Source organism: Wylensekiella montiformis (assembly GCF_009697385.1).
In the GTDB taxonomy this organism is placed as follows: domain Bacteria; phylum Bacillota; class Negativicutes; order Selenomonadales; family Selenomonadaceae; genus Selenomonas_A; species Selenomonas_A montiformis.
In genome coordinates, this window is the sequence record NZ_VUNL01000002.1 from 1 (window position 1) to 55,987 (window position 55,987).

68 protein-coding genes, 1 tRNA gene and 1 riboswitch (1 of these 70 cut by a window edge) are annotated in these 55,987 nt (G+C 52.4%); of the genes, 4 read left to right on the forward strand and 65 right to left on the reverse strand.

Features of this window, described 5'->3' with window-relative positions; genetic code table 11:
• From FYJ78_RS01520 to rny, 9 genes are all read right to left on the reverse strand, one after another.
• Window positions 1–790, reverse strand: a 790-nt coding sequence (locus tag FYJ78_RS01520) for a nucleoside-diphosphate sugar epimerase/dehydratase (RefSeq protein WP_408014407.1), incomplete at its 3' end; no start/stop codon positions are given.
• 84 nt (window positions 791–874) lie between these two features.
• A complete protein-coding gene (locus FYJ78_RS01525) occupies window positions 875–2,227 on the reverse strand; it encodes a GumC family protein (RefSeq protein ID WP_154619649.1) in 1,353 nt (450 codons plus the stop codon).
• Window positions 2,228–2,557: 330 nt separating this feature from the next.
• The gene (ftsH, locus tag FYJ78_RS01530) at window positions 2,558–4,399 is read right to left on the reverse strand and encodes an ATP-dependent zinc metalloprotease FtsH (RefSeq protein WP_154619650.1); all 1,842 of its coding nucleotides are present in this window, start codon (window positions 4,397–4,399) and stop codon (window positions 2,558–2,560) included.
• 139 nt (window positions 4,400–4,538) lie between these two features.
• Complete coding sequence (locus tag FYJ78_RS01535) at window positions 4,539–5,372, reverse strand: Asp23/Gls24 family envelope stress response protein (protein ID WP_154619651.1); 834 nt, start codon at window positions 5,370–5,372, stop codon at window positions 4,539–4,541.
• Window positions 5,373–5,384: 12 nt separating this feature from the next.
• Complete coding sequence (locus FYJ78_RS01540) at window positions 5,385–6,218, reverse strand: PHP domain-containing protein (RefSeq protein ID WP_154619652.1); 834 nt, start codon at window positions 6,216–6,218, stop codon at window positions 5,385–5,387.
• A gap of 24 nt (window positions 6,219–6,242) precedes the next feature.
• Window positions 6,243–6,503, reverse strand: coding sequence for a stage V sporulation protein S (locus FYJ78_RS01545; protein ID WP_154619898.1), 261 nt, complete (start codon window positions 6,501–6,503; stop codon window positions 6,243–6,245).
• Between the two features lie 156 nt (window positions 6,504–6,659).
• Window positions 6,660–7,439 (reverse strand): TIGR00282 family metallophosphoesterase, encoded by a 780-nt coding sequence (locus FYJ78_RS01550; RefSeq protein WP_328597602.1) that lies wholly within the window; start codon window positions 7,437–7,439, stop codon window positions 6,660–6,662.
• Window positions 7,440–7,472: 33 nt separating this feature from the next.
• Window positions 7,473–7,937, reverse strand: a complete 465-nt coding sequence (locus FYJ78_RS01555) for a hypothetical protein (protein WP_195847822.1) — start codon at window positions 7,935–7,937, stop codon at window positions 7,473–7,475.
• A 149-nt stretch (window positions 7,938–8,086) separates the two neighbouring features.
• The gene (gene rny, locus FYJ78_RS01560; protein WP_328597603.1) at window positions 8,087–9,634 is read right to left on the reverse strand and encodes a ribonuclease Y; all 1,548 of its coding nucleotides are present in this window, start codon (window positions 9,632–9,634) and stop codon (window positions 8,087–8,089) included.
• A gap of 180 nt (window positions 9,635–9,814) precedes the next feature.
• Between rny and FYJ78_RS01565 the strand changes: the two genes are divergently transcribed.
• Complete coding sequence (locus FYJ78_RS01565) at window positions 9,815–10,105, forward strand: hypothetical protein (RefSeq protein ID WP_154619655.1); 291 nt, start codon at window positions 9,815–9,817, stop codon at window positions 10,103–10,105.
• A gap of 70 nt (window positions 10,106–10,175) precedes the next feature.
• Here the strand turns inward: FYJ78_RS01565 and FYJ78_RS01570 are convergent, their stop codons facing one another.
• Window positions 10,176–11,204, reverse strand: coding sequence for a nucleoside/nucleotide kinase family protein (locus FYJ78_RS01570; RefSeq protein WP_154619656.1), 1,029 nt, complete (start codon window positions 11,202–11,204; stop codon window positions 10,176–10,178).
• A gap of 174 nt (window positions 11,205–11,378) precedes the next feature.
• Between FYJ78_RS01570 and FYJ78_RS01575 the strand changes: the two genes are divergently transcribed.
• Window positions 11,379–12,455, forward strand: a complete 1,077-nt coding sequence (locus tag FYJ78_RS01575; protein ID WP_154619900.1) for a M48 family metallopeptidase — start codon at window positions 11,379–11,381, stop codon at window positions 12,453–12,455.
• Between the two features lie 147 nt (window positions 12,456–12,602).
• A complete protein-coding gene (locus FYJ78_RS01580; protein WP_154619657.1) occupies window positions 12,603–13,655 on the forward strand; it encodes an AI-2E family transporter in 1,053 nt (350 codons plus the stop codon).
• 74 nt (window positions 13,656–13,729) lie between these two features.
• Here the strand turns inward: FYJ78_RS01580 and FYJ78_RS01585 are convergent, their stop codons facing one another.
• The 3 genes from FYJ78_RS01585 to thiC form a co-directional block, all read right to left on the reverse strand.
• Window positions 13,730–14,176 carry a CBS domain-containing protein gene (locus FYJ78_RS01585; protein ID WP_154619658.1) on the reverse strand — a complete coding sequence of 149 codons (447 nt, stop codon included), beginning with the start codon at window positions 14,174–14,176 and terminating at the stop codon, window positions 13,730–13,732.
• 159 nt (window positions 14,177–14,335) lie between these two features.
• Window positions 14,336–14,716, reverse strand: a complete 381-nt coding sequence (locus FYJ78_RS01590) for a universal stress protein (RefSeq protein ID WP_154619659.1) — start codon at window positions 14,714–14,716, stop codon at window positions 14,336–14,338.
• A gap of 114 nt (window positions 14,717–14,830) precedes the next feature.
• Window positions 14,831–16,138 carry a phosphomethylpyrimidine synthase ThiC gene (thiC, locus tag FYJ78_RS01595; RefSeq protein ID WP_154619660.1) on the reverse strand — a complete coding sequence of 436 codons (1,308 nt, stop codon included), beginning with the start codon at window positions 16,136–16,138 and terminating at the stop codon, window positions 14,831–14,833.
• A gap of 76 nt (window positions 16,139–16,214) precedes the next feature.
• Window positions 16,215–16,316, reverse strand: a riboswitch (TPP riboswitch).
• 115 nt (window positions 16,317–16,431) lie between these two features.
• Between thiC and FYJ78_RS01600 the strand changes: the two genes are divergently transcribed.
• Window positions 16,432–16,508 (forward strand) — tRNA-Pro (locus FYJ78_RS01600).
• A gap of 103 nt (window positions 16,509–16,611) precedes the next feature.
• On the opposite strand, the gene FYJ78_RS01605 is transcribed toward FYJ78_RS01600, so the two are convergent.
• From FYJ78_RS01605 to FYJ78_RS01860, 52 genes are all read right to left on the reverse strand, one after another.
• Window positions 16,612–18,048 carry an alanine/glycine:cation symporter family protein gene (locus tag FYJ78_RS01605; protein WP_154619661.1) on the reverse strand — a complete coding sequence of 479 codons (1,437 nt, stop codon included), beginning with the start codon at window positions 18,046–18,048 and terminating at the stop codon, window positions 16,612–16,614.
• Window positions 18,049–18,241: 193 nt separating this feature from the next.
• Window positions 18,242–19,522, reverse strand: coding sequence for a phosphoribosylamine--glycine ligase (purD, locus tag FYJ78_RS01610; protein ID WP_154619662.1), 1,281 nt, complete (start codon window positions 19,520–19,522; stop codon window positions 18,242–18,244).
• An 82-nt stretch (window positions 19,523–19,604) separates the two neighbouring features.
• The gene (locus FYJ78_RS01615; RefSeq protein ID WP_154619663.1) at window positions 19,605–20,198 is read right to left on the reverse strand and encodes an IMP cyclohydrolase; all 594 of its coding nucleotides are present in this window, start codon (window positions 20,196–20,198) and stop codon (window positions 19,605–19,607) included.
• 259 nt (window positions 20,199–20,457) lie between these two features.
• Window positions 20,458–21,078 (reverse strand): phosphoribosylglycinamide formyltransferase, encoded by a 621-nt coding sequence (gene purN, locus FYJ78_RS01620; RefSeq protein WP_154619664.1) that lies wholly within the window; start codon window positions 21,076–21,078, stop codon window positions 20,458–20,460.
• A complete protein-coding gene (gene purM / locus FYJ78_RS01625) occupies window positions 21,071–22,123 on the reverse strand; it encodes a phosphoribosylformylglycinamidine cyclo-ligase (protein WP_154619665.1) in 1,053 nt (350 codons plus the stop codon). Before purM ends, purN begins: the two co-directional genes overlap by 8 nt.
• Before the next feature lie 15 nt (window positions 22,124–22,138).
• Complete coding sequence (purF, locus tag FYJ78_RS01630) at window positions 22,139–23,581, reverse strand: amidophosphoribosyltransferase (protein ID WP_154619666.1); 1,443 nt, start codon at window positions 23,579–23,581, stop codon at window positions 22,139–22,141.
• A 76-nt stretch (window positions 23,582–23,657) separates the two neighbouring features.
• Entirely contained in the window at window positions 23,658–24,143 is a 486-nt protein-coding gene (gene purE / locus FYJ78_RS01635; RefSeq protein WP_154619667.1) for a 5-(carboxyamino)imidazole ribonucleotide mutase, read from the reverse strand.
• 25 nt (window positions 24,144–24,168) lie between these two features.
• Window positions 24,169–25,041, reverse strand: coding sequence for a phosphoribosylaminoimidazolesuccinocarboxamide synthase (locus FYJ78_RS01640; RefSeq protein WP_154619668.1), 873 nt, complete (start codon window positions 25,039–25,041; stop codon window positions 24,169–24,171).
• Window positions 25,042–25,191: 150 nt separating this feature from the next.
• The gene (locus tag FYJ78_RS01645) at window positions 25,192–29,454 is read right to left on the reverse strand and encodes a 2-hydroxyacyl-CoA dehydratase (protein WP_154619669.1); all 4,263 of its coding nucleotides are present in this window, start codon (window positions 29,452–29,454) and stop codon (window positions 25,192–25,194) included.
• Window positions 29,455–29,630: 176 nt separating this feature from the next.
• A complete protein-coding gene (locus FYJ78_RS01650) occupies window positions 29,631–30,230 on the reverse strand; it encodes a recombinase family protein (RefSeq protein ID WP_154619670.1) in 600 nt (199 codons plus the stop codon).
• An 80-nt stretch (window positions 30,231–30,310) separates the two neighbouring features.
• A complete protein-coding gene (gene truA, locus FYJ78_RS01655; protein ID WP_154619671.1) occupies window positions 30,311–31,114 on the reverse strand; it encodes a tRNA pseudouridine(38-40) synthase TruA in 804 nt (267 codons plus the stop codon).
• Between the two features lie 12 nt (window positions 31,115–31,126).
• Window positions 31,127–31,927, reverse strand: coding sequence for an energy-coupling factor transporter transmembrane component T family protein (locus tag FYJ78_RS01660; protein ID WP_154619672.1), 801 nt, complete (start codon window positions 31,925–31,927; stop codon window positions 31,127–31,129).
• Window positions 31,917–32,786 (reverse strand): energy-coupling factor transporter ATPase, encoded by an 870-nt coding sequence (locus FYJ78_RS01665; protein ID WP_154619673.1) that lies wholly within the window; start codon window positions 32,784–32,786, stop codon window positions 31,917–31,919. The genes FYJ78_RS01660 and FYJ78_RS01665 overlap by 11 nt, the downstream gene beginning before the upstream one ends.
• Window positions 32,771–33,619 carry an energy-coupling factor transporter ATPase gene (locus FYJ78_RS01670; protein WP_154619674.1) on the reverse strand — a complete coding sequence of 283 codons (849 nt, stop codon included), beginning with the start codon at window positions 33,617–33,619 and terminating at the stop codon, window positions 32,771–32,773. Before FYJ78_RS01670 ends, FYJ78_RS01665 begins: the two co-directional genes overlap by 16 nt.
• A gap of 331 nt (window positions 33,620–33,950) precedes the next feature.
• Entirely contained in the window at window positions 33,951–34,289 is a 339-nt protein-coding gene (rplQ, locus tag FYJ78_RS01675; protein ID WP_154619675.1) for a 50S ribosomal protein L17, read from the reverse strand.
• 14 nt (window positions 34,290–34,303) lie between these two features.
• A complete protein-coding gene (locus FYJ78_RS01680) occupies window positions 34,304–35,263 on the reverse strand; it encodes a DNA-directed RNA polymerase subunit alpha (protein WP_154619676.1) in 960 nt (319 codons plus the stop codon).
• Window positions 35,264–35,321: 58 nt separating this feature from the next.
• Window positions 35,322–35,915, reverse strand: coding sequence for a 30S ribosomal protein S4 (gene rpsD / locus FYJ78_RS01685; protein WP_154619677.1), 594 nt, complete (start codon window positions 35,913–35,915; stop codon window positions 35,322–35,324).
• A gap of 19 nt (window positions 35,916–35,934) precedes the next feature.
• Window positions 35,935–36,327: a 30S ribosomal protein S11 gene (gene rpsK / locus FYJ78_RS01690; RefSeq protein ID WP_005842142.1), complete on the reverse strand. Its 393-nt coding sequence runs from the start codon at window positions 36,325–36,327 to the stop codon at window positions 35,935–35,937.
• 17 nt (window positions 36,328–36,344) lie between these two features.
• The gene (gene rpsM, locus FYJ78_RS01695) at window positions 36,345–36,716 is read right to left on the reverse strand and encodes a 30S ribosomal protein S13 (RefSeq protein ID WP_154619678.1); all 372 of its coding nucleotides are present in this window, start codon (window positions 36,714–36,716) and stop codon (window positions 36,345–36,347) included.
• 26 nt (window positions 36,717–36,742) lie between these two features.
• Entirely contained in the window at window positions 36,743–36,856 is a 114-nt protein-coding gene (rpmJ, locus tag FYJ78_RS01700) for a 50S ribosomal protein L36 (protein ID WP_005842139.1), read from the reverse strand.
• Window positions 36,857–36,983: 127 nt separating this feature from the next.
• Window positions 36,984–37,202 (reverse strand): translation initiation factor IF-1, encoded by a 219-nt coding sequence (infA, locus tag FYJ78_RS01705; protein WP_009645081.1) that lies wholly within the window; start codon window positions 37,200–37,202, stop codon window positions 36,984–36,986.
• A gap of 189 nt (window positions 37,203–37,391) precedes the next feature.
• Window positions 37,392–38,036, reverse strand: a complete 645-nt coding sequence (locus FYJ78_RS01710; protein ID WP_154619679.1) for an adenylate kinase — start codon at window positions 38,034–38,036, stop codon at window positions 37,392–37,394.
• 12 nt (window positions 38,037–38,048) lie between these two features.
• On the reverse strand, window positions 38,049–39,305 hold the full coding sequence (gene secY, locus FYJ78_RS01715; RefSeq protein ID WP_328597604.1) for a preprotein translocase subunit SecY: 1,257 nt from the start codon (window positions 39,303–39,305) through the stop codon (window positions 38,049–38,051).
• Window position 39,306: 1 nt separating this feature from the next.
• The gene (gene rplO, locus FYJ78_RS01720; protein WP_154619680.1) at window positions 39,307–39,747 is read right to left on the reverse strand and encodes a 50S ribosomal protein L15; all 441 of its coding nucleotides are present in this window, start codon (window positions 39,745–39,747) and stop codon (window positions 39,307–39,309) included.
• Between the two features lie 23 nt (window positions 39,748–39,770).
• Complete coding sequence (gene rpmD, locus FYJ78_RS01725) at window positions 39,771–39,956, reverse strand: 50S ribosomal protein L30 (protein ID WP_154619681.1); 186 nt, start codon at window positions 39,954–39,956, stop codon at window positions 39,771–39,773.
• 14 nt (window positions 39,957–39,970) lie between these two features.
• Entirely contained in the window at window positions 39,971–40,477 is a 507-nt protein-coding gene (gene rpsE / locus FYJ78_RS01730; protein ID WP_154619682.1) for a 30S ribosomal protein S5, read from the reverse strand.
• Between the two features lie 26 nt (window positions 40,478–40,503).
• On the reverse strand, window positions 40,504–40,863 hold the full coding sequence (rplR, locus tag FYJ78_RS01735) for a 50S ribosomal protein L18 (RefSeq protein WP_328597605.1): 360 nt from the start codon (window positions 40,861–40,863) through the stop codon (window positions 40,504–40,506).
• Between the two features lie 30 nt (window positions 40,864–40,893).
• Window positions 40,894–41,445, reverse strand: a complete 552-nt coding sequence (rplF, locus tag FYJ78_RS01740) for a 50S ribosomal protein L6 (protein ID WP_154619683.1) — start codon at window positions 41,443–41,445, stop codon at window positions 40,894–40,896.
• Between the two features lie 24 nt (window positions 41,446–41,469).
• Complete coding sequence (rpsH, locus tag FYJ78_RS01745) at window positions 41,470–41,868, reverse strand: 30S ribosomal protein S8 (protein ID WP_154619684.1); 399 nt, start codon at window positions 41,866–41,868, stop codon at window positions 41,470–41,472.
• Between the two features lie 33 nt (window positions 41,869–41,901).
• Entirely contained in the window at window positions 41,902–42,087 is a 186-nt protein-coding gene (locus FYJ78_RS01750) for a type Z 30S ribosomal protein S14 (protein ID WP_033169654.1), read from the reverse strand.
• A gap of 14 nt (window positions 42,088–42,101) precedes the next feature.
• Window positions 42,102–42,641, reverse strand: a complete 540-nt coding sequence (rplE, locus tag FYJ78_RS01755) for a 50S ribosomal protein L5 (RefSeq protein WP_328597606.1) — start codon at window positions 42,639–42,641, stop codon at window positions 42,102–42,104.
• Between the two features lie 20 nt (window positions 42,642–42,661).
• Window positions 42,662–42,979, reverse strand: coding sequence for a 50S ribosomal protein L24 (rplX, locus tag FYJ78_RS01760; protein WP_195847832.1), 318 nt, complete (start codon window positions 42,977–42,979; stop codon window positions 42,662–42,664).
• A 33-nt stretch (window positions 42,980–43,012) separates the two neighbouring features.
• Window positions 43,013–43,381 carry a 50S ribosomal protein L14 gene (rplN, locus tag FYJ78_RS01765; protein WP_154619686.1) on the reverse strand — a complete coding sequence of 123 codons (369 nt, stop codon included), beginning with the start codon at window positions 43,379–43,381 and terminating at the stop codon, window positions 43,013–43,015.
• 30 nt (window positions 43,382–43,411) lie between these two features.
• Window positions 43,412–43,669, reverse strand: a complete 258-nt coding sequence (rpsQ, locus tag FYJ78_RS01770) for a 30S ribosomal protein S17 (RefSeq protein WP_154619687.1) — start codon at window positions 43,667–43,669, stop codon at window positions 43,412–43,414.
• Between the two features lie 35 nt (window positions 43,670–43,704).
• Complete coding sequence (gene rpmC / locus FYJ78_RS01775) at window positions 43,705–43,899, reverse strand: 50S ribosomal protein L29 (RefSeq protein WP_154619688.1); 195 nt, start codon at window positions 43,897–43,899, stop codon at window positions 43,705–43,707.
• Window positions 43,889–44,329, reverse strand: a complete 441-nt coding sequence (rplP, locus tag FYJ78_RS01780) for a 50S ribosomal protein L16 (protein WP_154619689.1) — start codon at window positions 44,327–44,329, stop codon at window positions 43,889–43,891. The genes rpmC and rplP overlap by 11 nt, the downstream gene beginning before the upstream one ends.
• Entirely contained in the window at window positions 44,329–44,997 is a 669-nt protein-coding gene (gene rpsC, locus FYJ78_RS01785) for a 30S ribosomal protein S3 (protein ID WP_154619690.1), read from the reverse strand. The genes rplP and rpsC overlap by 1 nt, the downstream gene beginning before the upstream one ends.
• A 16-nt stretch (window positions 44,998–45,013) precedes the next feature.
• On the reverse strand, window positions 45,014–45,349 hold the full coding sequence (gene rplV / locus FYJ78_RS01790) for a 50S ribosomal protein L22 (RefSeq protein ID WP_328597607.1): 336 nt from the start codon (window positions 45,347–45,349) through the stop codon (window positions 45,014–45,016).
• A 21-nt stretch (window positions 45,350–45,370) separates the two neighbouring features.
• Window positions 45,371–45,652: a 30S ribosomal protein S19 gene (gene rpsS, locus FYJ78_RS01795; protein ID WP_154619691.1), complete on the reverse strand. Its 282-nt coding sequence runs from the start codon at window positions 45,650–45,652 to the stop codon at window positions 45,371–45,373.
• Between the two features lie 52 nt (window positions 45,653–45,704).
• Complete coding sequence (gene rplB / locus FYJ78_RS01800) at window positions 45,705–46,532, reverse strand: 50S ribosomal protein L2 (RefSeq protein ID WP_328597608.1); 828 nt, start codon at window positions 46,530–46,532, stop codon at window positions 45,705–45,707.
• 23 nt (window positions 46,533–46,555) lie between these two features.
• Entirely contained in the window at window positions 46,556–46,837 is a 282-nt protein-coding gene (rplW, locus tag FYJ78_RS01805; protein ID WP_154619692.1) for a 50S ribosomal protein L23, read from the reverse strand.
• Window positions 46,837–47,460 carry a 50S ribosomal protein L4 gene (gene rplD / locus FYJ78_RS01810; protein ID WP_154619693.1) on the reverse strand — a complete coding sequence of 208 codons (624 nt, stop codon included), beginning with the start codon at window positions 47,458–47,460 and terminating at the stop codon, window positions 46,837–46,839. Before rplD ends, rplW begins: the two co-directional genes overlap by 1 nt.
• Window positions 47,461–47,483: 23 nt before the next feature.
• Window positions 47,484–48,128 (reverse strand): 50S ribosomal protein L3, encoded by a 645-nt coding sequence (gene rplC, locus FYJ78_RS01815; RefSeq protein WP_154619694.1) that lies wholly within the window; start codon window positions 48,126–48,128, stop codon window positions 47,484–47,486.
• An 18-nt stretch (window positions 48,129–48,146) separates the two neighbouring features.
• Window positions 48,147–48,458, reverse strand: a complete 312-nt coding sequence (gene rpsJ, locus FYJ78_RS01820; RefSeq protein WP_014423834.1) for a 30S ribosomal protein S10 — start codon at window positions 48,456–48,458, stop codon at window positions 48,147–48,149.
• Between the two features lie 176 nt (window positions 48,459–48,634).
• Window positions 48,635–49,828 (reverse strand): elongation factor Tu, encoded by a 1,194-nt coding sequence (gene tuf / locus FYJ78_RS01825; protein WP_154619695.1) that lies wholly within the window; start codon window positions 49,826–49,828, stop codon window positions 48,635–48,637.
• Between the two features lie 17 nt (window positions 49,829–49,845).
• Window positions 49,846–51,924, reverse strand: coding sequence for an elongation factor G (gene fusA / locus FYJ78_RS01830; protein WP_328597609.1), 2,079 nt, complete (start codon window positions 51,922–51,924; stop codon window positions 49,846–49,848).
• Window positions 51,925–51,959: 35 nt separating this feature from the next.
• Window positions 51,960–52,430, reverse strand: a complete 471-nt coding sequence (gene rpsG, locus FYJ78_RS01835; RefSeq protein WP_005842089.1) for a 30S ribosomal protein S7 — start codon at window positions 52,428–52,430, stop codon at window positions 51,960–51,962.
• Between the two features lie 41 nt (window positions 52,431–52,471).
• Window positions 52,472–52,849, reverse strand: a complete 378-nt coding sequence (gene rpsL, locus FYJ78_RS01840; protein ID WP_154619696.1) for a 30S ribosomal protein S12 — start codon at window positions 52,847–52,849, stop codon at window positions 52,472–52,474.
• 86 nt (window positions 52,850–52,935) lie between these two features.
• Complete coding sequence (locus tag FYJ78_RS01845) at window positions 52,936–53,181, reverse strand: ribosomal L7Ae/L30e/S12e/Gadd45 family protein (RefSeq protein ID WP_154619697.1); 246 nt, start codon at window positions 53,179–53,181, stop codon at window positions 52,936–52,938.
• A 230-nt stretch (window positions 53,182–53,411) separates the two neighbouring features.
• A complete protein-coding gene (gene tkt, locus FYJ78_RS01850; RefSeq protein WP_154619698.1) occupies window positions 53,412–55,415 on the reverse strand; it encodes a transketolase in 2,004 nt (667 codons plus the stop codon).
• A 167-nt stretch (window positions 55,416–55,582) separates the two neighbouring features.
• Window positions 55,583–55,945 (reverse strand): chorismate mutase, encoded by a 363-nt coding sequence (gene aroH, locus FYJ78_RS01855; protein ID WP_154619699.1) that lies wholly within the window; start codon window positions 55,943–55,945, stop codon window positions 55,583–55,585.
• An 18-nt stretch (window positions 55,946–55,963) separates the two neighbouring features.
• A protein-coding gene (locus FYJ78_RS01860) for an ABC1 kinase family protein (RefSeq protein WP_154619700.1) crosses the window boundary here: on the reverse strand, window positions 55,964–55,987 show its end. Its footprint extends 1,578 nt past the window's final position; 24 of the gene's 1,602 nt are visible here — the last part of the coding sequence; its start codon lies beyond the right edge, outside the window; its stop codon occupies window positions 55,964–55,966.

Genomic DNA, 55,987 nt, shown 5'->3' on the forward strand with positions numbered 1-55,987 from the left:
GGCGCAGAAGATCTTCCAGGCGAATTTCCCGCAGTTCGCCCATCCCGGCTTCCCCGCTGATCATTTCGTAAATGCCCGGCATGATGCGGACGTTTGCCCCCGTTTTGCGGCACTGCCGGTCAATCCGTCGGACAGCATCGCCATCCGCCGAGGGGATGGCGATCACGATGGTGTCGATCTTGTGTTTCCGGACGACGGCGGGAAGGTCCCGGGTCGTCCCCAGTATGGGAAAGCCGGCGAGGCGTCCTTTTTGTTTCTTTTCATCATCATCGACAAAGCCGACAATGGAGATCGTTGCCGCATCGTTTTGTTCCAGTTCCCGTGCGAGCATGGCTCCGGCGTCTCCCGCGCCGACGATCAGGAGGTTTTCCCTGCCGCCTTTGGATTCCGTTACCAGATCGAGGTTGATTTTGAACATCAGGCGGCTGGCTCCGATGGCTCCGAGATCCAGCAGCCATGTGATAATCATGACGCTGCGCGGTATCGCGATGGAAAGCAGCACCGTAAGAATGAATATGGCCGCCTGCGATAGGGTAACGGCGCCGACGATCGCGATGAGATCACGCATGCGGGCATAGTGCCAGATCCGGTGATACATGCCATAGAAATAAAAGATAGCCAGCGAAATCAGCACCATCCATGGCAAACATGCCCGAAAAATGTCAAATTCGGCGGCAGGAACAACGCCTTCGAAACGAAGCAATAAAGCAGCTAAGGGCATGACCGCCAGAATTATGGCATCGATGAATAATAGTTTTAGTTTGTCACGTATTAATTTCAGATATGTCACAGATTTTAGCCTCTCTTGTTATAACCTCATCCAACCACCCTCATCCGAGCGCTTCGCGCCCACCTTCCCCCAACGGGGGAAGGCTTAGCGTTCTTCCCGTTTATAACAGATCAGGCCATAGCCAAAGCTCAGCAGGCAGCCGATGACGAAGCCGATCGCTGTGATGAGTTTTTTCCGCGGGGCGGCTGGTTTGTCCGCATCAGGCAGGTTCGCGGCGTCGATGATCTGGATGTCCATGGATTCCATGGCTTCCTGAATCTTGTCGTTTTCGCACTGCTGAACGAGGTTGGTGTAGATTTGTTTTTTGATGGCTGCGTCGCTCTGCAGCTGCAGGTAGACCATCATGTCTTCCGGGAGTTTGCCGAGTTCCTGTTCTTTTTCGGCTTTTTTCCCGCGGATGGCGGCTTCACTTGCTGCCGCCGCGCTGGCTTGCGCCTGCGCTATGGCCTGATTTTTCAGAAGTTCCATCTGTGCGCTGTTGAGGCTGGCGGCATTGGAGCCGACGACGGCGCCGACTTCTTCGGAGAGCGACTGACTCAGCTTGTTCCTCTGACGCTCTGCCGCGATGACAGAGGGATGATTGTCGGTGTATTTCTGACGCAGGCCGACAAGTTCGACTTCTTTGGCGACGATCTGTGACCGGATGTTTTGTACTGTGGGATTATCGTTGATGTTGTAGCTGGCCGAGCCGGCTTTCTGCTCTCCCAGTTTCTGCGTTGCGACGTCATACTGAGCCTGTGCGGATTTTTGCTGAACCTGCATGTCGCTGATGGCTTTGTCGTAGGCGTCGAGCTGCTGGATGGCGAATTTGGCCTGATCGTCCGGGCTGTACATTTTGTGCTCGCGGGAAAACGCCGCGAGTTTCTGCGCGGCTTCGTCGCTTTCCTGCCGGGCGGTTTCGATGCGTTCATTGAGGAACTGCACGAGGAGGCTCTGCGTCTGCCGGCTGTTTTCGGTCTGCATGGTGAGGAAGTTGTCCACTACGCCCTGCGAGATGCTCTGTGCCTCCTCCGGCGTGCGCCCGGTCGCGGTTACCGTGATGAGGTTGGTCTGTTTGGTGTTCTCGATTTTGAGGTTCTTTTTCGCAAACTCTTTGGCGTCCGGCTTTTTCTTCTCGTCCGGCCAGTCGATCTGGTCGATGATGGGGTCGAGAACGCGGCGCGATTTCATGAGTTCGATGTAGTTGAGCGGCGAGGCGTTCGAGCTGTTGCCGCCGAGATTGACGCCCATGGCCGCGGCCATAGCGGCGGCGCCGCTGATGTCTTTGCCGGCGCTGCGGGTCTGGACGAGCGCCGTGGATTCGTACTGCTTCGGGAGGATGAAGGATACGCCCAGGGCAAGAACGGTGCATCCGGCGACCAGCCCGCCAGTGATCTTTTTTCGCTCCATCATAATGTGCATCAATCGTCCCAGGTCAATGCTTTCCTCGTGTTCCATGTATGTTTGCTCCCCTTTTCTTATCCTCTGGATTCTCTAAGATTTTCATAAAAGTATAGTTTTCTAAAAAAGCCACATTACTGGAACATGATGAAAAAATATTCATATTTTGTGCAATAACCCCATATTATCGTGCAAAAAAGCGAAAAAAAATAGACGCCATCGCACCCGTTTGTTATAATGTAAGTTACGATAGTGTTGTCCATAAAAGTATACTTTATGAATCAGCTATATTCTGCACGTCGATGAACCGTATCATGAAACACAAAAAGCGGCCTGCCCATCGCGCATGATGCGCAATGGGCAGGCCGCTTTCGCTGTATCTTTCAGTCAGCAGGAAGAGTTCGGCTCCGCTGCATCCGATTCAGGTTGAAGGATGTCCATAAATTCTTTTCCCGTAATGGTTTCCTTCTCATAGAGGAACGCCGCGAGTTCATCGAGTTTATCCCGATGCTCTTCCAACATTTGTTTCGCTTTTTCATGTTGTCTTTTGACCAGTTCGACAACCTGTTTGTCGATCCGGTCCTGCGTCGCCGCGGAACAAGCCAGCGAGGTATCTCCGCCAAGATATTTATTGGTGACGGTTTCCATGGCGACCATGTCGAAGTCTGTGCTCATTCCATAGCGTGTGATCATTGCCCGGGCCAGTTTTGTCGCCTGTTCGATGTCATTGGCCGCTCCTGTACTGACCTGCCCGAATTTCACTTCTTCTGCCGCGCGTCCGGCGGTAAGCGTCGCAATCTTATTTTCCAGCTCTTCGCGGGTCAGGATGTACTTATCTTTTTGCTCCACCTGCATGGTATATCCCAGCGCACCGGATGTACGGGGAATAATGGTTATTTTTTGAACGGGCGCCGAGTTGGTCTGCAGGGCAGCGACCAGCGCATGACCGATTTCATGATAGGCCACGGTGTGTTTTTCTTTATCCGACAAAATCGCATTTTTCTTTTGATAGCCGGCAATGACAACCTCCACGCTTTCCTCCAGATCGGACTGGGTGACGGCATGGCGTCCTGCACGCACGGCCCGCAGAGCGCCTTCGTTGATGATGTTGGCCAGCTCTGCGCCGGATGCACCGGCTGCCATACGGGCAATCGTATGGAAATCTACGGAGTCGGCCAGCCGGACTTTTTTCGCATGGACTTCCAAAATTGCTTCCCGCCCGGCCAGATCCGGCAGTTCAACGGGGACGCGGCGGTCAAAACGACCGGGTCGCAGAAGCGCGGGGTCCAATGATTCGGGGCGGTTGGTCGCGGCCAAAATAATGACGCCGTTGTTTCCCTCGAAGCCATCCATTTCCGTCAGCAGTTGGTTCAGGGTCTGCTCCCGCTCGTCGTTCCCCATCACATTGCCGCTTCGTTTCTGCCCGATGGCATCGATCTCGTCGATAAAGACAATGCACGGTGCCTTTTCCTTGGCCTGCCGAAACAGATCGCGGACCTTGGATGCGCCCATGCCGACGAACATTTCGACAAATTCCGAGCCGGCGATGGAGAAAAACGGCACGTCGGCTTCGCCGGCCACGGCTTTCGCCAGCATCGTTTTGCCAGTTCCCGGAGGTCCGACGAGCAGTACGCCTTTCGGCATGGCCGCACCAATCGAAGAGTATTTCTGCGGATTATGCAGATAATCCACGATTTCCGACAAGTTTTCCTTTGCCTCATCCTCTCCTGCTACATCCTTAAAATGAATGCCCTCGGAAGAGGGGACGTAGACTTTGGCCTGATTGCCGCCCATGCCGAACATCATGGAGTTGCCTCCGGCCCGCTCCATGAGTTTCCGACTGAAATATTGGCCAATGGCAAAAAAGATCAGCAATGGCAGAATCCAAGTCATGAAGAAGCTGACGATGGGCGACATTTCTTCCTTGATGTCCTGTGAGAATACCGCGCCGGATTCATGGAGCCGGTCAACCAGATTCGGATCTTCCATAATGCCGGTTTTATAGGTCTTGTGATCGTTCTTGTCGGTAAACAGGATCTGGTTGTCCTTGAGCTCGACTTTATCGATGTTTTTATCGTCGATCATCGTCATGAAGGTGCCGTAATCGACCTGCTCGATCTGCTGCTGGGCAAAATACGGTCTGGCCATTTCATTGAACAAGAGCATGATCGCCAGAACCAGAATATAATAAAACGTCAGCGATTTTTTCGGCGGTTTTACTTCTTTCATTCCTACTCTCCCCTTTTATCCGACCCCAAAGCCATGGATAAGTTCGACTAGATTCAGAGGGAGTAAACACTCCCTCTGAATGAGTTTCCTTTTATGGTAAAAGCCCCTGCCGGATCGATACTCCGCAGGGACTCATGGTTCACGACTGCACATACAGTGCCTTGACGCGAATATTGACTTCATGAACGACCATACCGGTCATAGATTCGACCGCCTCACAGATTTCCTTCTGTGCCTGTGCGATTAGTGTAGGGATATGATTCCCATAGGTCAAAACGACTTCACACGAAATCCGCAGCCCCATATCTTCCTCGCCCTGCATCAGGTGATGTACATGCGTGTGCCCGATCCGGGTGAACGCCGCATTATGCCGGACTACCTGACGAACGATCGCCTTGATGGCGGAGTCATCGATGACCAGTTTGCCATAATAGCTGAATACCGGGCGCACAATGGATTTTTCACCCAGCCGGCGGCGCCGCGTCGACGAGCGCTTGAAAAAGGTCTGCAGCGGATCGACCAGATAGCCGGAAAAATGCGGTTTGAGCTCGATCGTCGGTACAGGAATGATATGTTTTCCCTGTTTGAGACGGTAAAATTGGGCTTTTTCCATCTCCTGACGGGAAGCAACGTCTGCAATGTTGATAATTTTTGCAATCGACGGAAGGCGAAGCGCCTTCGCGATCTTCTGTACCATGTTCTCCGACGTGCCGAGAATCAGGATACGATGCGGTTTGGATTCTGCGATGGCCTTGCGCACTTCCTCCGCATGACCCGGAAGGATGAAAATAGCCCGCCGGACCGCCATGATCTTGCTTTTTTCTTTTTTGGCAGAGTGACCTGCCAGGATTCTGCCATCCTTGATCAGGATGCCATCATCGATTATGGCGTCTGCCTTATTGTCATGTGCGACCATCAGTGCGTGATGGCTTTTGCCCGTGCCACTCGGACCGACCAAGGCGATAACATTCATAGTTCACGCTCCCTATCCCAGCTGCTGCTCCGGGCGATAAAACTTCTCAGCCCATCGGTCTTCAATGGTGAACACGCCGACTTCCTGCGGGTATCGGGTCGGAAATCCATGAAAGTCCGATCCTCCTGCGGGCAGCAGATGGTATTCCTCCGCCATGGAAAGATAGCGGCGGACATCCTCCGGATCATGCTGCGGATAAAAGACCTCGATTCCCTCCATACCACATTGGCAAAGCCGGCGTACCAGTTCATCATCGCCAATCAGACGAGGATGCGCCAGCACCGGCGTACCTCCCGCTGCTTTGATCAGACCGATGATCTCTTCCACTTCCAGCCGGTAATGCGGCACGTAAGCAGGCTTTCCCTTGGCCAGTACAGCATCAAAAGCCTCGCGTACCGAAGAGAAATATCCCTTTTTGACCAGCACCCGACCGACATGGGAGCGGCTGATGGAGCTGCTGCTTCCGGCTATGCCCAGCACTTCTGCTTCACTGATCTGATAGCCCAGTGTCTGAAGCTTGTCCAGCATTTCCGCAAAACGCGTCCAGCGCGCTTCGGTAACGTCATTGAGCTTATCAGCCAGCTCCCGGTAATAAATATCGATATTGTATCCGAGTATGTGGATCTCATGAACAGGATGGTGCGCACTGAACTCAATCCCCGGAATCAGGCGGATTCCTTTTGCCGGATACCGCCCGTTCTCATACAAATGGCTGATTCCGTCAATCGTATCATGATCGGTAATCGCCATATAGGTCAGCCCGGATTCTTTTGCGGCTGCTACGAGTTCTTCCGGTGTCAGTTTGCCGTCGGAAAACGTCGTATGCATATGCAAATCACTTGGCATTCGGATTCACTCCTATATATTTTTTCAGCGTGGTTCCACGATCAGTTTGATCGCCGTACGCTCCTCACCGTCAATCTGAATATCCGTAAATGCCGGAATGCAGATCAAATCAATGCCGTGCGGCGCGACAAAGCCGCGCGCAATCGCCACTGCCTTGACTGCCTGATTAAGCGCACCGGCGCCAATGGCCTGCATTTCCGCGCTGCCGCTTTCCCGCAGTACGCCGGCCAGCGCGCCGGCTACTGAGTTTGGATTTGATTTGGCGGATACTTTCAGGATTTCCATGGTCAGCACTTCCTCTCTTGCCAATCGATACGCATTCTGTCCGCATTGCGGGCAGGATGCGCCGCCTTCATGTGAGAACATCGATAAATCGTACTATCAGAGTAATATTCTGCTTTCTTATCGCAGAATCCTTCCTTTGCGAAGAAAAACCTGCCGTCACCCGGTGATAAGGATTCGTTCTATCCCTGTGGTTTTCTTTGTCTTCTTGTCTATGTCCACGATTACCGCGGAGTAAACGCATGGGCCGTCTTCTTCGAGATCAAACCGGCAGGGCATGGCCGTTGTAAATTTCCGGATGATGATCTCCGGTTTGACACCAAGTACCGAGTTCCACGGCCCGACCATGCCGAGGTCTGTAATGTATGCGGTTCCGCCCGGAAGGATGCGGGCATCCGCGGTCTGAATATGCGTGTGCGTTCCGACGACGCCGTTGACGCGCCCATCCAGATACCAGCCCATGGCCATCTTTTCTGAGGTGGTCTCCGCGTGAAAATCCAGAAACAGTACATCACATTCCGAGCGAATCTCCCGCAGAATCTCCTCGGCCTTTTGAAACGGGCAGTCCATATCCGGCATGAACGCTCTGCCGGACAGATTGAACACACCGATATTCCATGCCTTAAACGGGTAAATGCACCATCCCTTGCCCGGCGCCCCTTCCGGATAATTGGCCGGACGAATGAGGAACGGCTCCTGATCGATAAATTCCAGAACGTCCTTTTTGTCCCAGACATGATTGCCGGAGGTGATGACGTCCGCGCCGGCATGATAGAGCTCATCCAGCGATTTGCGCGTAAAGCCTTTCCCTCCCGCGGAATTTTCTCCATTGACTATGACGATATCGATTTTTTTTTCTTCGCGCAGCTTCGGCGTATATTTTTGGAATGCCCTGCGGCCGGGCCGGCCGACGACATCTCCTGTCAGCATGACTCGCACAATGATTTCTCCTTCCTGATTTCCCTCACCCGGTCAGCGGTTATAGACGACAACCCGATCGTTTTCACGAATGCCGACCAGACGGTCGCGGATGGGGCGAATTTGTACCGTTCCCAGTATGTGGTCCAGCACATCACTCTGGACATCGGAAAAATCCTGCTCCATGTTGTCCAGTGTATGACTGTCCTGACGGAGGCGATCCGCATAATGCTCGCGAAATAGGGAGGTAAGCAGAGTGAGTTCGCCTCTTGTCATGTTGATCAGCTGCCGGTGTACATGAACAATCATCACGTCTGCATGCTGTTCCGCTTCCACAGACATCCAGACCGGCCCTCCTGTCTCCATCTCATGATAGGCTTGCAGACTGTCGTCCAAAAAATGAAGGAACTGTTCCAGTTCCGGCCGTTCTTCCTTTCCCTGAATGACAAAATCCAGAATCAGTTCCGCATCGCGCGGCAGATAGGATACGGATTCGAGTTCCGGATAACAGACCAGCATGGATGCCAGAAGCTGGATCCCTTCTTTATCCTCTTGTTGTCTCCGGACTGAAAAAAGGGTCCGGAATCGATTGAATCCAAACATACTGCTCCTTCTTATAGGTAGAATTGGGGATGCAGGGTTCTTCCCCGCATCCCCAAACTTCCTTGTTATTTCGCATAATCGACAACGCGCGTTTCACGGATCACCGTAGCCTTGATCTGACCCGGATATTCCAGCTCGTCTTCGATTTTCTTGACAATATCATGCGCAAGCGCCACGGCTTCCGCATCGTCCACTTTGTCCGGCTTGACCATAACCCGGATTTCGCGTCCTGCCTGAATCGCAAAGCAGCGCTCCACGCCATCATAGGATTCTGCGATCTCTTCGAGACGCTTGAGTCGCTTGAGATACGATTCCAGACTCTCACGGCGAGCCCCCGGGCGGGCCGCGGAAACAGCGTCCGCTGCTGCCACGAGGACAGCTTCCACACTCGTCGCCTCCACATCGCCATGATGGGACGCAATGCAGTTTACGACGTCCTTGGATTCACGGTATTTATGCGCCAAATCCGCGCCAATCGTCGTGTGCGATCCTTCCACTTCACGGTCAATGGCCTTGCCGATATCGTGCAGCAAGCCGCCCCGTTTGGCCAGCGTGACATCACAGCCCAATTCGGAAGCCATGACGCCAGCCAGATGTGCTACTTCGATGGAATGATTCAGGACATTCTGCCCATAGCTGGTACGATAACGCAGACGGCCGAGCATCTTCACCAGTTCCGGATGGATGCCGTGAACGCCGGTATCAAAGGTAGCCTGTTCGCCGGCTTCCTTGATGCGCTGATCCACTTCCCGTTTGGCTTTTTCCACCATTTCCTCGATACGGGCCGGATGAATCCTTCCGTCCTGAATCAGCTTTTCCAGAGCAATCCGGGCCACCTCACGGCGCACCGGATCAAAGCCGGAAAGGATTACCGCTTCGGGCGTATCGTCGATGATGAGATCAATGCCGGTCAAGGTTTCCAATGTGCGGATATTGCGCCCTTCCCGGCCGATAATGCGTCCTTTCATTTCATCGTTCGGCAGCGCCACAACAGAAACCGTCGTCTCTGCGACATGGTCCGCCGCACACCGCTGAATCGCCTGACTCAGAATATCCTGTGCTTTCTTATCGCATTCGTCCTTGGTCTGCTGCTCATATTCTTTGATCTTCATGGCTTTTTCGTGACGAAGCTCTTCTTCCGCTTCGGCCATGAGCATGGTGCGCGCTTCTTCCGAAGACAGACCAGAGATGCGCTCCAGCTCCGCTTTCTGCTTTTCGTGCATCTCATCCACAGCCTGCTGGCTCTTGTCCAGCCGGGACTCTTTGCGTGAAAGCACTTCTTCCTTTTTCTCAATGGAATCCAGCTTGCGATCCAGATTTTCTTCTTTCTGCACGATACGGCGCTCCTGCCGCTGAATTTCGCTGCGGCGCTCTTTCGTATCGCGGTCCAGTTCCTGACGCAGACGGTGAATATCCTCTTTGGCTTCCAGCAGGGCTTCTTTTTTCCGCGTTTCGCCCTTCTCCTCCGCCTCAGCTACGATGCGTTTCGCTTCTTCTTCCGCCGAGCCGATCTGTGCTTCCGCTGTACGCTTGCGGGCCACATAGCCGGCGCCGGCGCCAATGATAACTGCAACTATTACCGCTACTATGATTTCGATAACGATAATACTCACCCCCCTCTTTTCTTTTTTGCTTTTATGCTGATTTGTTTTTTTGAATAGTTCTTGGCGCAACTATACCTTTCTATTTTAATGTCTTTCCGGAACAGTGTCAAGAAAAGTCTGGCCAAATCGAGGGGAATGCGGTAAAATTGAAAGCAGATTGTAACAAAACCGAACGGGAGGAACTCTGCTATGCTCATCTGCTCAGAATGCGGGCGCCAGTTGGAGGAAAAGGAAGCGCTTGTCCATAAAGCCGCCGACGGCAGCAAGAAAATCATCTGCCCGGCATGCTTTGAGAAACTGACCGGCGTGGACTACCGAACCTTTGCCTATCGCAAGGAGAATGCCCGCCAAACGTTCTTCGCTGTGCTGTTCTGTCTGGCGGCGACCGGCTATGCCTTTTATACGCGCGGCTGGGAGTGGGGCGTCGGCGGTATTGTCCTTACTCTGCTGGTTTATTTCTTTTCCAGCAAAGCGCGCTGATTTTTTCTAATCCGCAAAGGAGACTGCGGCAGAAGGGATGCACCTTTTGCCGCAGTCTCCTCTTTTTTATTTATTTCCAATCCAGAATATTTTTCAGCTCTTCTTCGCTCAGATGAAAGGTTTCCATGATCGCCTTGCTGGTCATGGCACCGTTTTGATACAGTTTCCGCAGGATGGTGCGGCGGGCGGCAGACAAGCCCTCTGCATAACCGTTCCGGTACAGCGCACTGCCATCCTGCCCTGCATTCATGCGGCGGTTCAAGCCGCTGAGCAGGCTGTTGTCGATGCGGACATCCGGCTTCTGCCACAGTGCTTCCCGGTTCACCAGACGTGTGGGGACGATCCTGCTTTTCCGCTGATAATCACCGTCCGGCATCAGCCGCCAGGTCTCATCCGCCGGCCAGGAGCGCCGCAGTACCCGTTCTACGTTAGGAAGATCACTGGACGCATAAAAGGCTTCAGCCTCTTCCCGGCTTTTTCCCCCGGCCATTTTCCGCGCAATCAGCCGCTCTTTCAGATACGACGGCTCCGCCTGAATAAAAAGAGAATAATCCGCCTGACTTCGCACGGCCTGCCATCGGCCTTCTCCCAGCAGCAGCCAGTTTCCCTCCAGCAGAATAATCGAACGCCGTACCGGAATCACATTTTCAATCACGTCATGGATAGTCCGATCATAAAACGGCCAGCGAATCTCTTCCTCATGGATCCGCGACAGCCTTTCCAGCAAGGCATCGACCCGGAAGGTTTCGGGGGCTCCCTTGATGCTGTGCAGCGATACGCTGCGTCCGTTCCGCATGATGTGATGGCTGCGAAGATAGGACTCCGGATAATGAAACCCATCCAGCCCGAGGGCCTGTACCGGTGTCAGTGCGGAGTCCGTCAGGGAAAGCTTTTCCAGCAGCAGCGCCAGCGTGGATTTGCCTGTTCCCGGCGGCGCCGCCAGATAAACCAGCATACGTTTTCCCCGTTCTTTCTGTCCTTTCGTCAAACGCCGCAGGAACGGAATGAACAGTCCATCGATTGTGGCCTGATTATACCGCACCTTATGGCCTAATCCATTGATGGTCAGGCGCAGTGTACGCCATACTTTTGCTTCCATGCTTTCACCTTCTTTGTCTCTATCATAGCAAAGCCGGTCTCTTTACGCAATCCGCTCCTTTTCCGGTTAAAATTTCGATTAAATTTCCTTTGCCGCTTCACACATTTCTCCCGGAGTCGGCTATAATAGAATTATCCGGGAAATTGATTCATCCAAAGGAAGGGATGCGATATGATGAAATTTTATTCACCACTAAAAAACACAATCTGCGGCGTGCTGACAGCGGGTCTGCTTGCTGTCCCACTGTCTTTTTCCGCCGTTCCGTCACCGGCAGCCGAAGCCGATGCGTCCAGTCTCATCGGCGCAGCTATCGGCGGAATCGCCGCCCATGCTCAGCTGAATGCCGTTCTTCGTAAATATAATGATACCGACGAGGGCCGGCAGGAATATTTTCAGGAAATGAAGAAACAGCTCGGCGTCAATGAAGATTATGCTCTGAATCATCAGCTCGACCGCATCATGACGAATCTCACCGCCGGCATTGGCGCCGTCGACCCATCGATCTACAAAAAGCCATACCATTATTTCATTAATAATGATAAATCATTCAACGCGTTCTGCACGCTTGGCCACAACCTCAGCGTCAATACCGGGCTGTATCAAACGCTGACCAACGAAGACGAGATCGCCGTAGTCCTTGCGCATGAGCTTGGCCATGGGCAGAAAGATCATCCGGCCAAGGGGGCGCGCCGTTCGCTGAATATGCAGATTCTCGGTGCCGCTACCGGTACGCAGGCCGGCGCCGTGATGGCCGCCGTCATCAACAACCGCAATATCACCAAGCCAATGGAGCGCGAAGCTGACGCACTGGCCTTCGACTATATCACGCACACGGATTACAATCCGGGCGCAACGGCCGCGGTCTGGCAGCGCGTACTCGACCTTTCGAAGAGTCAGCCTTCTTCCTTTCAGCAATTTCTCTCGGACCATCCGGCTGACAGCGACCGACGCGATACGTATGTCCGCCGCCTGACGCAGTACAGCGGCGGGCATGTGACCAACAGCGACGGAATCGTCAAGGTCAATACCAAGGTCTTTACTACGCCAGCCGCTGTCGGCGGCATGAGCTCCAAGGAACGTTCGTATTTCGTCATGGGCAATCTGGCCGCTGCTTATCACAACGGCCAGAATAAACAGGAGGTCACTGTCGACGGCAATACCGTCCGCATGGGCAACCAGCCGATCATGACCTGCGTGTCTGGCGATGAACCGGCCGATACCCTTGCCCAGCGTCTTCGTCAGATCAAGTAACCTGCCTACTTAGCATTGGAGATAAAGTGAGACGGATTCAGCGTCCCTTAGCATCGTATAAAATGAAGGCTGGCCCTTGCGGCCGGCCTTCATTCTGCTATAATGAGAGAAGTACGGCTTTTGATTCCGTTTTTATGAGGAGATATTATGCATCTGAAAGACTACCGCACTTCTATTCTGCTTGGCATAACCTTTACGCTGCTGCTTTCTACCTTCTGGTTTATGCCGCAGCTTGCCTTTATCATCTTTATTTCCATGCTGCTGCAGCTGCTGCTTACGCCGCTTGTGGAAAAGCTCCACTCCCGCCTCCCCCGCGCTTTGTCGGCCGGGCTGGTCCTCATCGCCTTTGTTCTGCTGGCCATCGGACTTTTAGCGGTTGTATCCAGCACGTTTATTCCTACTTTCACCCGCTTTATCACAGATTTCCCACAGATTACGGAAAAGCTGCAAACCCTGCCGCTCTTGCAGGATTCTCAATTTCTCAATGACGAACTGGATAATCTCTGGCAGGAACTCAAATCCGTCAGCGTCGATGCGCTGAAATCGTCCTTGACGCTGCTCCTGTCGGTGTTCAGCAAATTCATCGATATTGTCATTATCCTCTTTGTGACGTTTTATCTGCTGAAAGACGGCGAACTCATCAAATCCTATCTGGCCAGTCGCTTTCCCACGCATGATTACCAGCGCGTCATGAAATTGTTCAATCGGATTCTGGCCGCCCTGCGAACGTATATCTGCAGCCAGCTTATCATCTGCTGCATCACGGCCGTCGTTGTCTTCCTGTATTTTACCCTGCGCGGTCTTCCTTATGGATCCGTATTTGCCATGGTATCGGGGACCTGCGAATTCATTCCTGTTCTCGGACCGACCGTCGCCTCTGCCTTCGGCACGCTGCTGACGGCTACAGAAGATCCTTTTGTCGCCCTGCAGACCGCTGGCTTTTATCTCGTGCTGACTCAGGTCAACCATAATCTGGTTTATCCCACATTGATCGGCAAGTCGCTGAATCTGCATCCAATCGCGATCATTCTCGGCATCATCCTCGGCGGAGAGCTGCTCGGCGCTCCCGGAATGTTTCTGGCCGTGCCGTTCATCGTAATCTGCAAGCTGGTTATCGAAGACATCTACCAAAACCGTCTGGAAATGCGTCAGCGATATAATTGTTCGCGCTGGATGGCAAAGCGCCCGGAAGATCATTGATCTTAGGAAAAAAACAAAACGCAAAAAAAAAGAGAAGGGCAGCTTCTTTCCCCCCTTCTCTTTTTTTATTGCGCTCAGAGCAGCATTTTTACAATGTCAAAACGGCTGACGATCCCGGACAGCTTTCCATCCGATCCAAGGACTGGAAGCCGCTTGATCCGTTTGTCCAGCATCAGTTTGGCGACGCGGCTGACCTCGTCCTCTTCATTGACCGTGATCACTTTCTCCGTCATGATCTGTTCCGCAGTGCATGCGGCGAACTTACGAAAGGCTTCCCGATATTCCGACAATCCGTTGTAATAGATCACCGCTCCCAAAATGCAAAGTTCATCCGGCAGATCCGGCGCAATCTCCTTGCGCATCAAATCTCCTTCGCTGACAATACCTCGGAGCGTCCCACCGTCATCGACGACCGGAACGCCGGAAATCCGTTTCTCCACCAAAAGCTCTGCCAGCTCACGAATGGCCGTTTCCGGGCGCACGGTAATCACGTCCCGCGTCATGATTTCTCTGACCAGCATCGTACCTTCACTCCTTCCGCCTTGTCCATCCGATATGAAACAGCTGCCGACAGGAAGAATCTGCCGACAGCTGTCCGGACCGGATTTATCCGATGCTGACGGGTGCCAGAATGCCGCCCCTAAGGCAGAAGATCAGCCCCCGTCAGCCCGGGTTTCCTTTTATTTGATGACCATAACCGGAATAGGAGACTCCTCAATGACTTTCTGACTGACGCTTCCGATAAGCGCTCCCTTGAAGAGTCCAAGACCGCGGCTTCCCATGATAATCATATCACTGTGTTCCTGTCCAGCCACCCGGATAATCGCCTTGGGGATGTTGCCCGTCTCTACATGTTTCGAGGCTTTGATCTCTTCCGGAATTTTTTCCCAGATCCGGTCAAACACGATATGACTCGGAATATCCTTATTTATATTGCTGGCAACATAAACAAAGTCCAAATCCGCCTGACACTTCTGTGCAAAGAAGATCGCCTCATCCACCGCTTTGCAGCCGTTTACCGAACCGTCCACCGGAACCAGGATTTTTTGAATCTTGCCCATAATAAAACCTCCTAACGAGTTTGTTTTATTTCTTTATATTGTTCTTATTCGTGATTTCTCGCGGAGATTCCTTCTTTTAGACTGAATTTTTTTAATTGTTCCTGCCGTCAGGTTTCAGTCATCGCAGGGGCAGACCGGTTTATCGAAATATTTGCTGATGATTTTCACCGCGCAGTAATCACCGCACATGGAGCAGGCTTCTTCTCCTTTTTTATTCCGCGCGCCGCGCTTCGTTTCCGCCAGCTCCGGATCGATGGCCAGTGACAGCTGCGCCTCCCAGTCCAGCTGCTTGCGCGCTTCCGCCATCCGGCGGTCCCATTCTCTCGCTCCCGGTATGCCGCGAACCAGATCCGCAGCATGCGCGGCAATGCGCGACGTGATCACACCGGTATGCACATCTTCGATCGTCGGCAAGGCCAGATGCTCGGCCGGCGTCACATAGCAGAGGAAATCCGCCCCGCTCACGGCAGCCAGCGTACCGCCGATAGCCGCCGTAATATGGTCATAGCCCGGTGCCACATCGGTTACCAACGGGCCAAGGACATAGAACGGCGCATTGCGGCAGATACGCTTTTCCAGCTTCATATTCGCTTCAATCTGATCGTACGGAACATGGCCCGGCCCTTCCACCATGACCTGAACCCCGCGCCGCCAAGCCCGGTCGACAAGCTCGCCCAGAGTAATCAGCTCAGTAAGCTGTCCGCGATCCGTGGCATCCGCAGTGCAGCCGGGACGCATCCCATCGCCGAGACTGATCGTCACATCATACTTTTCACAAATATCGAGAATATCGTCGTAATGCTCATACAGCGGATTTTCCCGCTCGTTGTGGAGCATCCAGCCGGCAATAAAGGAACCGCCGCGGCTCACAATATCCATGATCCGCCCCTGACGGCGCATGCGTTCAATCGCTTCCCGCGTCACGCCGCAGTGAAGCGTCATAAAATCCGCTCCATCCTTTGCCTGCTTTTCAATGGTCTGCAGGATGTCCTCTTCCGTCATCTCCACGACGGCGCCATGCTCCCTGATTGCCCGGACCGTCGCCTGATAAAGCGGCACCGTTCCGACCATGATCGGCGAATGCTCGATGATTTTCTGGCGGGATACATCGATATTGCTTCCCGTAGACAGATCCATGACGGCATCGGCTCCGCAGCGAACGGCTTCATCCAGTTTCTCCAGCTCCGGCTCGATATCCGGATACGTGCTCGACGTGCCGATATTAGCATTTACCTTGATCCGCAGTCCCTCGCCTACTCCGCGTGCCTTGAGATTGGTGTGATGAATGTTTGCCGGAATCGCGACCGTCCCCCGGGCCACCCGGTCGCGAAGAACCTCCGCTTCGATTTGTTCCTCTGCCGCTACCTGCCGCATCACATCGGTGATTTTTCCTTCACGGGCCAGTTGCATTTGTGTTGACATCTACGCTACCTCCTGATGCTGTCATGATATTCGGAATAAAACCAAAGAAAATAAGCCGCCCAGCATAGCTGAACGGCAATCTTGCTTGTCACTTCCCTACGCAGGTCTTAACCTAACAGGTTCCAAGGGTCGGCTCACGCCTCTCAGCAGATCAGATTCTGCGCCCCCAGTGATTTCCTTTTCTATTTTCTTTTATAGTTTAACAAATGTCTATCCGATATGCAAGAGCTGCCAGAGAAAAAGAAAATGCTTGACAAGCAAGTATATCTCCCGTATAATATTTCTTGTGACTGCGGGATGTGGCACAGTTTGGTAGCGCGCTTCGTTCGGGACGAAGAGGCCGCAGGTTCGAATCCTGTCATCCCGACCAGAAATCATCAAGCCGACGGCATTGCTGTCGGCTTTTTCTTTTTGTATTTGCGAAAAAAGGACGGCGGCTTTCACTCCGCCGTCCTTTTTCGCAAGGATTGGATTCAGAAGTTCTCTATACTGCCCACTTCCGTCTGGCAATCGATGTCCTCGCCATGCTTTTCCTTCTCCACAACGGTCTTCTGGAAGTCAAAACACTCCTCGGCAATGTCGCCGCTGAGCCAAAGCAGGCAAATCAGATTCGGGATAGCCATAAGCCCGTTCATGGTATCCGAAAAGTTCCAAACCACTTCGAGTGTCGTCGTCGCGCCGACAAAAGTGATCAGGCTGAATAAAACCCGGTATCCCATAATGACCGGACGGCGGCGGACCAGATATTCCAGCGCCTTCTCGCCATAGTATTCCCAGCCTAAAATGGTCGAGAAAGCAAACAAGCTCAGAGCGATCGAAACGATCAGCTTTGCATAGTCGCCAAATACGGTGCTGAAGGCCAGAATCGTGAGCTGCGCGCCGGAAACCATTTTTCCCGTCACAGGATCTGTCGTTCCCAGCATACCGGATGAAGCAATGACAAGCCCCGTCAACATGCAGATAATCATCGTATCAAAAAACGTCCCCGTCATGTTGACATATCCCTGACGGGACGCATGGTCCGTGCGGGCTGCAGCAGCTGCAATCGGCGCGGATCCCAGACCGGCTTCATTCGAGAAAACACCGCGGGCCACGCCCCAGCGCATCGAAGTCAGCATGGAAGCCACGATCCCGCCGCCGATTCCGCCGGCTACGGAATCAAAAGAGAAGGCCATTCGGAACATTTCTGCAATCCCAGCCGGGACAGCATCAAAATTGACGACAATCACAACCATAGCGGAAAGAAAATAAAATAATGCCATAGCCGGAACAACCACGCTGGACACCTTTCCAATACTGCGAATCCCGCGAAGCAGAACCGATAAAGCCAGCAGGGCGATGATCCCTCCGGTCAGCCAGGTCGGGACAGAAAATCCGGTAAACAGCGCAGCCGAGATGGAATTGGCCTGCGTCATATTGCCGATGCCAAATGATGACACAACCACAAAAAAGGCAAACAGAGCGGCCAGCCCCCGGCCCATATATTTATTATGGATGCCGTTTTTCATCGCATACATCGGGCCGCCGGCCATCTCCCCTACGCTGTTCGTCTCGCGATATTTGACCGCTAAGACTGATTCACCGTATTTGGTCGAAAGGCCGAACGCCGCACTGATCCACATCCAGACCAAGGCTCCCGGTCCACCGAGAACCATGGCGGTAGCGACACCGACGATATTGCCTGTACCGACCGTGGCTGACAGCGCGGTCATCAGGGACTGAAACGGCGAAATGTCTCCCGCGTGTTTATCCTTTCGCCGAAAAATCATCCGCACGGCATACGACAGATTACGCCAAGGCAGAAATTTCAGCCGGATGGTCAGAAAAATGCCCGTCCCGACCAGCAATGCCAGCATAACCGGTCCCCAGACAAAATTATTCACATCGGCCAGAAGCTTCGCAAAATCCATAACAATCCCCCACATTCCACAGCGCTATGCAAACCACCTGCATGATTCCATCATCTTTACGACAAAACGCTCTGCGCGGCAAATCCGCTGCAGAGCGTCCATCGTTGACGTCTATATGGTTAATTATAATAGACATCCCGCCTATTGTAAATAGATAAATCGTAAAGTATACAAAAATACAATAGTACCTATGTTATTTTTTCGCCCGTTCCAATGCCCGGTGTGCAATATCCTGCCGATAGAACGCACCCTGAAAGGAGATGCAGCGAACGCCGTCATATGCCTTTTTCACTGCGTCCCGGACTTGTCCTGCGCATGCTGTTACGCCGAGGACGCGTCCGCCGGCCGTAACGATACGGCCATCATGCTCGGCTGTACCGGCATGGAATACCAACGTGTCCGCAGCCTTGGCTTTTTCCAGCCCGTCAATCGCAAAGCCTTTCTGATAAGACTTCGGATAACCGCCCGATGCCATAACCACACAGACCGCCGCGCCTTCGCTCCATTGGATATCCATATCAGCCAGACTTCCATCGGTGCAGGCCAGCATGATATCCACCAGATCGCTCTCGAGAAGCGGCAGGACGACCTGCGTCTCGGGATCACCGAAGCGCGCATTGAATTCAACGACCTTCGGCCCTTCTTTCGTAATCATGAGACCGGCATAGAGACAGCCCTTGTACGGACGCCCTTCTTTGTCCATGGCGGCAATAACGGGTTTCAGAATTTTTTCCGTCGCCTCCGCAACAAGCGCTTTTGTCATGACAGGTGCCGGCGCATAGGTTCCCATGCCGCCTGTATTCGGCCCCTTGTCTCCGTCGTAAGCGCGTTTGTGATCCTGTGAGCTGACCATCGGGCAGATGGTCCTGCCGTCGGTAAAGGCCAGAAGAGATGCTTCCTCACCGTCCATGAACTCTTCAATGACGACGCGGCTGCCGGCTTTACCGAAGGCAGCATCGTCCATGATCTCGTGGACGGCATCGAGTGCTTCGTCGAGTGTCATAGCGACGATGACGCCCTTGCCTGCGGCAAGGCCGTCGGCCTTGATGACAATCGGGGCGCCCTCTTTCCTGACGTAGTCGCGGGCAGCCTCCGCATCAGTAAATACTTCGTACCTGGCCGTCGGGATGCCGTATTTCTTCATGAGGTTCTTGGAGAAGGATTTGGAGCCCTCGATCTCAGCGGCCAGTTTCGTCGGGCCAAACGCCCGGATACCGGCTGCATTCATCGCATCGACGACGCCGTTTGTCAGAGGAACCTCCGGGCCGACGACAACGAGGTCTACCGCCTTGTCTTTGGCCAGTTTCACGAGAGCATCATTATCACAGATATCGACGCCAGGGATACACTCGGCGACGTCGGTCATGCCCGGATTTCCCGGCACAGCGTACAGCTTCGTGGCTTTCGGGGATTGCGCAAGTTTCCATGCCAGCGTGTGCTCACGTCCGCCCGAGCCGATGACTAAGATATTCATATTGATTCCTCCATAAAAATAGCCCTCTCCCACAGGTGTGAAAGAATTCTTCCCTTCTCCTGCGGGGGAAGGCTTTTGTTTTTTACTTTTTGAGCTGTTCGGCGAGATAATCCTTGATCATTGCATCATAGGCTGCCGTATGGGCAAAGGCCTCCTGCGCAAGCTCCATGCGCGTGCGGTCGTCGACGCAGCCTTTTTCTGCAACCTGCCCGGCGATCTCGTCGTAGCGGGCCGGATTCGTAACGATGGTGACGAATTTAAAATTTTTAGCCGCGGCGCGAACCATGGCCGGGCCGCCGATGTCGATGTTCTCGATGGCCTCAGCGAGCGTGACATCAGGCTTTGCGATCGTCTCTTTAAACGGATAGAGGTTGACAGCGACGAGGTCGATGCCGGTGATGTGATGCTCCTCCATCTCGCGGACATGTTCGGGATTGTCGCGGACGGCCAGAATGCCGCCGTGAATGTACGGGTTCAGGGTTTTGACGCGGCCGTCCATGATCTCCGGGAAACCCGTGACGTCGCTTACGTAGGTGACGGGGATGCCGGCTTCTTTGATGGCCTTCATCGTGCCGCCTGTGGAGACGATCTCGACGCCTGCTTCGTGGAGCTTGCGGGCGAATTCGACGATGCCCTGTTTATTCGATACGCTGATGAGAGCGCGCTTGATCTTCATGGTGTGTACCTCTTTCTCAGTTTGTTTACATCGTGCATGGGCAGGAGCGAGTTTTTTCGGCTTCGGCGCTTCGCTGAATGGCCTTCTCGCCTCTTTACTTATGGCAAAGATGGTTCGCCGCCTGACGCGGCGTTCTTACATTGCGGAACATAGCTGGGGATTATCTGTCGGCCAGTCCTGCGGACAGTCGCTTCGCTTCTGCAGGCGGACACCATCCCCTCCCCTAGCTACTTCTTACACAGCCCCATCCCCAGCCTGTCTACTGCTTGGCGGACAGGATACGCACATGGCGGCCTTCTACTTTCAGGCGGCCTTCGCAGTAGAGCTGGATGGCTTTCGGGTAGATGATGTGCTCCTGCTCGAGCACGCGGGCGCCGAGGGTTTCCTCGGTGTCGTCGTCGAGCACAGGAACGGCGGCCTGCAGGATAATGGGGCCGCTGTCGGTGCCTTCGTCAACAAAGTGGACGGTGCAGCCGCTGACCTTGACGCCATAGGCAAGCACATCGCGGTGCGCATGCGCGCCGGGGAAGCTCGGCAGCAGAGCCGGGTGAATATTCATGATGCGGCCTGCGTAGTGGCGCACGAAGTACGGCGTCAGGATGCGCATGAAGCCAGCGAGCACGACGAGCGTGACGCCCGCCTCATCGAGGGCCGCGATCAGGGCTTCCTCGAACGGCTGGCGGCCGTCGAACTGCTTGCGGTCGATGCAAACGGCCTTGACGCCGGCCTCTTTAGCGCGCGTTAACGCATAAGCACCGGGCTTATCGGTCAGCACGACAGCGATCGTCGCATCGACTTCGCCGCGGCCGATGGCGTCGATGATGGACTGGAGGTCGGTGCCGCGGCCGGAGCACAGCACGCCTAATACTTGCTTACTCATCGAACACGCCGCCTTTGATCGTCACATCGTGATTGCCGCGGACGACGCGGCCGATCTCGTAGACCGTCTCATGCTCGGCTTCGAGGTGCGCCTTGATCTTGTCGGCCTCCTCGCGGCTGGCCATGATGACCATGCCGATGCCCATGTTGAACGTGCGGTACATCTCATGCCAGTCGACATTGCCCCACTGCTGAAGCAGGCGGAAGATCGTCGGCATCTGCCAGACGGAGCTGTCGATCTCGACGGCCATGTCCTCAGGCAGTGCGCGCGGGATGTTGTCGTAGAAACCGCCGCCCGTGATGTGGACCATGCCGTGGATGTCGAACTTTTCAATGAGCGGCAGGCATGTCTTCGGATAGAGGCGCGTCGGCGTCAGGAGCTCCTCGCCGATCGTCTTGCCGAGCTCGTCGATGTACTCGTCGCCCTTGAAGCCTTTGTGTTCGAAGCAGATCTTGCGCACGAGGGAATACCCGTTCGAATGAACACCGGAGGACGGCAGGCCCAGGAGCACGTCGCCTTCCTTGGCGCGCTCGCTCGTGATGACCTTCGACTTCTCGACGACGCCGACAGCAAAGCCGGCGATGTCGTACTCACCGACCGGGTAGAAGCCGCTCATCTCGGCCGTCTCGCCGCCAATCAGCGCGCAGCCGGACTCCTTGCAGGCATTCGCGACGCCCTTGACGACAGCGGCGACCTGCTCCGGGTCGAGCTTGCCGACAGCGAGGTAGTCGAGGAAGAAGAGCGGCTCAGCGCCCTGTACGAGGATGTCGTTGACGCACATGGCGACGGCATCCTGACCGATCGTATCGTGCCTGTCAAGCATAAAAGCCAAACGAAGCTTCGTACCGACGCCGTCCGTACCGGAGACGAGAACCGGCTCCTTATACTTGCCGGAATTCAGCGCAAAAAGACCGCCAAATCCGCCGAGATCGCCGAGGACTTCCGGACGGTATGTCGCCCGGACACTTTCCTTAATGAGCTTGACGGAGCGGTTCCCCGCATCAATATCCACGCCGGAATCTTTATAGGTAAGTTGTTCTGCCATTTGTTTCCTTTCCTCTCAGCATTTCTTGCGCTGCTCAAATACGTATTTGCTGTCGCCGGCCGGTTTTGCGCCGTCCTTAATCGGATAGGCACTGTTGAAGCAGGCATAACACATCGCCTCGGCATTGGCATTCGGTACGCATTTCTTAAGCCCTTCAATACTCAGGAAATGCAGCGAATCAGCGCCGATGAACTCACGAATCTCCTCGACGCTTTTGGTCGCGGCAATGAGTTCCTTACGCACAGAAGTATCGATGCCATAAAAACACGGATAGCCGATCGGCGGGCTGCTCACGCACATATGAACGGACTTGGCACCCGCATTGCGCAGCATCCGGACGATTTTTCCGCTTGTCGTTCCGCGCACAATGGAATCGTCGACCATGATGACCGACTTGCCCTCGACAACGGAGCGGATGGCATTGAGCTTGAGCTTGACTGCCGTGTCGCGTTTCTTCTGGGTCGGTTGGATGAACGTGCGGCCAATATACCGGTTCTTGATGAGACCTTCCACAAAGGGGATGCCAGACTCGTAAGCATACCCGGTAGCCGCCGTCGTGCCCGAATCCGGAACAGAAATGACAATGTCTCCCTGAAACCCGGATTCCCGCGCCAGTTCACGCCCCATGAGGAAACGCGCTTCATGGACACTTTGCCCGTCGATCACGGAATCCGGACGCGCAAAGTAAATGTATTCAAAGATACATCCTGCTTTTTTCTCATCCGCCGCAAAGAGATACGATCTAAGTCCATCCTGATCGATGACCACCATCTCCCCCGGCAGGACATCGCGCACAAATTCCGCACCGACAACATCCAGACCACAGGTCTCGGAAGAAAGGATCCAGCTTCCCTCCTCGGTCTTGCCGATGCAAAGCGGGCGAAAGCCCTGCGGGTCACGCGCACCGATCAGTTTATCTTCCGTCATAATGGCCAAACAGTAGCAGCCCTTGACCATCTTGAGGCTTTCGATGATACGTTCTTCAATCGTTTCCTTATGCGAACGCGCTACAAGATTTACAATCACCTCGGAATCAATGGAGGTCTGAAAAATCGTACCGTTCTGTTCAAGATCATGACGGATTTCCGCGGCATTCGTCAGATTGCCATTATGCGCCAGCGCAATTTTTCCGCCGGAGTAATTGACGAGCAGCGGCTGCGTGTTAGCCAACAGACTGGATCCTGTCGTCGAATACCGCACATGACCGACGGCAATGCACTGATGCTCCATACGCGGAACCTGATGACGGAACACTTCATTGACCAGGCCCATACCGCGGGTTACATCCATCCACGCCCCATCAGTCAGAGCAATACCGGCGCTTTCCTGTCCGCGGTGCTGCAGCGCATAAAGCCCGAGATAGGTCATCTCGGAGACATCCTCCGTATGGGAGTAAACGCCGTAAACACCACATTCTTCTTTCCACTTGGGTTCTGGGTTATAACCGTTTTCATACATGAGTATCTTATTCTCTCTTTTCTTCTTGAAAATAGGATCTGTCACCAATGAAATCGCAGTCTCTCACTGCACAAGCTCAGAGCTGTGCGGCGACACGCGCTGCTTTCTTTTCCACATCCTGCATCATCTTGCTGCGATAATCTGCTAATTTGTCCGCCAGATCTTTGTCGCTTACCGCAAAAATCTGTACGGCAAAAATCGCCGCGTTTTTTGCCCCATTGATAGCCATCGTTGCCACGGGAATCCCGGAAGGCATCTGGACCGTACTCAAAAGTGCATCCATACCATTAAGCGGCGTTGCATTGATCGGCACGCCGATTACCGGCAGAGTCGTATAGCTGGCCACGACACCGGCCAGATGCGCAGCGGCACCAGCTGCTACCAGAAACACGCCGATTCCCTTATCCGGTGCGCTCAGGACGAACTCGCGCACCTTAGCCGGCGTGCGATGCGCCGAAGCTACCACGACCTCGGATTCAATGCCAAACTGCTTGAGAATCTCAACAGCCGGCTTGAGAATCGGCCAGTCGGAATCGCTCCCCATGAGAACTGCTACCTTCATCGATATCCGCTCCTTTCCAGTGGAATCATTCAAAATCTTTCCCCGTCAGCATCTTGAATGCCTCTTTATACTTATCAATGGTCTTATCAATGATTTCCTGCGGCAGCTCATAATCGCTGTCCGGATTGGCTTTCAGCCAGTCACGCACAAACTGCTTATCATAGGAAGGCTGGCTTTGCCCTTGCTGATAGCCCTCCAGCGGCCAAAAGCGGGAGCTGTCCGGCGTCAGAACCTCGTCGCCCAAAACGATCTGCCCGGACTCATCCAGTCCGAATTCAAACTTGGTATCTGCAATGATGATACCATGCTTCAAGGCATAATCCGCGCATTTTTTGTAAATGGCAATCGTGTAATCGCGAACCTTTTCCGCATACTCACGGCCATGTCCCGGGAAGCTCTTTTCCAGAACTTCCGCTCCTTTTTCCAGTGAGACGTTCTCATCATGATCGCCAAGCTCAGCCTTTGTACTCGGAGTAAAGATCGGCTCCGGAAGCTTCTGAGACTCGACCAATCCGGACGGAAGGGTTATTCCGCATACGGTCCCATTCTTCTGATAGCTTTCCCAGCCGCTTCCCGTAATATACCCACGCACGATACATTCCATGGGAATCATGCGGAGCTTCTTGCATTTCATGCTGTTGCCGATAAACTGCGGCTGACGGAAAAATTCGGGCATATCCGCATTATCCACCGAAATCATATGGTTCGGCAGAATGTCTTTGGTAAAATCGAACCAGAACCGGGACATCTGCGTCAGAATGGCGCCTTTTTTCGTGATCTTATTCTTCAAAATATGATCGAACGCAGAAATGCGGTCCGTCGCCACCATGATGATGCTGTCGCCAGCATCATATACTTCACGGACCTTACCGGACTTGAATGGTTTGTATTCTTTCATGGATTCTATCGTCTCCCACTGAAATAAAAGATGAACACTCCTACCTTTCCATCATAGCGGGATTTTTTCGGCCTGTCAATAAAATTCAGGACATATGTCCTTGATTTTTCTTTACAAAAAAGCCCTCCTTTTCTAAAAGGAGGGCCTCGTTCAGGATCGGCTTGCCGCCTCATCCTGCGCTGTTGATTTAGAATTTTGTTTTGGGCCGCGCTCTTTTGCGACAGCCAACATGAGTTTCAATCGGTTCAGCTGATTGACTTCACTGGATCCGGCATCGCAGTCGATGGCCGTGATATTGGCGCCTTTATAGCTCGTACGCAGTTCATGCATGACTCCCTTGCCCGTAATATGATTGGGCAGACAGCCGAACGGCTGCAGGCACACCACGTTCGGCACGCCTTCATCGATCAGCTTGACCATTTCACCGGTCAGGAACCAGCCTTCACCGGCCATATTGCCAAGGCTGACATGGCGTGCGGCCAGTTCCGCCGTCTGATCGATTGTATGCGGCGGCAGGAAATGTCTGCTCTCGCGCAGAGCCTTGCGCATCGGCCGACGGAAGAACTCAATGACTTTGATGAACATTCTGCCGAACAGGGCATCTTTTGCCTTTCCGGCCAGCAGTTTGCGTTTCGCAATGGAATCATAGGCAGAATACAGGAAGAAATCGACAAAGTCCGGCATGACCACTTCCGCGCCTTCCTCCATCAAGACCTTCTCAATGTGATTGTTCGCAACGGGATGGTATTTGACCAGAATTTCTCCGACAATGCCCACTTTAGGTTTCCAAAGCGTCTCATCAATGGGCAGATGATCGAAATCGCGCACAATCGCCCGGATATTCCGGCTGAATTTGAAATAGCTGCCGCTACGAATCTCTGCCTTGGCACGGTCCATCCATTTCCGGAAAAGGGCCTGCGTCGATCCCTGCGAAAGTTCATACGGCATCATGCGGTTGCGCACGTTCATCAGAGTATCCCCGTAAATGGCCGCCTTGACGGCATCCGTGAGCATACGGCGATCCAGACGGAACGCATCCATTTCCTCTTTCATGCCATGAACGGCAAAAACCGGAACCTGTGGAAAGCCTGCATAACGCAAAGCCTGACGAAGCACGCTGAGATAATTGGTAGCCCGGCAGGCTCCGCAGGTCTGGAACAGCATGATGCTCGTATGATCCGGATCGCACAGTCCTTCCTGCAGGGCGGATATCAGCTGGCCGATTACGACAATAGACGGATAGCACATATCATTATTGACGTAGCGCAGTCCGGTATCAATCGCTTTCTTGCCAGGCATCGGCGGAATCACCGCACGGTATCCATACTTTTGCAAAGCGGTCTGAAACAGTTCAAAATGAATCGGCGCCATCTGCGGTGCAAGAATCGTATGCGTGGCCTTACATTCCTCCGTAAAGCGGGGACGCTCAATGGGCTGCACCTCCTGATAGGGCAGCGGCTTGCGGCGGGCAAGCGCGGCCATCAGGGAGCGGAGGCGAATGCGCGCTGCACCAAGGTTGGATACCTCGTCCAGCTTGATCATCGTATAGATGCGATGATGCTGTTCCAGAATCTCTTTGACCTGTCCCGTCGTCAAAGCATCCAGACCGCACCCGAAAGAGCTGAACTGAATCAGCGTAAGATTTGGATGCTCCACGGCAAACTGCGCAGCATGATACAAGCGCGCATGATAGCTCCACTGATTGACTACCGACAGTCTGCCACCGTGAACCGGAAGATGATAGACCGCGTCTTCTGAGAGAATGGGCAGATGGTACGATTGAATCATCTCGGGAATGCCATGATTGATTTCCGGATCAATATGATACGGCCTTCCTGCCAGCAGAATGGCCTGTTCCCCTGTTTTCTCCAAGCGGTCCAGTATTTTTTTGCCGTAGGCGCGCACATCCGCATGATAATGCTCGAGCTCCCGATACGCCGCATCCACTGCCGCCTCGATCTCCTGCCGGGAAAGGTTCTCGCTTTTCCCCAGTTCCTCGAATAACCGATCGATCAAACGCGAACGATCGTAAATCGGCAAAAACGGCTGAATCAAGTCAATGTTCTTCTCACGCAGAATATCCATATTTCCGCGGATGTTTTCTGCATAAGAAGCAACAATCGGACAGTTGAAATGGTTATCGGACGGATTGACCTCATCCTCCATATTATAAGGCTCACACGGATAGAAAATTTTCGTAACGCCCTTCTCGACCAGATCCATGATATGACCATGCGCCAGCTTAGCCGGGTAGCAGAGCGAATCAGACGGAACCGTCGCCATTCCTTTATAATACAGTTTCGCACTGGATTTGCCGGAAAGCACGACCTGATACCCCAGGAAGGTCAGGAACGTAAACCAGAACGGATAGTCCTCATACATGTTCAGCACGCGCGGAATGCCGATACGCCCGCGCGACGGATGCTCCAGCGGACGATAATAGCGGAATACGCGTTCATATTTGTACCGATAAATATTCGGCGTCTCTTCCCCGCCTGCCTTCTGGCCGCCAATGCCGCGCTCGCAGCGGTTGCCGGTAAAATATTTGCTGCCATCGGAAAATTTCTGCATCGTAATCAGGCATTGATTTCCGCAGCCCTTGCAGCGATACGAACTCGTCGCAACGGAAAAGGCTTCGAGATCTCCGGCTGACAGGAGCGTGGAATGCTCCGTTCCGGCCTCCATGGCCAGAATAGCCGCACCATAAGCGCCCATAAGCCCCGCGATATCAGGACGGATGACCGGACGGTCCAGAAGTTTTTCCATGCAGCGCAGCACGGCATCGTTGTAAAACGTACCGCCCTGCACCACAATATGATCGCCCAGATCGCGTACATCCTTCAGCTGCATGACCTTGAACAGTGCATTTTTGATCACCGAGAACGCGATGCCCGCCGAAATATCCGCGACGTCCGCACCCTCCTTCTGCGCCTGCTTTACCTTGGAATTCATAAATACCGTACAGCGCGTGCCAAGATCCACCGGTGCTTTGGATTCCAGCGCCTTCTGTGCGAACTCGCCCGCCGTCATATGAAGGCCTTCGGCAAAATTCTGGATGAACGAGCCGCATCCTGCCGAGCAGGCTTCGTTCAATGTGATATTGCCAATACTGCCATCCCGGACAAAGAAACACTTCATATCCTGTCCGCCGATATCGAGCACAAAGGTAACTTCCGGACAAAACTCCTGCGCCGCGCGAAGATGCGCAAACGTTTCCACCTCGCCGCCATCCGCATGAAGCGCCGCCTTGACAATTGCTTCGCCGTATCCAGTGGTCACAGCGCCGGCAATCCAGGTCTTTTCCGGCATAGCCGCATAAAGCTCCCGAATCTCTTTTACCACCGTTTTCAGCGGCGACCCCTGATTGCTGCCGTAGGAGGTATACAGAACCTCTTTATCCCGGCCGATCGCCGCGATCTTTGTCGTCGTCGACCCGGCATCGATACCGATATACACGGGCCCTTCATATTGGGAAAGATCACCACGTTTAACCTGATCGCGGTCATGACGTGCTTTAAACGACTGATATTCCGCATCATCCTCGAACAACGTAAAATCCGCCTTGCGCGTCTCATTGGCCGCTGCCTGCTGTGCACGCTCAATACACGCATCGAGCTGCCGTACATCGATTTCCTGTGCTTCGTCAGAAAGCGCCGCACCCATGGCGACAAAATAATTGCCGTAATCTACTTTTACAACCTGATCGTCCTGAAGCCCCAGCGTCTCAATAAAACGCTTCCGCAGTTCCGGCAGAAAATGCAGCGGGCCGCCCAGAAAAGCGACATGCCCCGAAATCGGCCGCCCCTGCGCCAGATTGCCAATGGTCTGATTGACCACAGCCTGAAAGATAGACAGCGCAATATCCGCTTTTTCCGCCCCATCATTCATCAGGGCCTGAATGTCCGTTTTGGCAAAAACCCCGCAGCGCGAAGCGATCGTATAGATCTGCTTTCCCTTAGCCGCCAGCTCATTGAGTCCCGGCGCATCCGTCGAAAGAAGCGAAGCCATATGATCGATGAACGACCCCGTACCGCCGGCGCAGACCCCGTTCATACGCTGTTCCGGCGCATCGCCAAAATAGGTGATCTTCGCATCCTCGCCGCCGAGCTCCACCACGGTATCGGTCCGGGGAATCAGCTGCCGGACCGCTGCGGCACAGGCAATCACTTCCTGCACAAACGGCAGGCCGATGCGCTGAGCAATCCCCATGCCAGCTGAACCAGTCAGCGCAAAGGAAAACTTCTGGTCGCCCACCACCGACTTAAGATGGGTCAGATTTTCCTGCAGGGCATTACCGATTTCAGAAAAATGACGCGCATAATTCTTATACAGAATATGCTTTTCATGATCCAGAACCACCAGCTTGATGGTCGTAGATCCCACGTCGATACCAACCTTTAATATGGAATTCATAGTTTCACCACCTGGAAATATGCATACATATAAAGACCCTCCTTTTACAGGGTCTTTTCATATTTTACCCCATCCGCAAAGGGCATGCAAGTACATTCGTTACAGAACAATCGCTCGTTCCTGATATTCTGCAAGAAAAAAGCCGCGCCGCCCGCCAGTGTACTGAGCAAAAAACGTCATGTCCCGGCCATGCGCGCCCGACAGCGCGCGTAGAAAGTGGATGGCGGCATACCGCAGATTCGTGCCGCCGTCCGGATGGTCGTTTCCCCGCGTCTCCACTTCTCGTATTGGACGTCAAACTCCGGTGGCAGCGGTTTGGATGGACGCCCAAACTGAACGCCGCGCTTTCTTGCCGCCGCAATACCCTCGGCCTGTCTTTGGCGAATCGCACTACGCTCATTTTCCGCAACGAAGGACAGCACCTGCAGTACAATATCGCTCAGGAAGGTTCCCATGAGATCCTTGCCGCGTCTCGTATCTAAAAGCGGCATATCCAGGACAACAATATCCGCCCGTTTTTTCTTCGTGATATACCGCCACTGCTCAATGATTTCCGTATAATTGCGTCCCAGACGGTCAATCGACTGGATGTAAAGCACCGTATTTTCATGCAGCTTGCGCAGCATCTGCCGATAATGCGGCCGGTTGAAATTCTTTCCCGACAGTTTATCCAGATAGATATTTTCTTCCGGGATCTGCATTTCACGCATGGCAGCCAACTGACGATCTGTATGTTGCTCGCGCGTGCTCACGCGCACATATCCATAAATTTGCATGACAAAAAATCCCTCCTACCTATATACATGGAGAAGGGACAAAAAAAAGCAACAAAAATTTCACCGATTTCGTATAAATTTCAGGGAAACGAAAATAAATCCCGGCCCGCATAATGGACTTCATAAAGATAAAGCCCGCGGGCAGGAGCTGTAGCACTGGCATTCTGGCGGTCACGACTCGCAAGAATCTGCTGAAACTCTTCCAGACTAAGCCGCCCAAGCCCGACATCTGCAATCGTACCGATGAGATTGCGAACCATATGATAAAGAAAACCATTGCCATGAAGCCGAAATTCCAGCAGATGGTCTGGCCGCTCTTGAAGAACCGCTTCATACATCGTACGTACGGGGCTCATAGGCGCACCGCCGGATGCACGAAACGCACTGAAATCATGCGTCCCCCGGATACAATCCAGTGCCTGTCGCATACGGAAAAGATCGAGCGGTCTTCGCTCATGCCATACATAGCGCGCACGAAGGGGATCCGGCGTTTCCCCCTGCTGCATGCGGTAAAGATAGACCTTGGAGGTAGCACTGTGCCGCGCAGAAAAGTCCGCATCTGTTTCAGCGGCCGCTTTGACGACAATATCGGACGGCAACAGACTGTTGACAGCCCGGACAATACGGCTGACCGGAATGGTTCCATTTGTGAAGAAATTAACGACCTGCCCATAGGCATGTACACCGGCATCCGTCCGGCCAGCGGCAGCCAGCTCAATGGAATCCCCGAACACCAGCTGTAATTTTTCTTCCAGGATATTCTGCACCGCTGTGACCGGCGGAGTCTGCCGCTGAAATCCATGATAGGCGGTGCCATCATAAGCAACCGACAAAACAATATTGCGTGCGCGGGCTTTCATTTCTGCGATATGTTCCGGTTTCATATCCTTCTCCTTTCATCCCGCCCATGAAATCATACACAGAGCGGCGGTCATCAGCAAAAACAGGAATACGGCCAGATAATCCACACTGCCGATCTGCAATACCTTCATCCTCGTGCGTCCGATACCGCCGCGATATCCTCTTGCCTCCATCGCCATAGCAAGCTCATCGGCCCGGCGGAACGCCGACAGAAAAAGCGGCACCAAAACGGGAACCATATTGCGTAAACGCGACAACACGCTGCCCGTAGAAAAATCTGCGCCGCGTGATTCCTGCGCTTTCATGATTTTATCGGTTTCTTCAATCAGAGTCGGAATAAACCGCAGCGCTATCGTCATCATCATCGCCAGCTCATGAGCAGGCAAACCGAACCGCTTCAAGGGATTCAATAAACTTTCCAAAGCATCGGTCAGGCGGAGCGGGCTGGTCGTAAAAGTGAGCAGAGAACTCATCAATATCAGAAGGATCAATCGCAGACTGATAAAGACACCCTGATTGACGCCCTCCCACGTCATCGTAAACATCCCAATCGTCCACAGCGGCGTTCCGGGATGACTGAACAGATGGATGATAAAGGTAAACAGGATGATCCACCAAAGCGGTTTCAGCGACCGCAGAACCATCCGAAACGGCACACCGGATATCCAAATCAACAAACCGGCTGTCGCGCCAAGGATCATGTAGGAACGGGCATTGCTAAACACAAACACCTCGGCCAGATAAACGAGCAGCAGAACCAGCTTGACGCGCGGATCGAGCCGGTGCAAAATACTGTTGCCCGGAAAATACTGCCCAATCGCGATATTATTGAGCATGTTTCAACCCCTCCCGAATTCTCGCCAAACATTCTTCTATGTTCTTGGCCCTTGTCTGAACGGGTACCCCTGCCGCCTGCAGTTTCCGAAGCAGGCGCTGGATGTGCGGCGGCCGCAGCCCTGCTGCCTGCAGGAGATCATCCCGGCTGAACACGGTATCCGGATCATCCTGTATCACACATTCTCCATGATTCATCAGAATAACCGAATCAGCCAGCCGCGCAACATCTTCCATACTATGTGAAATAAACACGATCGTCAGCTTCCAGTCCCGATGCAGTTTCTGAATCATGCGGATCAGATCTTCCCGCCCACAGGGATCCAGTCCCGCAGTCGGCTCATCCAACACCAGATAGCGGGGATGCAGAGCAAGGACGCCGGCAATCGCTGCGCGGCGTTTCTGTCCGCCGCTGAGCTGAAAAGGGGAACGATTTCGAAACGACGCATAGTCCAACCCCACAAGATTCATCGCTTCTTCCACGCGCCCCTGAACCAGCCCGGGATCCAGCCCCTGATTCTTCGGCCCAAACGCCACATCCTTTTCAACTGTCTCTTCGAAAAGCTGCTGTTCCGGATACTGAAAAACCATTCCGACACGCCGCCGGGCCGCCTTCGCCGCGGCGCGGGCCTCTTTATCCGATCCCTTCAAATCGATACCATCGACAAGCACCTGCCCCGAGGAAGGCTGCAGCAAGCCGTTCAAATGCTGCACCAATGTCGATTTACCAGAACCAGTATGACCGGCAATCGCCGTAAAACTCCCATCCTGAATGGACACAGAAACCTGCCGCAGCGCATATCGCTCATAAGGCGTCCCCGGCATATAGCAATAAGTTACCTCTTTCAACTCAATGGACATCCGTATGCCTCCAATGCCTGAACAAGTTCTTCATCCGTCATGATCTGCCCGGGCAGTTTCATGCCTTCCCGGCGGAGCCGCCAGGCAAGTTCCGCAGCCAAAGGAACATCCAACCCTCCGGCCTTCATCGCTTCCACCTCGCAAAAAATCTCCCGCGGCGTTCCTTCTGCCTGAATCCGCCCCTGATCCATGACAACAATCCGATCCGCTGCCACTGCCTCTTCCATAAAATGCGTGATATAAACAATCGTAATTCCCTGCTCATCATGGAGGCGTCGGACCGTATTCAAAACTTCCTCACGCCCCTGAGGGTCCAGCATAGCCGTCGGCTCATCCAAGACCAGGCATCGGGTACGCATAGCCAAAGCGCCGGCAATCGCAATACGCTGCTTCTGCCCGCCAGACAAAAGATGCGGAGCAAAGCTTTTATACTTTTCCATACCGACCGCTTTCAAAGCCTCATCCACTCTGCTGCGAATCTCCTGCGGGGCAATCCCCAAGTTCTCCGGCCCAAAGGCCACATCATCTTCTACCACTGCGGCGATAAGCTGGTTATCCGGATTTTGAAAAACCATTCCTACCTGCCGCCGTATCGCCCAAAGATCATCCATATCCTGCGTATCCCGGCCATCGACCAGACAAACACCAGATGTCGGCAGCAGCAATCCATTGATATGTTTCGCCAGAGTAGACTTGCCCGAACCATTTCTGCCTAAAATTACCGTAAAGGAACCCTGTTCAATCGAAAGGTTTACTCCACAGATTGCCATATACTCATTTTCCTGTCCCTGATTATAACAATGGGTTAAATCATGGAATTCTATGAATGACATGCTCTTCTCCTCTTTTCTATCCGTCACGCCATTCATTATACCGTGATTTCATTGTTAATTCAAATCTTTGTTTTAGTTAACAATAAAAATGGATACGGTATAATATTTTTCGCAAAAGTGAACGTGAGGCTGTTGCACGTAATTTGACGTTGCAGCAGTCCCTTTTCGTAAAATAAAATAATCCCGAGGCTTGAATACCTCGGGATTAGATGTAAAATTTAGATATACACCAGCGAAATGCACAAAAAGATTATCCCTGAAAAAATATCGTACGCTTTACCAAAAAAAGTCGCCAACCCTTACAAATAAAGGGCTGACGGCCTTTTTGCAATTATACGAGCTCGATGATCACCATCGGAGCTGCATCGCCGCGGCGAACGCCGAGCTTCAGGATGCGCGTATAGCCACCCTGACGGTCAGCATACTTTCCTGCGATTTCATCAAACAGCTTTCTCACTACATCTTCATCAGCAAGGGCAGCAATAGCCTGACGACGAGCGCTCAGATCCCCACGCTTTGCCAGCGTGATTAACTGATCCGCAAATTTGCGGAGCTCTTTCGCCTTTGCTTCCGTCGTTTCAATGCGCCCATATTTGAAGAAGGAAGTAAGAATACTGGTGAACAGCGCCTTACGGGCTGCGGAGTTACGTCCCAATTTTCTGTAGCTCATTTATTTCCCTCTTTTCAATCGTTATTTTCTCTCAGAGCCAAACCGAGTTCCTCGAGCTTCTTTTTGACCTCTTCCAAAGACTTGCGGCCAAGGTTGCGTACCTTCATCATGTCTTCTTCCGTCTTGTCAGCAAGGTCAGCGACCGTGTTGATATTAGCGCGTTTCAGACAGTTGAAAGAACGTACCGAAAGATCCAGATCCTCAATGGTCATATCCAGAACCTTTGAAGAATCGTCTTCTTCCTCTTCGGGGAAGGATGCTTCTTCTTCCTCGATTTCCTCCGGCAGACCGTCCATATTCTGGAACAGCTTGAGATGCATGACCAGAATACCGGCAGCCTTGCTGACTGCTTCTTCCGGACGAAGAGACCCATCGGTCCAGACTTCGAGAATCAGCCGGTCATAGTCGGTAACGTTTCCTACACGCGTATCCTGTACCGTGTAATTGACGCGCTGTACCGGCGAGAAGATCGAATCAATCGGAATGACACCGATCGTATCGTCCGGCTTCTTGTTCTTATCTGCCGGAACATAGCCGCGGCCGCGTTCTACGGTCATCTCAATCTTTAATTTCCCCGTTTCATCCACCGTGGCAATATGGAGGTCAGGATTGAGGATCTCTATCTCGGCATCACAAATGATGTCAGCAGCCGTGACCTCTTTTTCTCCCTCCACATCGATGCGGATGATCTTCGGTTCGCTGCCCGCCATCTTGAGGCAAAGCTGCTTCAGGTTCAGAACGATATTGGTCACATCGTCCCGGACCCCCGGAATGGTGGAGAACTCATGCAGGACGCCATCAATCCGGATGGAGGTAATTGCAGCACCTTCCAGCGAAGACAGCAGCATCCGGCGCAAGCTATTGCCGAATGTCGTGCCATAGCCACGCTCAAGCGGCTCGCAGATGAATTTACCATAACGGTTATCTTCGCTGATTTCCGCAATTTCAATTTTCGGTTTCTCGATGTCTATCATCTGAAATGAACCTCCTCAATAATTCATCGAACACTATGCGCACAAGCACAAAGATTCATTATTTGGAGTACAACTCGACGATAGCCTGTTCATTGACAGGAACATCGATCTCATCGCGATTCGGGAAACGGGTCACCGTACCCGTAAGGTTGCTCTGATCAGCCTGCAGCCATGCGGGAGCCGAAAGAGCATTGTTGCTCTCTTTAAGTTCCTTGAAGAAGGCATTGCTCTGGCTCTTCTCGGCAACAGCAATCACATCGTTCGCGGAAACAAGGGCAGACGGAATGTCTACACGCTTGCCATTGACCGTAAAATGGCCATGACGAACGAGCTGGCGAGCCTGACGGCGCGTATTGGCAAGGCCAAGACGGAACACGACGTTGTCAAGGCGGCGCTCAAGGAGGCCCAGCAGGTTTTCACCAGTTACTCCCTGCATTTTCTTTGCTTTATCATAGTATCCACGGAACTGCTTCTCCAGCACACCATAGATAAACTTTGCTTTCTGTTTTTCTTTCAGCTGCGTACCATACTCAGAAACCTTGCGGTTCGTACGGCGCGGCTGGCGCTTCGATTCTTTGGAACGGCCGATAACAGCCGGCTCGATGCCAAGAGCGCGGCATCTTTTAATGGCTGGTACTCTATCAATTGCCATCTGGTTACTGCACCTCCTATTAAACTCTTCTACGCTTCGGCGGACGGCATCCGTTGTGCGGGATCGGAGTAACATCCTTGATCATGTTCACTTCGAGGCCGGTTGCCTGCAGGGAACGGATTGCTGCTTCACGGCCGGCACCCGGTCCTTTTACATAGACCTCAACCTGCTTGAGCCCATGCTCCATTGCTGCTTTTGCCGCCGTTTCAGCAGCCATCTGCGCGGCAAACGGCGTGCTCTTACGGGAGCCGCGGAAACCAAGACCGCCTGCGCTTGCCCAGGAAAGTGCATTACCGCTCTTATCAGTGAGCGTAACAATCGTATTATTGAACGTGGAGCTGATATGCGCCACGCCATATTCAATGTTCTTACGAACTTTTTTCTTCGTGCGAACTGCTTTCTTAACTGCCACCAGTTAACCCTCCTTTATCAGTCTTTCTTCTTGCCTGCTACGGCCTTTTTCGGGCCTTTACGGGTACGGGCGTTATTCTTAGTATTCTGTCCACGGACAGGAAGGCCAAGACGGTGGCGACGACCACGGTAGCAGCCGATATCAACGAGTCTCTTGATGTTCATCTGACGCTCACGGCGAAGGTCACCTTCGACGATAACGTTCTTATCGATGGCATCACGAAGTTTTACAACTTCATCCTCCGTGAGGTCACGCGTACGGGTATCCGGATTGATGCCAGTCTCTTTCAGGAGATCCTGAGACGTCTTCAGACCGATACCAAAAATGTACGTCAATGCAATTTCAATTCTCTTGTCACGGGGTAAATCTACACCGGCAATACGTGCCATTAATAAAGCACCTCCTTATTCATTCATTAACCTTGTCTCTGTTTATGTTTCGGATTTTCGCAGATGACCATAACACGGCCTTTGCGTTTAATGATCTTGCATTTCTCACAAATCCGTTTTACTGACGGTTTTACCTTCATATTCGTTCTGCCTCCTTTTCTTTATTGTCAGTCTCATTTTGCTAGTATATCATGTTTATCGCATCCTGCCTAGAGGAAAACGGAAAAAACATGAAAAAAACAGGAAACCCGCAAAAGCGGAGATGACTTATTTGAATCGGTAGGTTATACGGCCACGCGTTAAGTCATACGGCGTGAGTTCGATTGTGACTTTGTCACCGGGAAGGATACGAATGAAATTCATACGAATCTTACCGGATACATGCGCCAGTACAACATGACCATTCTCAAGTTCAACCTGGAACATTGCATTGGGCAGTGCTTCCAGTACTTTTCCTTCTACTTCGATAACATCTTGCTTTGACATGTTTTTTCTCCTTCAACTGAAATTGGTTGGGCCAAAGTCATCTAAGGAGCTTCTGCATTTTCTTATCAATGCCATGCCCAACAACAGGTTGTCAATCTTTATTCAGATACAATCATTGTAATGGGCGGCATCATAGCCGCCCCCTACAATCATTTCTATCGTTCAGTGAGTCTCACCAACGCCCTCAACTCAGTGCTTCAAAGCCTCAACAAGATCCTTTGTCACTTTGTCAATAGCCTGTCTGCCGTCCACTTCCGTATAAACGCCCGCTTTCTGATAATAATCGATCAGCGGTTTCGTGGAATCTTCATATACGGAGAGGCGATTCTTCATCGTCTCTTCCGTATCGTCCGCACGCTGGAAAAGCTCGCCGCCGCACTCATCGCAGATTCCCTCTTTTTTCGGAGGATTGAATCTGACATGATAGGTAGCTCCGCATTTCTTGCAAATGCGGCGTCCTACGGCACGTTCGATGAGATCGGCCGACGGAACATTGATGTTCAGCACGCGGGTCAGGGTCAGCCCCAAGTCTTTCAGAATACCATCGAGTGCATGCGCCTGATCGACGGTACGCGGGAAACCATCGAGGATAAACCCTTTCCGGCAGTCATCCTGAGCCAAACGGTCACGGACAATGCCGACCGTCACCGAGTCGGGAACCAGATTGCCTGCATCAATGTAGGACTTGGCTTTCTTCCCCATCTCCGTTCCTTCTTTCATGGCGGCACGGAACATGTCGCCGGTGGAGATATGCGGAATGTCAAAAGCTTTGACCAGTTCAGCCGCCTGCGTGCCTTTTCCGGCACCCGGGGGGCCCATTAACAAGATATGCATCTTTGCCTCCTCTTATTTCATGAACCCTTCATAATGACGCATTACAATCATGGATTCGATCTGCTTCATCGTCTGGAGCGCGACACCGACAACAATCAGCAATGCCGTGCCGCCAAAGTAAACGCCCTCAATGTGCGTTGCCGCAGCAATCATATTGGGCAGAACGGCAATAAAAGCAAGGAAAATGGAACCCGCAAGAGTGATACGAGTCATGACGTGATCCAGGTAATCCGCCGTTGGCTGTCCCGGGCGGATTCCCGGGATGAAACCACCGTATTTTTTCAGATTCTCTGCCATATCCGATATCTTTACAGTAACCGCAGTATAAAAATAAGTGAAGAAAATAATCATCCCGACGTATAAGGTGGTCTGAAGCGGTTTTCCCCACTCAAGATAACTGGCAACCGTCTTTACCCAGGGAATATCAACAAACTGGGCAATGGTTACTGGAAACATCAGCACGGATGACGCAAAGATTATAGGAATAACTCCCGCCTGATTCACTTTCAGCGGAATGTGACTGGAATGACCGCCGTAGGCTTTCTGACCGACCACGCGTTTCGCATAGGAAATCGGGATCCGCCGGAAGCCGTTCTCAACATGAACGACAAAGACAACCATTGCCAGAGCAATGACGCCGAACATGAACACACTGAAATAGCTGATCGTACCAGCCTGAACATAATGATAAATTGTACCGATATTTTTAGGCAGCGCCGCGACGATGCCGGCGAAGATAATAAGCGAAATGCCATTGCCAACGCCCTGCGCCGTGATCTGCTCGCCAAGCCACATCAGGAACACCGTACCAGCCGTCAATGTGATTGCAATAATCAAAATGTTGACCGGATTCGGGTTCAAAATTGCGGCTTTCAGGCCGATGGCCATGCCAATCGCCTGAAAAAAAGCCAATACAACAGTGAGATAACGTGTCACCTGGGTGGTTTTTTTATGTCCTTCTTCGCCTTCTTTTGACCATTGCTCCAATGTGGGAATAACAACATTCAAGAGCTGAATGATGATCGCCGCATTAATATACGGAGTAATGGACATCGCAAAAATGGAGAACTTACTGAATGCACCACCAGAAAAGAGATCCAACAAACCGAAGAGATTGCCGTTCGCAAACAATTGCTCGATTGCGGTCGGGTCAACCCCAGGGACGGGAATATGCGTCCCCATCCGGAATACGGCAAACATGATCAACGTAAATGTGATCTTTTGCCGGAGCTCCGGAATCTTCCAAACGTTGCCAAGGGCTGAGAGCACCTCAGATCACCTCAACTTTGCCGCCTGCTGCCGTAATCTTTTCTTCTGCGGATTTTGTGAAGCCGTTGGCACGAACCGTCAGCTTTTTGGTGAGCTCGCCATTGCCGAGGATGCGGATTCCATCCTGAACATTCTTGAGAATGCCGGATTCCACGAGGACCACCGGATCCACCGTAGTTCCATCCTCAAACCGGTTCAAAGATTCTACATTTACCTCAGCAAAGGTCTTGGCCCAAATATTCTTGAAGCCACGCTTCGGAAGTCTGCGGTAAATCGGCATCTGGCCGCCTTCAAAACCAGTGCGGACGCCACCGCCGCTGCGGGAATTCTGGCCTTTCATGCCACGACCTGCCGTTTTGCCATTACCGGATCCAATGCCGCGTCCGACACGATTGCGGACTTTGCGGGAACCAGCGGCGGGCTGCAATTCATGTAATTTCATCTGATACACCTCCTGTTCTGCTATTAATCTGCGATTTCTTCTACCGAGATCAGATGCTCCACTTTATGAAGCTGGCCACGGATTGCGGGATTGTCCGGGAGTTCAACGACCGAATTGATCTTGCGAAGACCCAGAGCACGTACCGTCTTGCGCTGCGTTTCCGGACGGCCGATCAGGCTTCTTTTCAGTGTAACTTTGACTTTTGCCATTTCACAGCCTCCTATTAACCCAAGATTTCCTGAACCGTCTTGCCGCGAAGTTCAGCAACTGCTTCTGCACGCTTCAAGGCTTTTAAGCCTTCCATCGTTGCACGAACCATGTTGTTCGGATTGGACGAGCCAAGAGACTTCGTCAGAATATCCTTAATGCCAGCCAGTTCAAGCACAGCACGAGCCGGGCCGCCAGCAATCACACCGGTACCTTTTGCAGCCGGTTTCAGCATAACGCGTCCTGCGCCGAAAATGCCGATCATCTCATGGGGGATCGTACGATCATCCAGCAGAGCAACCGTCACGAGGTTTTTCTTCGCATCCTCAACCCCCTTGCGGATTGCTTCGGGAACCTCAGCGGCTTTGCCGAGGCCAACGCCAACCTTGCCTTTTTTATTTCCTACAACGACAAGCGCGCTGAACGAGAAGCGGCGGCCGCCTTTAACGACTTTTGCAACTCGATTGATATATACAACTTTCTCCTCGAACTCAGGAGTTTCGTTGTCCATATTTCTAGCCATTCATTTACCTCCTTCAGATCATTGATTTAGAATTTGAGACCAGCTTCACGGGCCGCTTCTGCCAGAGCAGCGACACGGCCATGATAGACATAACCGCCGCGGTCAAAAACTACTTCGCTGATGCCTTTTTCCAAAGCGCGTTTAGCAACTTCAGCACCAACGGCTTTTGCTGCTTCAATGTTTCCGCCGTAATTCTCAAATCCTTTGTCCTGAGAGCTGGCGGAGACGAGAGTCACGCCGTTCTCATCATCGATAACCTGAGCGTAAATGTTCGCGAGGCTGCGATATACATTGAGGCGCGGACGTGCTGCCGTACCTGCGATATGGTTGCGGACACGCAGATGACGTTTCTGGCGTGCCTTGTTCTTATCTGCTTTAAGAAACACAGAGATTCACTCCTTTCTCGAATCCGTTCCTTATTTCTTCCCTTTAGCGCCGGCTTTACCTTCTTTGCGGCGAATATGCTCACCAGCATATTTGATGCCCTTGCCTTTGTACGGCTCCGGCTCACGGAAGCTGCGGATCTCTGCTGCGATCTGACCGACGACTTCCTTATCGATGCCCTTGACCGTGATGGCATTAGCAGACGGTACATCGAACTCGATGCCCTGCGGCGGCTCGACGATAACCGGATGGGAGAAACCAAGGGACAGGTTGAGGTTTTTGCCCTTCTTCTGGGCACGATAACCGACACCGTTGATTTCGAGCTCTTTGGAATAACCCTCCGTTACTCCAACAACCATGTTGTGGATGAGAGAACGGGACAGACCATGAAGCGATCTGTGAGTCTTATCATCGGAAGGACGCTCCACTTTAAGGATGTTTCCTTCGATGGTTACTTTCATTTCCGGATGAATATGGCGGGAAAGCTCACCTTTCGGGCCCTTTACTTTGACCAGATTGTCCTCACCGAGCGTAACCGTTACGCCAGCCGGGATTTCAATCGGTGCATTACCAATTCTTGACATCTGTACACCTCCTGACTACTTCAATTACCAAACGTATGCCACGACTTCGCCGCCGAGACCAGCTTTACGGGCCTGCTTATCGCTCATGATTCCCTTAGACGTGGAAATGATAGCGATGCCGAGGCCGCCGAGAACACGCGGAAGCTCATCATGTTTTGCATACTGACGAAGGCCAGGCTTCGAGATGCGCTTGATACCGGAAATAACTTTTTCACGATTCGGACCATACTTGAGGGAAACATTGATGATTCCCTGTTTTCCATCCTCAGTGAACGTATAATCGCTGATAAAGCCTTCTTCCTTCAAGACCGCTGCAATTGCGCTCTTGACTTTGGAACCGGGAATTTCAACGCTCTCATGGTATACATTGTTTGCATTGCGCAAACGAGTCAGCATATCTGCAATAGGATCAGTCATTGCCATTGAATCGATATCCTCCTTTTATCAAAAAATACATCACCAGCTGGCTTTGGTTACGCCAGGGATAGCACCTTTATAGCTCTGCTCACGGAAGCAGATACGGCACATGTCAAACTTACGCATATAACCATGCGGACGGCCGCAGATCTTGCAGCGGTTATAAGCGCGCGTGGAGAACTTTGGTTCTTTGCTCCACTTCTCTACCATTGACTTCTTAGCCAAGATTCCTTACCTCCTTATGCACTGAACGGCATGCCCATGAGTTTCAGGAGCTCTCTGGCTTCTTCATCTGTTTTTGCCGTCGTAACGATAACAATATTCATGCCACGAATCTTATCAATCTTGTCATATTCAATCTCAGGGAAGATCAACTGCTCCTTGAGACCGATGGCATAGTTGCCACGACCATCAAAGGCCTTGCCGCTGACACCACGAAAATCGCGGACACGCGGAAGAGCAACGTTCATGAATTTGTCAAGGAACTGATACATGCGTGTGCCGCGCAGCGTAACTTTGCATCCGATCGGCATGCCTTCGCGAAGTTTCCATGCCGCCAGAGACTTTTTCGCGCGAGTCAGCAGCGGCTTTTGGCCGGAGATAATCGTCAGATCGCTGACTGCAGAATCCAGTGCTTTCGGATTGCCGACCGCTTCACCAACGCCCATGTTGATAATGATCTTATCGATTTTCGGAAGCTGCATCACGTTCTTATAGCCAAACTTCTCTGTCATGGCCTTGCAGACCTCATTCTGGTATTTTTCCTGTAATCTATCCACTTATGTTCCTCCTTTCCTGCTTATTTCGTCTGATCGATGACTTCGCCGCACTTCTTGCAAGCACGGACCATTTTGCCATTGACTTCCTTGTGAGCTACGCGGGTCGGCTTCGAGCAAGCCGGGCAAACCAGCATGACCTTGCAGGCGTGCATCGGCGCCTCTTTGACGAGGATTCCGCCCTGCGGTGCCTTCTGATTCGGCTTCGTGTGGCGTTTCACCTTGTTGACACCTTCCACGATAACCTTGCCTTTCTTCGGCATAGCCGTAACGACTTTGCCCTGTTTGCCTTTATCTTTACCGGATAACACAACGACCGTGTCACCTTTTTTTACGTTCATCTTAACGAATGCCAAAATCGCACCTCCTCACAATTAAAGTACTTCTGGAGCCAGCGATACGATCTTCATGAAATTCTTATCGCGAAGCTCTCTGGCAACCGGTCCGAAAATACGAGTCCCTCTCGGGGTCTTATCGTCTTTGATAATAACTGCCGCGTTCTCATCAAAGCGAATATACGAGCCATCTGCACGGCGCAGGCCCTTAACGCTGCGAACGACAACGGCTTTGACGACATCGCCTTTTTTAACTGTGCCGCCCGGAGCAGCCGACTTGACTGCTGCCACGATGATATCACCAATGTTGGCGTACTTGCGGTAAGAACCGCCCATGACGCGGATGCACATAATTTCCTTTGCGCCAGTGTTATCCCCAACATTCAGGATGGTTTGCTGTTGGATCATTGTTTGACCTCCTTCTTTGATTTTTTGGGATTATTTCGCTCTCTCGACGACTTCGACAACTCTCCAGCGCTTCGTCTTGGACAGCGGGCGCGTCTCCATCAGGGAAACTTTATCACCGACATGTGCATCATTTTTTTCATCATGCGCATGGAACTTAACGGTTCTTTTTACCGGTTTCTTGTACAGTTTGTGCTGCTCCAGTTCTTCAACGGCAACGACAACTGTTTTATCCATTTTATCGGAAATGACTTTACCGATTTTTACTTTACGTACGTTTCTTTCGCTCATCAGGGAGCCTCCTTCCTTTTGCATATCAGTTGCGATCAGGCTTTAAGCTCTGCCTCGCGCTGGATCGTCTTAATGCGAGCGATCGTCTTCTTCACTTCTTTGATACGCATCGGGTTCTCAAGCTGGCCGGTAGCAAGCTGGAAACGGAGGTTGAACAGTTCCTCTTTGAGCGAAGCAAGTTTCTGGTTAAGCTCGTCAGCGCTCATCTCACGAATTTCATTAACCTTCATTTACTTCACCGCCCTCTGCTTTAGTCTCTTTTTCTACAAACTTCGTCTTAATCGGCAGCTTATGGCCTGCAAGACGCATAGCTTCCATGGCAATCTCTTTGCTCACGCCGTCCATCTCAAAGAGGACACGGCCCGGTTTTACCACGGCTACCCAGTACTCCGGCGAACCTTTACCGGAACCCATGCGGGTTTCAGCCGGCTTTGCCGTAACCGGCTTATCCGGGAAAATCTTGATCCATACCTGACCGCCACGTTTAATGTAACGCGTCATAGCGATACGCGCTGCCTCGATCTGACGGTTCGTAATCCATGCCGGCTCAAGGGCAACTAGACCATACTGACCATGGCTGACCGTATTGCCGCGATGAGCTTTGCCCTTCATGCGGCCGCGGAACTGTTTCCGATATTTTACTCTCTTTGGTAATAACATTAAGCTTCGCTCCCTTCAGCTACAGCCTCACGCTGCTTTCTTTCCGGAAGAACTTCACCCTTGAAGATCCATACCTTTACGCCGATGTCGCCGTAAGTCGTATGAGCCGTTGCCGTGCCATAGTCGATGTCAGCACGCAGCGTATGAAGGGGAATGCTGCCTTCGCGATAAGACTCCTTGCGGGCAATTTCGGCACCGCCGAGACGGCCGCCCAGAGCAACCTTGATACCCTTTGCGCCAAGACGCATCGTACGGCCAACTGCCTGCTTCATAGCACGGCGGAAAGCGATGCGGCGTTCGAGCTGCTGAGCGATGTTCTCAGCAACGAGCGTAGCGTCCATATCCGGCTGTTTAATCTCCGCAATATTGATGTCGACACGCTTTTCCGTATATTTTTTCAGACCCTCTTTGATCTGCTCAATGCCCGAACCGCCACGGCCGATAACCATACCCGGTTTTGCCGTATGGATGGTGAGTTTCAGACGGTTCTTGCTGCGCTCCGTCTCGATTCTGGACACACCGGCTGCCTGAAGGCTCTGCTTCAGATAGTCGCGGATTTTGATATCTTCATGCAGGTTTGCTGCAAATTCTTTATCTGCATACCACTTAGCATCCCAAGTCTTGACAATGCCAAGACGAATACCATGCGGATTAACTTTCTGACCCAATCCGTTTCCCTCCTTCTCAGTTCTTCTCGTCTACGACGACAGTGACATGGGACGTGCGTTTCAAGATTTTGAACGCCTGTCCACGGGAACGCGGATGGATGCGCTTGAGCGTCGGGCCCTGATCGGCAAACGCCGTCTTGACAAACAGCTTATCCACATCCATATCAAAATTGTTCTCAGCGTTTGCAACAGCAGAACGCAGAACCTTTTCAACAACTTCAGAGCCGGCTTTCGGCGTGAATTTCAGGATCGCAAATGCTTCTGCAACGTTCTTGCCACGGATAAGATCCAGGACTACACGAACTTTGCGCGGAGTAATGCGAACGAACTTAGCTACTGCTTTAGATTCCACAGGAATTCTCCTTTCGCAAAATTATTTCAGTGCAGTCTTTCTCTCTTCGCCGCCATGACCCTTGAACGTACGAGTCGGAGCGAATTCGCCGAGCTTATGGCCAACCATATCTTCCGTGATGTATACCGGAACATGCTTGCGACCATCATGTACGGCAATCGTATGACCGACGAAATCAGGGAAAATCGTGGAGCTTCTCGACCAGGTCTTTACAACTTTTTTATCGTTAGCTTCGTTGAGCGCCGTGATCTTCTTCATCAGGCTTTCTGCAACGTAAGGTCCTTTTTTAATAGATCTTGACAAAGTGTCTCCTCCTTTCGTCAGGCAGCATCAAGCAGCCTGTCGATTTCTATTGTTATTTCGTGCGTCCTTTGACGATGAGACGATCCGAAGCCTTTTTGCGGCGGGTCTTGGCGCCCATCGCGCATTTGCCCCATTTCGTGACAGGGTTCTTGCGGCCAACAGGGGAACGGCCCTCGCCGCCGCCGTGCGGATGGTCGTTCGGGTTCATCGCGGTACCGCGGTTCTCCGGACGAATGCCGAGCCAGCGGTTGCGGCCTGCTTTACCGATCGTGATGTTTTCATGTTCCAGATTGCCGACTTCACCGATCGTCGCGCGGCAATTCACATGAACCTTGCGAAGCTCGCCGGACGGCATGCGGAGCAGGGCGTAATCGCCTTCCTTTGCCATGAGCTGTGCCGAAACGCCGGCGCTGCGGACAAGCTGGGCTCCTTTGCCGATCTTGAGTTCAACGTTATGAATGGTCGTACCAACAGGAATGTTCTTCAGCGGAAGCGCATTGCCAACCTTGATGTCCGCTTCCGGACCAGAAACGACCTGATCGCCGACGTTCAGTCCGTTCGGTGCAAGAATATAACGCTTCTCACCATCAACATAGTTGAGGAGCGCAATGCGGGCGCTGCGGTTCGGATCGTATTCAATCGTAGCGACACGAGCCGGAATCCCGTCCTTGTTGCGTTTGAAATCGATAATGCGATAAAGGCGCTTATGTCCGCCGCCCTGATGGCGAACGGTCAGACGGCCCTGCTGATTGCGGCCGCCTTTTTTGGTCAGGCGTTCCGTCAGGGATTTCTCAGGCTTGCTTGCCGTAATTTCATCGAACGAAGCGACGGTCATGAAACGGCGGCCTGCAGAATATGGTTTAAAACTCTTTACTGCCACTTAAATTTACCTCCTTTTCTTTATTATGCCTCGAAGAACTCAATGCTTTCGCCAGCAGCGAGCTTTACAATGGCTTTTTTATAATCAGGGCGCTTTCCAGACGTGCGGCCCATGCGTTTTGTTTTGCCAAGTACGTTAACCGTATTGACCTTTTCAACCTTCACCTTGAACACTTCGGCAACAGCTTTAGCAATCTCGATCTTGTTTGCCGCTTTCGCTACAACGAAGACGTACTTGCCCTCAGCCATAAGCTGAGTCGTTCTCTCAGTGATCAGCGGGCGGATCAGGATATCACGTGCTTCCATTATGCGAATACCTCCTCGATGCGGGTGATGGCATCCTTCGTGATGAAGAGCTTGTCATGATTCAGAATATCGAACACATTCAGCCCCATCGTGTTGATGGCTTTCACACCCGGAATGTTGCGTGCGGACTTCTCTACATTTTCAGCCTCGTCAGCGGTAATGAAGAGAGCCTTGGAGTCTACGCTGAAATCGCCCAGCATTTTAACGACCTGTTTCGTCTTCGGCGCGTCAAAATTAAGAGTGTCAAGCACAACGAAATCGCCGCTCTTGACCTTATCCGACAGCGCGCACTTAATCGCAAGACGGCGCTGCTTGCGCGGCATGCTGAAGGCATACTTGCGCGGATGCGGTCCAAAGACCGTGCCGCCGCCGACCCACAGCGGGCTGCGCGTCGAACCGGAGCGGGCACGGCCCGTTCCCTTCTGCTTCCAAGGCTTGCGGCCGCCGCCACGAACGAAGCTTCTCGTCTTCGTTGCATGCGTACCCAGACGCTGTGCTGCAAGCTGCATAACAACGGCCTGATGAAGAAGACCTGCGTTCATCTCTACGCCGAAGATGCTGTCATTCAATTCGATATCGCCAACCTGCTTGTTGGTGATGTCATAAACTGCTACTTTAGCCATAATTTAGGTATTCCTCCTTCCAATCAGTTTTTGCCCGGTTTCACGGTGTTTTTGATCACAACGAAGCTCTTTTTCGGGCCCGGGATAGCGCCCTTGATGAGAATGAGATTGCGGTCAGCATCGACACGGACAACCGTGAGGCGCTGGACTGTAACACGCTCTCCACCCATACGGCCCGGCAGTTTTTTGCCTTTGAGCACACGTCCGCCAGGTCCGCTGATCATTGCACCAGTGGAGCCGGGCTCGCGATGGGATTTGGAACCATGTCCCATAGGACCACAAGCAAAGTTGTGACGCTTGATACCGCCGGCAAAACCTTTACCTTTAGAGGTACCTGTAACATCGACTAACTCTCCAGCACTAAATATGTCAACGCCGATGGTATCACCGACTTTATATTCAGAAGGATCCTGAAGACGCATTTCGCGAATGAACTTCACCGGTTTAACACCAGCTTTTTCGAAATGGCCCTTCATTGGTTTGTTTACTTTAAATTCTTTTACTTCACCGAAGCCAAGCTGAACGGCGTTGTAGCCATCGCTTTCCACCGTCTTGTTCTGAATTACCACATTGTTGCCGGATTCGACAACCGTAACAGGAACAACTTTGCCTTCTTCCGTGAAGATCTGAGTCATGCCCAGTTTTCTACCCAAAATTGCTTTAGACATTCATTCCACCTCCTCGGATCATAATTTGATTTCGATGTCTACACCAGCCGGAAGGTCAAGGCGCATCAGCGCATCTACCGTCTTATTCGTCGGCTGCAGGATGTCGATAAGACGCTTGTGAGTTCTCATCTCGAACTGCTCGCGGGAATCCTTATTGACATGCGGGGAACGCAAAATCGTGTAGATATTCTTCTCCGTCGGGAGTGGAATCGGACCCGATACCATTGCACCGGTCTTTTTTGCAGTATCCACAATCTTTACTGCGCTCTGATCGAGGGCTTTATGATCATAAGCCTTCAACCGGATTCTGATTTTTTGATTCTTAGACAATTGCTTTTCCTCCTTATCGTCCGGACTCTTGGTCCAAACATTTCTCCGTAACAGTTCCCTCGGACAATACCGAGCCATCTGCCACGTCATCGCATTGGGGGGTACACCTCATATAAAACCTTTAAATAAGAGCGACGCGAGCGCCGCTCTTACCTATGGTTTCATTGACTTGAAAATCAGCCTTCGATTTCCGTTACGCGGCCGGCACCAACCGTATGACCGCCTTCACGGATAGCGAAACGCAGACCCTTCTCGATAGCGATCGGGGTAATGAGCTCAACATCCATCTCGACGTTATCGCCAGGCATAACCATTTCCGTGCCTTCCGGCAGCTTGACTACACCAGTAACGTCCGTCGTGCGGAAGTAGAACTGCGGGCGATAGTTCGTGAAGAACGGAGTATGACGGCCGCCTTCTTCCTTCGTCAGGACATAAACCTGAGCCTTAAACGTCGTGTGCGGATGAATCGTGCCCGGCTTAGCCAGAACCTGACCACGCTCGATTTCCTTACGGTCGATGCCGCGCAGCAGCGCACCGATGTTATCACCGGCAACGGCGGAATCCAGCATCTTGCGGAACATCTCGATGCCCGTAACAACCGTCTGTTTCGGCTCATCCTGAAGGCCAACGATCTCAACCGTATCGTTCATCTTCAGCTCGCCACGCTCAACACGGCCCGTAGCAACCGTACCACGGCCAGTGATCGTGAAGACATCCTCGACCGGCATCAGGAACGGCTTATCCGTATCACGGGTCGGCGTCGGGATGTACTCGTCAACAGCGTCCATGAGCTCCAGAATCTTCTTCTTCATCTCTTCGTCACCCTCAAGGGCTTTCAGAGCGGAGCCTGCAATAACCGGAATATCATCGCCCGGGAAATCGTAGCTGGAGAGCAGCTCGCGAACTTCCATCTCGACGAGCTCGAGGAGCTCTTCATCGTCAACCTGGTCAACTTTGTTCAGGAAGACAACGATTGCCGGAACACCGACCTGGCGAGCGAGCAGGATGTGCTCACGCGTCTGCGGCATCGGGCCGTCAGCAGCGGAAACAACCAGAATCGCACCATCCATCTGAGCAGCACCAGTGATCATGTTCTTGACGTAGTCAGCATGGCCCGGGCAGTCAACGTGTGCGTAATGGCGCTTCGTCGTCTCATACTCGACGTGTGCCGTGTTGATCGTGATACCGCGCTCACGCTCTTCCGGAGCCTTATCGATATCCGCATAATCCTCGAACGCAGCTTTGCAGCCTTCCGTCTCGGACAGAACTTTCGTGATAGCAGCCGTCAGCGTCGTCTTGCCATGGTCAACGTGACCGATGGTACCGATGTTAACATGCGGTTTAGTTCTTTCAAACTTTTCTTTAGCCATTTGTGTTTTTTCCTCCCTTATTCGCCTTTGTTTTTAGCAATAACTTTTTCGGCTATATTCTTAGGAACTTCATCATAGTAAGCAACTTCCATGCTGTAGTTCCCTCGGCCCTGAGTCTTGGAACGGAGATCCGTGGAGTAACCGAACATTTCGGAAAGCGGAACAAATCCGTTGATAACCTGTGCACCATTGCGCGCTTCCATGCCGTCAATACGACCGCGGCGGGAATTCAAATCGCCAATGACATCACCCATATACTCTTCCGGCACAGTAACTTCCACTTTGACATACGGCTCCAAAAGAACCGGATCCGCCTTCTCCGCACCACTCTTGAATGCCATCGAACCGGCAACCTTGAATGCCGCCTCGGAGGAGTCGACTTCGTGGAAGGAACCGTCATAGACAATCGCCTTGATATCCACCATCGGATAACCAGCGACGACGCCTGCTTCCATAGCCTGCTTGACGCCGGCTTCGATCGGGTTGATGAATTCCTTCGGAATCGCACCGCCAACGACCTTATTTTCAAAGCTGAAGCCTTCGCCCGGCTCCTGCGGAATGAGTTCCAGCCAGCAATGACCGTACTGGCCATGACCGCCGGACTGACGAACGAACTTGCCTTCGGATTTGACCGACTTGCGAATCGTCTCACGATAAGCAACCTGCGGCTCGCCGACCTTGCAGTCCACATGGAACTCACGAAGCATACGGTCAACGATAATCTGCAGATGAAGCTCACCCATACCGGAAATAATCGTCTGTCCGGTTTCCTGATCCGTGCGGACACGGAAGGTCGGGTCCTCTTCTGCGAGTTTCTGGAGCGCTACGCCCATCTTCTCCTGATCGTTCTTCGTAGCCGGTTCAACGGCAACGGAGATAACCGGATCCGGGAACTCCATGGACTCAAGAATAATCGGGTGCTCTTCGTCGCAAAGCGTATCGCCTGTCGTCGTATCCTTAAGTCCGACAGCAGCTGCGATGTCTCCGCTGTATACCTTTTCAATCTCCTTACGATTATTGGCATGCATCTGGAGAATACGGCCGATACGCTCTTTTTTGCCCTTCGTCGAGTTATAGACATAAGAGCCGGCATCAAGCACGCCGGAATAAACGCGGAAGAATGCGAGTTTACCGACATACGGATCCGTCATGATCTTAAACGCCAAAGCAGAGAACGGCTCATCGTCGCTTGCCGGACGATGATCTTCCTCACCGGTTTCCGGGTTGACTCCCGCGATCGGCGGAATATCCGTCGGGGCAGGCATGTAGTCAACAATCGCGTCGAGCAGGGGCTGAACGCCCTTGTTGCGATAAGACGTACCGCAGGTTACCGGAACGAGCTTGCACTCAACGGTTCCTTTGCGGATAACCTTCTTGATATCCGCCTCGCTGATTTCCTCGCCGCCAAGGTATTTCTCCATGAAATCATCATCGAGCTCGGACAGCGCTTCAAGAAGCTTCTCACGGTATTCTTCGGCCTGATCCTTCAAATCATCGGGGATCGCGACTTCATCCTCAACTTTGCCAAGATCATCTTCGTAAACGATGGCTTCCATCTTGACCAGATCGATGATGCCTTTGAACTCATCCTCAGCACCGATCGGCAGCTGAATAGGAACCGCATTGGCCTGAAGGCGTTCATGCATCATTTTGACAACATTGAAGAAGTTTGCGCCGGTAATATCCATCTTGTTGACATAAGCCATGCGCGGAACATTATATTTCTCAGCCTGACGCCAAACCGTCTCCGTCTGAGGCTCAACGCCGCCGCGGGCAGTAAGGACTGTCACAGCGCCATCAAGAACACGGAGGGAACGCTCAACTTCTACCGTAAAATCCACGTGGCCCGGCGTATCAATAATATTGATACGATGATCCAGCCAATGGCAGGTCGTTGCAGCGGACGTGATCGTGATACCACGCTCCTGCTCCTGAACCATCCAGTCCATGGTAGCTGCGCCGTCATGGACCTCGCCAATCTTGTGATTGACGCCCGTATAGAAGAGGATACGCTCAGTAGTAGTCGTCTTACCGGCATCAATGTGAGCCATGATACCGATATTGCGAGTTTTTTCAAGGGAATACTCTCTTGCCACTTTTAATATCGCTCCTTAATAGATATGAAAAAGGATTACCAACGATAGTGAGCGAAAGCCTTGTTGGCCTCTGCCATCTTGTGCGTATCTTCCTTCTTCTTGATTGCTGCGCCCGTATTGTTGGCAGCGTCCATGAGTTCACCGGAAAGGCGCTCATCCATGGTCTTTTCGCCGCGAAGGCGCGCATAATTGACAATCCAGCGAATGCCGAGCGTCATGCGACGGTCCGGACGAACCTCAACCGGGACCTGATAGTTAGCACCACCGACGCGGCGGGCACGTACCTCGAGAACCGGCATAACATTCTTAAGAGCCGTCTCAAAAACCTCCAGCGGATCCTTGCCCGTTTTGGCACGGATCGTCTCAAACGCATCATAAACGACGCGCTCGGCAACACTCTTTTTGCCCGAGAGCATTACCTTATTGATGAATTTCGTAACCGTTTTGGAGTGGTACACCGGATCCGGCAGTACGTCACGCTTCGGTACGGAACCTTTTCTTGGCATTGTTTTACCTCCTTATCATAGTCTTCGCTTACGAAGCTGTGTTATTTTTTCTTTGCTTTCTTCGCACCGTACTTCGAACGGCCCTGACCGCGATCCTGCACACCGGCAGTATCGAGCGAACCGCGAATGATGTGGTAACGAACACCCGGCAGATCCTTGACACGACCGCCGCGGATAAGAACAACACTGTGCTCCTGAAGATTATGACCAATGCCTGGGATGTATGCGGTAACTTCGATGCTGTTCGTCAGACGAACACGAGCCACCTTGCGCAGAGCCGAGTTCGGCTTTTTCGGCGTAGACGTGTAAACACGAGTGCATACACCGCGTTTCTGCGGGCAATTTTTGAGTGCTGGTGCTTTGGACTTCTCCTGCATGCTCTTTCTGCTCTTACGAACTAACTGATTGATAGTAGGCATACATGCACCTCCTTCCTTCATATTGAGAATTTATTATTTATTAAAACCCCAGAGAAAACCCTGAAGTTTTTAACAAATATACCTGCTTAGATCAGGACTGCCGCTGCTGCCGCGCTTACTTCGATGCCGCATGCTTTTCCCAGCTGCTCCATCGTTTCTGCCCGGCCCGTCGGAACATTTTGTTCCCTGCAAAGCTCCCGGAGCGGTTCTACGATCCGTTCCTCTGCGTCATCCGCAATGAATACCTCGCGGACAGCTCCACGCCTGACAGCCTTGGCGACCTGTTTGATACCAATCACCCGATTGGCATTTTTCAGTGTATCCAGCGTCATTGTTCTCACTCCCCTGTATCACCAAATCATGCGCTAAAATCAGGCACTTCTATATATTATCATTCGCTAAAATGCTTGTCAACACTTTATTTATCCAGTTTTACGTGTACACGCTGTCTAGCGTATCGTTTTGACAAAAAATATGAATAAAGACTAAAAAAAGCGGACAGAAACGATTCCTCATTTCTGTCCGCTCCGTCCGACGTAAGCCACCGTCACGCCGCTTTATCTTACCGGTTCGCAGCAATCACTTTTTTTGCCGTCTCCGTCACATGCTCCACCGTAAAGCCGAATTTCTTGAAGAGCAGCGGTCCCGGGGCAGAAGCGCCGAAGCCTTCCATGCAAACAACGGCTCCATCGAATCCAATATATTTTCCCCAGCCGAAACCGGAAAGAGCCTCTACCGCTACACGAGCGCGCACGCTGCGCGGAAGTACCTGCTCCTGATACGAAGCGTCCTGCTGAGCAAATAATTCCATGCACGGCATGGACACAACGCGTACATCCAGTCCCTCTTTCGCCAGAGCGGCCTGCGCCTCAATGGCCAAGGATACTTCCGAACCTGTCCCGATCAGAATCCCGTCCATGTTTGCAGCATCTTTGGCTTCCGATACCACATAGGCACCTTTCAGCGCCTCTTTGCTGGAGCCAGCCAGCTGCGGCAGGTTCTGACGCGTGAGGACCAGAGCCGTAGGTGTCTGATCTGCCGTTGCGGCCAAATACCATCCTGCCGCCGTTTCCGTGGCATCAGCCGGACGGAATACATTGAGATTCGGCATAGCTCTCAGCATAGCCAGCTGCTCAATCGGCTCATGCGTAGGACCATCTTCTCCCACGCCAATGCTGTCATGCGTCAGTACATAGGTGACCGGAAGCTTCATCAGCGCGGCCAGACGCATCATCGGTTTCATGTAATCACTGAACACAAAGAAGGTAGCGATATACGTGCGCAGCCCGCCATGAAGCGTGATTCCATTTGCCATTGCTGCCATGGCCAGCTCCCGGATGCCGAAATGCAGATTGCGGCCGACATAGTTTTCTTTGCTGAAATCGCTCTCGCCGTTCATATGCGTTTTATTCGACGGAGCCAGATCTGCGCTGCCGCCGATCAGCTGCGGCAGCTTGTCCTTCAGACGGTTGATCATCACGCCGGACAGGGAACGCGTAGCCTGTGCTTTATCCTCATAAGACCAGAATTCCTCATCGTTCAGCAGAGCATCCGCGTCAACCGGGGCATGGAATTTATCCCAGCGCGCTCTTTCCTCCGGGAACTTCTCGCTGTATTGCGCGAACAGCTCGTTCCACTCCTTCTCGGCCTCTGCGCCCCGCTTGGCCAGCTCATGATAATGGGCATAAACCTCTTCCGGAATGGAAAAAGCCTTATCCGGATCCGGCCAGCCAAGGTTTTCCTTCAATGCCTTGACATTTTCCTCACCCAGCGGTTCGCCATGAGCGCTGGCTTTGCCCTGTTTTGCGGGGCAGCCGTAACCAATCTGCGTTTTGACGGTGATAAAGGACGGCCTTTCCTTATCCGCCTTAGCCGCTTCAATCGCCTTGCCGATAGCGTCGAGATCATTGCCGTCTTCGACCGTGATGGTCTGGAAGCCAAACGCCGCCATACGGGCCTGTACGTTTTCCGTAAAGGCAATGTCCGTATTTCCTTCGATGGAAATCTTATTGGAATCATACAGAATGATCAGCTTGGAAAGCCCCAGCGTTCCGGCCAGAGAAAACGCCTCGGAAGAGATGCCTTCCATCATGCAGCCGTCGCCGCCTAACGCAAAGGTATAGTGATCGACGATATCGTATCCCGGACGATTGAATTCAGCAGCCAGATGCGCTTCGGCCATAGCCATGCCAACGGCCATCCCCATGCCGGCGCCGAGCGGTCCGGTCGTCGCCTCTACGCCAACCGTATGGCCGTATTCCGGATGTCCGGGGGTCAACGAGCCGTCCTGACGGAACTGCTTCATATCGTCCAGCGTCAGTCCATAGCCAAAGAAATGCAACAGAGAATAAAGGAGGGTCGAGCCGTGTCCGCCGGAAAGAATGAAGCGGTCGCGATTTGCCCATTTCGGATTTCCGGCATTGTGCTTCATATGCCGTGCCCAAAGCTCATAGGCCATTGCTGCACTGCCCAGCGGCAGACCGGGATGGCCCGACTTTGCCTTTTGGATGGCATCGGCAGCCAGTACGCGGATGGCATTCACACAGGTCGTATCAATGTTACTCAAATTACCTCTCTCCTTATCTTTCACGAATGAAACTCTACTCTATTATTCTACTAAATCATAATGGAAAAGTACAGTACAACTGTCCTTTTCCATTAATCTCTTTTATGTTTGTTTAGGAATGGGTTATTATCGCGTTTCTGTTTTCCCTCTGCCATGAAAAGGCTTTGTCAGAAGCTCCGAAGATCCGGGCGCAGCGCCTGAGCGCGTCCCATATACACATGCTGAATCTCCGACTGTTTCCGCGTCGTATCCACGAGCAGAAGGACACGGATGCAGTGATCCATGGAACCGTCAATCGCACACTGTCTGGCATCAAAAAGCGGCACGGCATCGAATCCCGGCAGACAGCGTGCGCCTGTAGAAGGAAAGGCCGCTGTCAGATCTTCTGTCGCGCTGAAAATCGCCGCCCCTATATCTTCCGTTTTCACACGATTGCGGCGAAGAATTTGAGCCACCAAAATTCTAGCGGCCTGCCAAATTTCTTCTTTATTGTTTTCTCCTACAGTAATCGCCCCGCGTATCCCTCTCATTGATAACTTCCTTTCTGTTCAGGTTCCTTTATGAATTTCCCA

Bases quoted from the DNA above. Each gene is read 5' to 3' on its own strand.
- FYJ78_RS01525 (WP_154619649.1), bottom strand. From the start codon at position 2,227: ATGGAACACGAGGAAAGCATTGACCTGGGACGATTGATGCACATTATG.
- ftsH (WP_154619650.1), bottom strand. From the start codon at position 4,399: ATGAAAGAAGTAAAACCGCCGAAAAAATCGCTGACGTTTTATTATATT.
- FYJ78_RS01535 (WP_154619651.1), bottom strand. From the start codon at position 5,372: ATGAATGTTATCGCCTTGGTCGGTCCGAGTGGCACGGGCAAAAGCCAT.
- FYJ78_RS01540 (WP_154619652.1), bottom strand. From the start codon at position 6,218: ATGCCAAGTGATTTGCATATGCATACGACGTTTTCCGACGGCAAACTG.
- FYJ78_RS01545 (WP_154619898.1), bottom strand. From the start codon at position 6,503: ATGGAAATCCTGAAAGTATCCGCCAAATCAAATCCAAACTCAGTAGCC.
- FYJ78_RS01555 (WP_195847822.1), bottom strand. From the start codon at position 7,937: ATGCTGGTCTGTTATCCGGAACTCGAATCCGTATCCTATCTGCCGCGC.
- FYJ78_RS01565 (WP_154619655.1), top strand. From the start codon at position 9,815: ATGCTCATCTGCTCAGAATGCGGGCGCCAGTTGGAGGAAAAGGAAGCG.
- FYJ78_RS01570 (WP_154619656.1), bottom strand. From the start codon at position 11,204: ATGGAAGCAAAAGTATGGCGTACACTGCGCCTGACCATCAATGGATTA.
- FYJ78_RS01575 (WP_154619900.1), top strand. From the start codon at position 11,379: ATGAAATTTTATTCACCACTAAAAAACACAATCTGCGGCGTGCTGACA.
- FYJ78_RS01580 (WP_154619657.1), top strand. From the start codon at position 12,603: ATGCATCTGAAAGACTACCGCACTTCTATTCTGCTTGGCATAACCTTT.
- FYJ78_RS01585 (WP_154619658.1), bottom strand. From the start codon at position 14,176: ATGCTGGTCAGAGAAATCATGACGCGGGACGTGATTACCGTGCGCCCG.
- FYJ78_RS01590 (WP_154619659.1), bottom strand. From the start codon at position 14,716: ATGGGCAAGATTCAAAAAATCCTGGTTCCGGTGGACGGTTCGGTAAAC.
- thiC (WP_154619660.1), bottom strand. From the start codon at position 16,138: ATGTCAACACAAATGCAACTGGCCCGTGAAGGAAAAATCACCGATGTG.
- FYJ78_RS01605 (WP_154619661.1), bottom strand. From the start codon at position 18,048: ATGGATTTTGCGAAGCTTCTGGCCGATGTGAATAATTTTGTCTGGGGA.
- purD (WP_154619662.1), bottom strand. From the start codon at position 19,522: ATGAATATCTTAGTCATCGGCTCGGGCGGACGTGAGCACACGCTGGCA.
- FYJ78_RS01615 (WP_154619663.1), bottom strand. From the start codon at position 20,198: ATGAAGATCAAGCGCGCTCTCATCAGCGTATCGAATAAACAGGGCATC.
- purN (WP_154619664.1), bottom strand. From the start codon at position 21,078: ATGAGTAAGCAAGTATTAGGCGTGCTGTGCTCCGGCCGCGGCACCGAC.
- purM (WP_154619665.1), bottom strand. From the start codon at position 22,123: ATGGCAGAACAACTTACCTATAAAGATTCCGGCGTGGATATTGATGCG.
- purF (WP_154619666.1), bottom strand. From the start codon at position 23,581: ATGTATGAAAACGGTTATAACCCAGAACCCAAGTGGAAAGAAGAATGT.
- purE (WP_154619667.1), bottom strand. From the start codon at position 24,143: ATGAAGGTAGCAGTTCTCATGGGGAGCGATTCCGACTGGCCGATTCTC.
- FYJ78_RS01640 (WP_154619668.1), bottom strand. From the start codon at position 25,041: ATGAAAGAATACAAACCATTCAAGTCCGGTAAGGTCCGTGAAGTATAT.
- FYJ78_RS01645 (WP_154619669.1), bottom strand. From the start codon at position 29,454: ATGAATTCCATATTAAAGGTTGGTATCGACGTGGGATCTACGACCATC.
- FYJ78_RS01650 (WP_154619670.1), bottom strand. From the start codon at position 30,230: ATGCAAATTTATGGATATGTGCGCGTGAGCACGCGCGAGCAACATACA.
- truA (WP_154619671.1), bottom strand. From the start codon at position 31,114: ATGAAACCGGAACATATCGCAGAAATGAAAGCCCGCGCACGCAATATT.
- FYJ78_RS01660 (WP_154619672.1), bottom strand. From the start codon at position 31,927: ATGCTCAATAATATCGCGATTGGGCAGTATTTTCCGGGCAACAGTATT.
- FYJ78_RS01665 (WP_154619673.1), bottom strand. From the start codon at position 32,786: ATGTCCATTGAGTTGAAAGAGGTAACTTATTGCTATATGCCGGGGACG.
- FYJ78_RS01670 (WP_154619674.1), bottom strand. From the start codon at position 33,619: ATGTCATTCATAGAATTCCATGATTTAACCCATTGTTATAATCAGGGA.
- rplQ (WP_154619675.1), bottom strand. From the start codon at position 34,289: ATGAGCTACAGAAAATTGGGACGTAACTCCGCAGCCCGTAAGGCGCTG.
- FYJ78_RS01680 (WP_154619676.1), bottom strand. From the start codon at position 35,263: ATGATAGACATCGAGAAACCGAAAATTGAAATTGCGGAAATCAGCGAA.
- rpsD (WP_154619677.1), bottom strand. From the start codon at position 35,915: ATGGCAATTGATAGAGTACCAGCCATTAAAAGATGCCGCGCTCTTGGC.
- rpsM (WP_154619678.1), bottom strand. From the start codon at position 36,716: ATGGCACGTATTGCCGGTGTAGATTTACCCCGTGACAAGAGAATTGAA.
- rpmJ (WP_005842139.1), bottom strand. From the start codon at position 36,856: ATGAAGGTAAAACCGTCAGTAAAACGGATTTGTGAGAAATGCAAGATC.
- infA (WP_009645081.1), bottom strand. From the start codon at position 37,202: ATGTCAAAGCAAGATGTTATCGAAGTAGAAGGAAAAGTACTGGAAGCA.
- FYJ78_RS01710 (WP_154619679.1), bottom strand. From the start codon at position 38,036: ATGCATATCTTGTTAATGGGCCCCCCGGGTGCCGGAAAAGGCACGCAG.
- rplO (WP_154619680.1), bottom strand. From the start codon at position 39,747: ATGAAATTACATGAATTGCAGCCCGCCGCTGGTTCCCGCAAAGTCCGC.
- rpmD (WP_154619681.1), bottom strand. From the start codon at position 39,956: ATGGCAAAAGTCAAAGTTACACTGAAAAGAAGCCTGATCGGCCGTCCG.
- rpsE (WP_154619682.1), bottom strand. From the start codon at position 40,477: ATGGCTAGAAATATGGACAACGAAACTCCTGAGTTCGAGGAGAAAGTT.
- rplF (WP_154619683.1), bottom strand. From the start codon at position 41,445: ATGTCAAGAATTGGTAATGCACCGATTGAAATCCCGGCTGGCGTAACG.
- rpsH (WP_154619684.1), bottom strand. From the start codon at position 41,868: ATGGCAATGACTGATCCTATTGCAGATATGCTGACTCGTTTGCGCAAT.
- rplX (WP_195847832.1), bottom strand. From the start codon at position 42,979: ATGAACGTAAAAAAAGGTGACACGGTCGTTGTGTTATCCGGTAAAGAT.
- rplN (WP_154619686.1), bottom strand. From the start codon at position 43,381: ATGATCCAACAGCAAACCATCCTGAATGTTGGGGATAACACTGGCGCA.
- rpsQ (WP_154619687.1), bottom strand. From the start codon at position 43,669: ATGAGCGAAAGAAACGTACGTAAAGTAAAAATCGGTAAAGTCATTTCC.
- rpmC (WP_154619688.1), bottom strand. From the start codon at position 43,899: ATGAAGGTTAATGAAATTCGTGAGATGAGCGCTGACGAGCTTAACCAG.
- rplP (WP_154619689.1), bottom strand. From the start codon at position 44,329: ATGTTATTACCAAAGAGAGTAAAATATCGGAAACAGTTCCGCGGCCGC.
- rplW (WP_154619692.1), bottom strand. From the start codon at position 46,837: ATGGAAGCACGTGATATCCTGATCCGCCCGCTGATCACTGAGAGAACG.
- rplD (WP_154619693.1), bottom strand. From the start codon at position 47,460: ATGGCTAAAGTAGCAGTTTATGACATCACCAACAAGCAGGTTGGCGAT.
- rplC (WP_154619694.1), bottom strand. From the start codon at position 48,128: ATGTCTAAAGCAATTTTGGGTAGAAAACTGGGCATGACTCAGATCTTC.
- tuf (WP_154619695.1), bottom strand. From the start codon at position 49,828: ATGGCTAAAGAAAAGTTTGAAAGAACTAAACCGCATGTTAACATCGGT.
- rpsG (WP_005842089.1), bottom strand. From the start codon at position 52,430: ATGCCAAGAAAAGGTTCCGTACCGAAGCGTGACGTACTGCCGGATCCG.
- rpsL (WP_154619696.1), bottom strand. From the start codon at position 52,849: ATGCCTACTATCAATCAGTTAGTTCGTAAGAGCAGAAAGAGCATGCAG.
- FYJ78_RS01845 (WP_154619697.1), bottom strand. From the start codon at position 53,181: ATGACGCTGGATACACTGAAAAATGCCAATCGGGTGATTGGTATCAAA.
- aroH (WP_154619699.1), bottom strand. From the start codon at position 55,945: ATGAGAGGGATACGCGGGGCGATTACTGTAGGAGAAAACAATAAAGAA.